This window comes from Pigmentiphaga sp. NML030171, from assembly GCF_002188635.1.
GTDB classification, from domain to species: Bacteria; Pseudomonadota; Gammaproteobacteria; order Burkholderiales; family Burkholderiaceae_B; genus Pigmentiphaga; species Pigmentiphaga daeguensis.
The window spans coordinates 1-56,736 of the sequence record NZ_NINX01000013.1; the positions used below are offsets into that span (position 1 = coordinate 1).

Genomic DNA, 56,736 nt, shown 5'->3' on the forward strand with positions numbered 1-56,736 from the left:
TATTCGTCCCGATGCTCCTGAACCAGCCGTACCGCACGTTCACGTACTTCAGGGGAAAACTTGTTGTTCTTGCTCATGGCTCCATTTTCTCAAGAATTGGAGCCTCCTCAAAAACCGGTTCGATTCAGTCCAGAAACGGGCAAACTCCCCCAACGACCTCGTCATGCCCCGGCCTTCGCATGGACGCCGCGTTCTTCCTTTCCGCCATCTCAAGTTGAACGGGTCGATGCACGGACCACGCCCTTGTTGCGTACATGGATCAGCCAGCATTGCGCGGCAAATCCTACGATGAAAAGCCCGAACCAGAGCAGCAGCACGGCCAGCACCGCGGGGGACTGAGGACCATCGGCCAGCGGGTGCGAAGGGGGCAGGCGGGTGAGCGTTTCGTTGGTGCCTGGAACCAGCGACAGGAAAAAGCTGAAAGACAGTCCGAAAGCGGACAGATACGGGGCGAGCCTGCCCAGGAAAGTCGGCCTGGATGCGAAGAGGCCCCCGAACGCCACAAGAAGCACCAGCAGGCCAAACGCATGTCCGCGATTCAAGCCGCCCGTGCTGGATATGCCGAAGGATGTGATCACCGATAGCGTCAGGCCGACCAGATAGATCTTGCCGGAACGCGTAGCCGCGTCGATCTTGCCATAGCGGGCAAAGCCATGGATGCCTGCAACGACGGGCACCAGACTGATGGCGGTATGGATCGCGCCCAGGGGCGAGATGGAGTGAACCATGGAGAACCTCTCTCAAGCTACGGATGAAAGACCGGCGCCGGGTCGGGCGCCAATGATATTTACCTACTAGTTGGTAGACTGGTATGGCAAAAAAAGAGCGCACCTGTCCGTTCCCGCCCGGTTCAGACGGTTGAAGTCAGCCTGTTGACCGCCAGAGGGGCAAGTGCCTGGAAGATTTGTGGGTCGCCGAAGCCCCGGGCGGCAAGCATGGCCCCATGTACCGCCGACATGAAAGCTTTTGCTTCGACGGCCGGACTGCCTTGCAGGCGGAACTGTCCCTTGGCCACTCCCTTCTTGAGCAGCGATGTGAGCCACGCAGCCAGATCCTGGAAGTGTCCTTGGACTTCAGCCGCAATCTCTTTGGGGATCGTCGGCAATTCGACGGCCAGCAGCGCGCAAATGCAGAACGAGGAAGTGCCGCCGCGGATGCACGCGGACCAATAATCCACGTAGGCGTTGAGCTCCGCCAATGGATCCGCGAGCTGCCGATCGAGCGCAACCATGCCTTCCCGTGCTTCCTCGCGATACCGTGCCACTACGACCCGGACCAACTCCGCCTTGCTGGGGAAATGGTGATGGATGCTGGCTTTGCTGATATGCACCCGATCGGAAATGTCGGCATAGCTGAAGCTGTTGTAGCCGCCGGCTTCAATCAACGATCGCGCATGCGCGGCAATCTCGGCCGCCTTGGGGGAAAGGTCTTCGTTCATGGCAAGTTCCGTCAAACCGCTGGGGGGCGGGCTGGACATCTCCAAACCTCCGTGTCGACGCCCAATGTGTCGTCAATCTACTAGTAGGTAGGTTATCCGTCAAGCTGCGAAAAGAATTTCACATCGGCTCAGCCGCGAATGCGCGGAGGCGTCAGCCTGGTGTCCACCTCGCGCCGTCCACCGCCGGCACGCGCTCGGCGGCCGACAGCCGGATTTCGGTGAGCAGGCGCTGCAGTGCATCGGAAGGCAGGCGGTCGGCACGCAGGGACAGGCCTACCGGCCCTGCCGACGAAGCCGTCGGCAGGGCAAGCCGCACCAGCGTGCCGCACGAGACGTCCGTTTCCACCACGCCGACGGGAGCGCACCAGATCGCGTCGCTGTTCAGCACGAAGCTGCGGCCGAACGAGACGTCGATGGTTTCGATCGCCAGATCTGGCATGCCGAGGCCGGAGGCCAGCAGGAACTGGTCCACCGCCTCCCTGAGCCGGGTGCCCGCGTCGGGCAGCACCATGCGGTAGGGCTTGAGCATCGCAAGACGCAGCGCAGGCGCGGCGAGGAGGGGATGCCCCGGACGCACGGCAAAGACGACGGGTTCGGGATACAGGTACTCGAAACTCAACCCTTGCATGTCCGACGGCTCGGCCAGCCGGCCGATGACCACATCCAGTTCCCCCTGCCGCAGCAGACCGATGAGGTAGGCGTTGCTGCCGGTGCGCACCCGCACCCGCGCGCTCGGCACTTCATGCAGAAAGCGCTGTACGGCTGGCGGAAGGACGGTGGCGGCGACGTTGGGCAGTACGCCGATGACCAGAATGGGCGCATCGGCGCTGCGGGCCTGCGCAATGCTGTCCAGTCCCTCGCGCAGTGTGCGTATGCCGCTGCCGGTATAGCGCACGAGTATGCGGCCCGCGGTGGTCAGTTCGATGCCCTTGCGCGTGCGTTCCAGCAGGCGCTGGCCGACGATGTCTTCCAGTTCGGCCAGTGCCTTGGAGACCGCCGGCTGCGTGATCTTCAGCGCCTTAGCGGCCGCCACCAGGCCTCCTTGTTCGGTCACCGCTAGCAGGGCGTTCAAGTGGCGTAGCTTGAGTCGGTGATACGACATGGCGTCCTCCCGTTGCGCCCCGAAGTATAACTTTTTGGAATTCAAAGCCAAGATATTTTCAGTATCCATAACAATAGGCGCTGCCTAGAATGGGGACGTACTTTCCAGGCGAACCGCTGCGCAGCTACCGCCGTTCACTTCCAACGTATGGATGCATAGCCATGAACGAAACGCTTTTTGCGCCTCCGGCGGCAAGCCAGACCGCGTTGTTCAGCGTCAAGCGCGCCGGTGTATTCCTGGGGGCGCGGATCACCGGCATCGATCTGTCGAAGCCGCTCGATACCGCCACGGTCGACGCCTTGAAGCTCGCTCATGCCGAACACGGCGTGCTGGTGTTTCCCGATCAGAAGATCTCGTCGGGGGATCTGCTCCGGTTCGGCCGCTATTTCGGCGAACTGAGCGTCCATCCGTTCTCGACCAACGCCGAGGACAGCCCCGAGCTGATCGTCTACGACAACAAGGAAGGCAATCCGCCCGCGCCGACCGATATCTGGCATACGGACGAAACCTTTCGCGCGTGCCCGCCCATGGGCACGGCCTTGTGCTCGAAAATCATTCCCGAGGTTGGCGGTGACACCGCCTTCGCGAGCATGAGCGCGGTGTACGAAGGACTGTCCGATCGCATGCAGCATTTCCTGTCGGGGCTGGAGGCTGTGCATGACTTCAAGCCGTTCCGCGGCTTGTTTCCCAATACTCGCGAAGGCGTGGAGCGCATGCGGCGTTTCGAGGATCTCTATCCGCCGGTGACGCACCCGGTGGTTGCGGCGCATCCCGTCACCGGCCGGAACGTCCTGTTCGTCAATCCCCAGTTCACGCTCTACATCAAGGGCATGGCCGAGGATGAGAGCCGCCACCTGCTCGAATTGCTGTATCGCAAGACGCTTGTCCATGAATATCAATACCGCCACCATTGGGAGCCGGATATGGTGGTCTTCTGGGACAACCGCGGCGTCCAGCATTCGGCGCTGCATGACTATTACCCGCAGCGGAGGCTGATGGAGCGCATCACCATCGCCGGTACGGCGCCGATTCCCGCGTCCGCTCCTGCTGATCCCGCCAGCCTGCGGCGCTATCTGATGCCGCCTGTAACCGCGTTCAAGGATAGCCGCCAGCAGCGGCAGCACGAACGCGATTGACGCCGCGCCGTTGGCGCAGGCAAGCCGTGCGCATGCCGGCCGTCGGCATGCCGGGATCGAAGGCAAGGAGGGATTATGTGGAGACATCTTTTGGCGGGCTGTTGCCTTGCCGCGCTGGCGCATGCCGCCACTGCGCAAGGCGGGTATCCCGACCGGCCGATCCGTTTCGTCGTGCCGTATCCGCCCGGTGGGTTCACCGATATTCTGGCTCGCCTCGTCGGCACGAAGCTCGGGCAGGACCTTGGCCAGCCTGTCATCGTGGACAACCGGGGAGGGGGCGGCAGCACCATAGGCACAGATATCGTCGCCAAGGCGGAACCTGATGGATACACCATCCTGATGGTGGCGCCGGATTTCGCCATCAACGAGAGCCTGCACGGCAAGCTTCCTTACCGGGCGCAGGCGGATTTCGCGCCCGTGACGCTGGCGGCGCAGAGTCCCATGGTTCTGGTGGCCCATGCCGGCTCGGGCATCCGGTCGGTACAGGACCTGATCTCGCTGGCCAAGAAGCGGCCCGGCAGCATCAATTACGCTTCAGGCGGCAACGGCACGGGCTCGCATCTGGCCATGGAGCAATTCAAGACCCAGGCCGGCATCGACATGATCCACATTCCCTACAAAGGCAACGGACCTGCCACTACCGCGCTGTTGGGCGGCGAGACTTCGGTCATGTTCCTCCAGGTCGCCGTGGCGGCTCCTCACGTGCGCGCAGGCAAGCTGCGCGCGCTGGCGCTGCCGGGTACACAACGTCTGGACGCCTTGCCCGGCGTGCCGACGCTGGCCGAATCGGTACTACCCGGCTTTGACGTGACGCCATGGTTCGGCATCGTTGCGCCTGCCGGCACGCCGGCCAGGATCATCGACAGGTTGAATGAGGCGATCGTCAAGGCATTGCGTCAGCCAGATGCGCAAGAGAGCCTTGCCAGCCAGGGTGCCAAGGTCGTGACGAGTACTCCGGAGGAATTCGGCGCTTTCCTGAACAGGGAAATTCCTCGATGGGCCCAGGTGGTCAAGAGCTCGGGGGCGCGTGTGGATTGAGGCGCGGCGGCGCGGCATCGCTGGTGCTTGGCATGCTCATGGTGTGCTTCCCTTGGCTGAAATTCGAAGCTGCTTTGAAGGAGTTTGAGATCATCTGCAAATAAGGGTTACCATCATCCGATGGCTATAACCCCCTGGGACACAAATCCGTTGTTTCCGAGCCCGGAGGTGGTCACGCGTGGACCTCACGGAGCTTCCCGGAAGCAATGCACATCATCCCTCGCCATCTCATCATTGCCGCCGCGCTGCCGCTGGCGGCCTGCCTTGCCGCCGTCATGCCGGCCGCGTCCGTCCAAGCCCAGCAGGCGCCCGATGCGGGCCGGACCTTGCAAGAGCTGCGGCCACGCCTGCCGCAGCCGGGCACTCCTCCCGCATTCAGACTCGATGCGCCCGTGGTCCAGCCCACCGCGCCTGGCGGACCGCAGGTTGCCGTCAGCTCCATCATCATCGATGGCAATTCCGTAATCCCGTCCGCGCAACTCCAGGCGCTGGTGGCCGATGCGCCGGGCCGCCGCTACGATCTGGCCGGCCTGAAGGCCCTGGCGGATCGCATCACCGATCATTACCGTCGTGCCGGCTATCCGTTCGCCCGCGCCCTCGTTCCGGCCCAGGAGCTGGAGGGCGGCGTCTTGCGCATCCAGGTGCTGGAAGGGCGTTATGGCCGGGTCGCGGCCTCGGGTGAACTGGCCGGCCAGGCCCAGCCGTGGCTGTCGGCCTTGCGGCCCGGCCAGGTCATCGGCGGCCGCGAACTCGAGCGCAGCATCTACCTGCTGTCCGACCTGCCCGGCGTCGCGGTCGATCCGGTCATGGGGCCGGGCTCGGCTGTGGGCGAAGGCGATCTCGACGTCGGCGTGGCCATGGCCCGGAAATGGGGCGGCCAGGCCAGTGTCGACAACTACGGCAACCGCTACACCGGCGCCGGGCGCGCCGGCCTGGGCCTGTGGGGCAACAGCCTGTTCACCTTCGGCGACCGCGCCACCCTGGACGCCTTGCTCACCACCGAAACCATGTGGCTGGGTGCGCTTGGCTACGAGGCCCCGCTGGGCACCAGCGGCTTGCGGGCAGAAGCGCGTTTCGCCCACACCCGCTACGAGCTGGGCAAGGAGTTCTCGTCGCTCAATGCCACCGGGAGAGCCGACATCGCCGCGGTGGGGCTGTCATATCCGCTGTGGCGGGCGGCCTGGGGCGGGGTGACCGCCGGACTGCTCTATTAGCACAAGACCCTCAGGGACGACATCGAGGCCGCCGACAGCCGTACCAAGGCCTCCAGCGACAGCTTGCCGTTCAGCCTGCGCTTCGACGCGCGCGACAGCCTGCTGGCCGGCCTGGGCGGGCTGACCTATGGGCAGTTGAGCTGGACGCCGGGCAAGCTGCACCTGGGGCCGACCCTGATGGCGGTGGACCAGGCAACGGCGCGCAGCAACGGCCATTTCCACAAGTTGAACCTGGACGTGGCGCGGCTGCAGCAATTGCCGGCGAACCTCAACCTGTACGCGCGTTTCATGGCGCAGTGGGCGAACAAGAACCTGCATTCGTCAGAAAGCTTCGGGCTGGGGGGGCAGGGCGGGGTGCGGGCGTATCCGCTCGGCGAAGGCTACGGCGATTCGGGCTGGCTGCTGCAGACCGAGCTGCGCTATCCGATCGGCAACGTCACGCCCTACGGTTTCTTCGACATAGGCCGGGTCAAGGTCAACCAGGATCCTTGGGCGCCGGGCGAGAACACCCGGACGTTGTCGGGCGCGGGCTTCGGCTTGCGGGCGACCGTGCAGAAGGCGTGGACGGTGGACGTGAGCCTGGCCTGGCGCACGCACGGGGGCAAGCCGCGATCCGATACGCGTGACGCGCGGCCGCTGGCATGGGCCAGCCTGGTTTATCGCTTTTGAGAGAGACCTATGAAACGCGCAAGCCTGAACCATACGTATCGCCTGGCATGGAGCGAGGCCAGGGGTGTCTGGGGGGCGGTACCGGAGATCCAGAAGTCGCACGGCAAGCGCGGCGGGCAGCGGTTGCGGCGGCTGGCCGAGGCAAGCCTGATGGCGGGATTGCTGGGAGGCTGCTTGCTGGCAGGGGCCGTGCCGTCGTGGGCGGCGGGCCCGCTGCCCACGGGCGGGCAGGTCACCTCGGGGGCCGGCGTCATCCACCAAAGCGGCCCGGACATGACCATCACCCAGTCCAGCGCCAGGCTGGGGATGGACTGGACGAGCTTCTCCATCGGCAGCGGCAATTCGGTCCGGTTCGTGCAGCCGGACGCGAGCTCGGTGGCCGTCAACCGGGTCACGGGCAGCGACGTCAGTTCGATCCAGGGGGCGCTCAAGGCCAATGGGCAGGTCTTCCTGTCCAACCCCAATGGCATCGTGTTCAGCCCCACCGCCCAGGTGGACGTGGGCGGGTTGATCGCCACCACGCACGCCATCGCCGAGCAGGACGGCAAATACGTCCTGCAAGGCCGCAGCGGCGCCGGCGTCGTCAACGAGGGCACGATCCGCGCCGCTGACGGCGGCACGGTGGCGCTGGTGGCGGCGCGCGTGGCCAACCGGGGCCGCATCGAGGCCGGCAAGGGCAACGTGCTGCTGGGCGCGGGAGACAAGGTCACGCTGGACCTGGGCGGGCCGGTCAAGATCAAGGTGGACGAAGGGGCGATCGACGCGCTGATCGAGCAGGGAGGCGCGATCCGCGCGGACGGCGGGCGGGTGTACATGACGGCGGCCTCGGCCGGCGCGCTGACGTCCACGGTCATCAACCACACGGGCGTGACCGAAGCGCGCACCCTGTCCACGGGGGGGGACGGCCGGATCGTGCTGCTGGGCGGCATGGAAAAGGATCGCATCGAGGTGGCCGGCACGCTCGACGCCAGCGCATCGGCCGGGGGCGATGGCGGCTTCATCGAAACCAGCGCGGCGCGGGTGGGTATCGCCGACGATGCCCGCATCACGACCAAGGCGGCCAGCGGCCGGAACGGCACCTGGCTGATCGATCCGGTGGATTTCACCATCGCCGCCAGCGGCGGCGACATGACGGGAGTCGCGCTGGGCACCCAACTGGGCAACGGCAATGTCACGATCGAATCCAGTACCGGAGCCGCTGCCGGCACCGGCAACCTCAACGTCAACGACACGGTCGCGTGGAGCGCCAATACCCTGACGCTGACCGCTGCCAATAGCATCAACATCAACGCGACGATGACCGCCGGCGGCACCGCCGGCCTGGCGCTGAATCCGGCTACCGCCAATGGTTCCGATACGGCCGTCGCCGCGGGCACGGTGAACGTCATGCCGGGCCTCGGCCGGGTGGATTTCACCGGCACCGGCAACAGCCTGAGCATCAAGGGCACGCCCTACACCATCGTCGCCAGCCTGTCCCAGTTGCAGGGCATCGGCGGCGGCCTGGACGGCCACTACGCGCTGGGCCGCGACATCGACGCCAGCGCCACGGCGGGCTGGAACCCGGACGGCAGCGGCGGTTTCTCCGGCTTCTCTCCTATTGGAACCAATGACGGCAGCCTCGGTTTCAGTGGCGTTTTCGATGGGCTGGGCCACACGATCGACGGACTGACCATCAATCGTCCCGCTACCGACAACGTGGGTTTGTTCGGCTACATCATCAGGGACAGCATCGTCCGCAACGTGGGCCTGAGGGGCGGCTCGACGTATGGTCGCAACAATACGGGCGCCCTGGTGGGGTACTCCAGTGGCGGCCTGGTATCCCATGCCTATTCCACCGGCAACGTACGCGGCGTGGACAACGTCGGCGGGCTGATCGGTTACCTCTTTTACAGCGCCGATCATCTGTATGCCACCGGCGACGTCGAAGGCAGCGGCAATGTCGGCGGATTGATCGGGGCTGGCGCGAATTCGGCCCTTCGGTACGCCTATGCGAGCGGCAACGTCCGGGGCGGCAATGCCGGCGGACTGGTTGGGGCCTTCGAATCGTTCTCGTCGTGGTACAGCTACGCGACCGGCGACGTCACCGGGGCGTCCGCCGCGGGCGGGTTGGTGGGCAGCTATCAGCACGGCACCATATGGTATTCGTACGCCACCGGCAAGGTGACAGGCGGGGTCACCGGCGGCCTGAGCGGAGACACCAACTACCTGACCGTCATCGGCGGTTATTGGGACATGGACACCACCGGCCAGGCGCAGGGTTGCGGCGGAGCCGGTTGCTCCGGCTCCTCGGTCGGTACCGGACCCGTCGGCCTGCGCACGGCGGATGCCTTCAGCCAGGCCAGCTACGGGACCTTCCGCTTCGGCAACGACTGGTACATGGCGGAGGGCTCGACCCGTCCCTTCCTGATGTTCGAATACGCCACCACCATCGGCAACGCCCACCAGTTGCAGTTGGTGGACCTGGATTTGTCGGCCCGTTACACGCTGGCCGGCGACATCGATATGTCCGTGGCCGACGGCTCGCGCGCATCGGGCATGTGGAGCAGCCAGGGGTTCAATCCGATCGGCGCCCATGGCGGCGAAGGCCCCGCCGCGGCCTTCACCGGCACTTTCGACGGGCGGGGCCACGTCATCAGCGGCCTGCGGATCGATCGGACGGCTGACTACGTCGGCCTGTTCGGCCATCTGGGCAGCGGCAGCGCCGTGCGCAACCTGGGCCTGGCCGATGCCATCGTGGCGGGCGGCCGCCATACCGGCGCCTTGGCAGGCGTCAATCAGGGCGCCATCGCCAACGTCTATGCGACCGGGGCGGTGGCGGGCGGCGACGATACGGGCGGGCTGGTCGGCCATAACTTGAACGGCACGATCGCCAACGCCTATACGGCAAGCACCGTGACGGGCGGCGACAACACCGGCGGCCTGGTGGGCCGCAACTCGAACGGAGCGATCGCCGAGACCTATGCGACAGGCCAGGTAACGGGCACCGGCGCCCGCGGCGGTTTGGTGGGCATGAACGACGGCACGATCGTCCGCAGCTTCTACGCCACCACCGATGCCGGCGGCAACCCGATCAACAACGGACCGGGAGGGGGCAATCCCGAGGGCGCGACAGGCAAGCGGCTGGACGAACTTCGGCAGCTCTCCACGTTCACCGAGGCCGGCTGGAATATTTCCGACCGGTGCGGCGAGGACACGGCCTGGCGCATTTACGAGGGCAGCACCACGCCTTTGCTGCGAGCCTTCCTGACGTCGATCACGGTTGCCGTGGCCGATGGCGGCAGCAAGGTCTACGATGGCAATACATCGGCCAGCTGGTCCTATACCCAGTCGATCGACTCGGCGGTCCTGGATGGCACGGCGGTCTATGCGCTGGACGGCAAGAACGCGGGCAACCGCACGTTGGGCGTGTCCGGCCTGTATTCCGGCCAGCAGGGCTATGACATAAGTTTCGTGGGGGGCGATTACACGATAACGCCCAAGGCGCTGGCCGTTGCGGGCGTGGCGGCCGACGACAAGACCTACGACGGCACCACCACGGCCACGTGGACGGGCGCAACCTTGTCGGGGGTGGTGGCGGGCGACGACGTGGCGCTGGACGGGCGTGGAGTGACGGCCTCGTTCGCCGATGCCGAGCCGGGCGCCGGCAAGCCGGTGACGCTGCAGGGCAGCTTCGGACTGGGCGGCGCGGATGCCTCGAATTACACGCTGATTCAGCCAACGCCACGGCTGTCGGCCGATATCCGGCCCGCCTCGCCGCGGCCGACCGAGCTGGATCCGAAAGCCGCCGCGGCGATCACCAGCGCGCAGAGGTCGTGGCCGGACGTGCAAGCCAACGTCGAGCAGGGTAGGGAGTTCGGAGAGGTGGTGACGATAAGAGGCAGCGGCATCCGGTTGCCGTAGGACGCGGGCAACCCTTGGCGGCCCTAGGTGCGGCCCGGGTTCTCGAGTATCGCCGCCAGCCGTCCGACCGCCGCCGCGGCCTCCCCGGCCGTGGCGAAATTGGCGAACCCCATCAACAAGCCCCCTTGCGGGGACTTGCGCATCCGCCAATCGTTCAGCGCCTGGACGGCAAGCCCCTCGTCCTGGGCGGCCATGGCCAGCTTCCTGTCGCTTTGCCGGGGGAGCAGACGAGCCAGTATATGGATGCCGCCCGCCTGCTGCTGGACGTGCAGGCGGCCTCCCGCCAGCTCCGCCAGCGCATCGGCCAGATAGCCGCGCCTGGCCGCGTACAGGGGGCGCATCTTGCGCAGGTGCCGGGCGAAGTGGCCCTGTTCCATGAAATCGGCCACCATGGCCTGGGGCAGGACCGAACCCGGGTCGGGCAGGTGGTCCACCATGTCCCTGAACTTGTCTGCCTGGGACGCGGGCACGACCAGATAGGCCAGCCGCAGTCCGGGGAACAGCACTTTGCTGAAGGTGCCGGTATAAAGCACCCGCCCGTTGCGGTCCAGGCTCTTGAGCGCCGGCAGGGGCCGGCCGTGGTAGCGGAATTCGCTGTCGTAGTCGTCCTCGATGATCCACGCGCGACGGCGATGGGCCCATTCGAGCAGTTCCAGCCGGCGGGGCAGCGAAAGCGCCACGCCGGTCGGGCTTTGGTGGGTGGGCGTCACTACCGCGAACCGCGCATCGGCGGCGCGTTGCAGGCCGATGCGCACGTCCAGTCCTTCTTCGTCGACGGGCACCGGCGCCAGCCGCATGCCCGCGCGTTCCAGGAATTGCCGGGCGAAGATATATCCGGGGTCCTCGTACCAGCCCAGGTCTCCCGCCTGCAGCAGGGTGCGACGCACCAGTTCCAGCGCGCCCCGGTAGCCCGCCGTCACGAATACCTGCTCGGGCGCACAGGCGATGCCGCGCGAAATGCCCAGATAAGTGGCAATGGCGCGGCGTAGCGGGTCGTAGCCTGCCGGGTCGGGATGGGTCATCGCCACGGTTTCCAGGGTGCGCACGGTGCGCCCGGCCAGGCGCGTCCAGGTCTTGCGGGGAAACGCATCCAGCGCAGGCACGCCGAGCTGGAACGGCAGCATGCGATGGTCCAGGGCGCGCGGACGGGGGGAGGGAGCGTGTGACGGCGCCGACGCCTTGGCCCGGCCCGGATCGACCAGGTTTCCCAGCCGCGGGGAGACGACCGTGCCGGCGGCGCCGCGCGCCACGAAATAGCCTTCGCCGACCAGCATCTGGTAGGCCACTTCGACCGTGCCGCGCGCCAGGCCCAGCTCGCTGGCGAGGCTGCGCACCGACGGTACCCGGTCCCCTGGTTGCAGCCTGCCGCTTGCTATCGCCTCCTGGTAGCGCCGGTACAACTGGAGGTAGATCGGCGCACCCTGTTCCCGGCTCGGCTTGAGGTGCAGCAGGTCCATGTTCGATGTCCCACTCATTTATTCAATTCTTGCACCTATTCCATAGGACATGATTCTCCTAAATTGGTGGCTGTACGACAAGGACATCCCCATGAGCACGTTTCGATTGAGCCTCCTGGAAAGCGACCAGGACTACCAGGCCGGTTTTCCCGTCATGCGCGAACTGCGTCCGCACCTGGCCGATGCCGCCGCCTTCGCCGCGCAGGCGCGGCGCCAGGGCGAGCAGGGATATCGCCTGCTAGCCGCGTGGCAGGGCGGCGAGGTCAAGGGGCTGGCGGGCTATCGCATGCAGGAGAACCTGATCTATGGCCGTTTCCTCTATGTCGACGACCTGGTGGTGACGGCGGATGCCCGGCGCCACGGCGTGGGAGGCCAATTGATCGAGGCCGTGCGCGACGAAGCGCGGCGACAGGCGTGCGCGCATTTCGTGCTCGACACGGGGCTGGGCAACGCGCTGGGGCAGCGGTTCTATTTCCGCCATGGGCTGCTGTCCAAGGGCATGCACTTCTGCCAGCCGCTATAGGTCGCGCCAGGGCGGACGCCGCGCCGTCCTTCTTCCTTTTTCCCTATTGGAGATCTTCCATGAGCACTCTTCGCCTGTCCTATTGGACGCTTTCTCCCGAAGCCTACCAGGGGCTGATTGCCACCAAGAAGGCGCTGGAGAAAAGCAGCCTCGGCAAACCGTTGATCGACCTGGTCTGGCTGCGCATGTCCCAGATCAACGGCTGCGCCTTCTGCCTGGAAATGCACGCGAAAGCACTGCGCGCCGGCGGCATGCCCGAGGCCAGGCTGGATGCCCTGGCCGGCTGGCGCGTGAGCGGCCATTTCACCGAGCGCGAACGCGCGGTGCTGGCCTGGACGGAGTCGCTCACGCACGTGGACCGGACACATGCCCCGGACGAAGACTACGAGCCGCTCAAGCAGCACTTCAGCGACGCCGAGATCGCCGACCTTTGCTTTGCCATCGCCCTGATGAGCGCATTCAACCGGTTGGCGATCGGCATGCGGCAATAGAGGGCGGCAGGGCGGACCATGAAAAAAATACTGCATGTCGATTGCAGCCCGAGATCCGCGTCGCACAGCCGCCGGCTCTCGGCCGCCATCGTCGCTCGCATGCGCGCCAAGCATCCCGATGCGATCGTGGTGCGCCGCGATCTGGGCATGGAGCCACTGCCGCACGCCGAGCCCGGCTACGCGACCGCGCTGTCGTCCCCCGGGGCCATGGCGGCGGGGCTGGCGAATGGCGCGATGCGCCTGTCGGAGCAACTGATCCAGGAAGTGGAGGCGGCCGACATCCTGGTCATCGGCACGCCGATGAACAACTTCACGGTGCCATCGGTGCTCAAGGCGTGGATCGACCAGATCCTGCGCATCGGCCGTACGTTTTCGTCCTCGCGCACGGGAAAGGCGGGCCTGTTGCGAGACCGGCCCGTATTCATCGGCATTGCCTCCGGGGGCGTGTTCACGGGCGAGGGCGCCAACCAGCCGGATTTCCTTACTCCCTACCTGCGGGCCGCGCTCGGTTGCATAGGCTTGACCTCTCTGCATTTCCTGCCGCTGCAGGCGACGGCATTCCTTGACGACGAACGGCTCGCGGCAGCCAGGGAGACGCTGCTGGCGGCGATCTGAAGGGGGGGGGCGCCGACGCCGTGTGACAACGAAGAAAAAAATAGTGTATAGTCTCGCTTCTTCGCTATGCGCGCCGGTTTTTGGGCGGTGCGAACGGCGGCGAAAATGCGGGAATAGCTCAGTTGGTAGAGCGCAACCTTGCCAAGGTTGAGGTCGCGAGTTCGAGACTCGTTTCCCGCTCCAATTCGAGATCCATGGAAAGCCCTTCCATGGAGTGTAAAAAAGGAGCCTTGCGGCTCCTTTTTTCGTTTCGGGACCCTCCCTGTCCATCCGGAGCAGGCCCTGGAAGCCTTATCGGCTGGCCGGCGACAGCGGGGCGAGGTAGTCGTCGCGGCCTTGGCGGAAGCGGCTGGTTTCCTGCTTCAACCAATGCGCCAGCGCATCCACGCGCGGCGGCGGCTGGGCGACGTGTACCAGGCGGTACGCGGCCGGCGAGCGTACCGCGCGCCCGAACAGCGGCACCAGGCGACCTTCCCGCAAGTGATCGATGACCAGGGCCAGGCGTCCGATGGCGATGCCCTGGCCGTTCAGGGCGGCTTCCACGGCCAACTGCGCCATGTTGAAGCGCCTGCCCTGGGTGATGGACACCCTGTCGGCGCCGACCGTGTCCAGCCAGTACCGCCATTCCGCATCGGCCGAGGCGCCTGGCCAGGCCACCGCGTCGTGCAGCAGCATGGAACCGTCCAGGTCGGAGGGGGTGCGCAGCGCCGGATGCGCTTCCACGAAATCCGGACTGGCGACGGGAAGCAGATATTCGTCCAGCAGATGGACGGATTCCAGGTCGCGATATTCGCCCAGGTCGTAGCGGATCGCGGCATCGATCTCCTCCCTGAGCACCGTCGCCATCTCCAGCACATGGAATTCGGCGGACACGCGCAGATCGATCTCGGGGTACTCGCGGTAGAACGCGCCGATGCGCGGCATGAGCCAGAGCAGCGCGAAGGACGAATAGCAGCTCAGCACCAGCGAGCCGTCGGTGCGCCGGTCCTGCAGCCGCGACAGGGCCAGTTCGAGCTGGTCCAGGGCGGTCGTGACGGTTTCGCGGAGTTTCTCGCCTTCGCTGGTAAGCACCAGTTGGCGCGGCAGGCGGCGGAAAAGCACGACGCCCAGCCGGTCTTCCAGCTCACGAACCTGCTGGCTGATCGCGCCCTGGGTAAGGGACAGTTCGGAAGCCGCCTGCGTGAAGCTGCCGGCGCGGGCGGCCGCCTCGAAGCAGCGCAGCCAGGCCATTACGGAGCTGTTGAGGTGTCTCCGCCGCACTCTTGGTTCCTTGCACGCACTCGGACTAATGGATGCCCCAGTATAGATCGTTTGACCACCCGGGTACCGGTTAGCAGAATGATTTGCTTTATCCGCCCCGGAGGTTCGCATGTCCATCCAGACCGATGCAGTCCGCTTCACGGAGGACCACGAATGGCTCCGGCCGGATGCGGACGGCGGCGTCGTCGTCGGTATCACGGATCACGCGCAATCGGCGCTCGGTGACCTGGTGTTCGTTCAGCTTCCCGCCGTCGGCTCGCACTACGATGCCGGCGACGAGCTTGCGGTGATCGAATCGGTCAAGGCGGCCGGCGACATCAAGGCGCCGCTGTCCGGCACCGTCGTCGCGGTCAACGAGGCAATCGTGCAGGATCCCGGCAAAGTCAACAGCGATCCGCTGGGCAGCGGCTGGTTCGTGAAGCTCGCGCCCGACGAAGCGCCGAGGCTGGACGGGCTGCTGACCGCGCAAGCCTATGCCCGGCTCATCGAGGGCTGAGGACGGACCGGCACGAACAGAGGAAGCTTCATGACCAAGCACGCAACCGACACCGCACGCCGTATCCCCTATGCCGGGCTGACCCAGGCGGACGATTTCATCGGCCGCCATATCGGACCTTCCGCGGCCGACCAGGCCGAGATGCTGGGCTCGCTCGGACTCGCATCGATGGGCGAGCTGATAGAGAAGGTGGTCCCCGCTTCGATCCTTGCGCGGTCGCCGCTGGCGCTCGGCCAGCCGCGTAGCGAACCCCGGGTGCTGGAAGACCTCAAGCGCATCGCGGCCGGGAACCGGGTGATGAAGTCCTGCATCGGCCAAGGCTACTACGACTGCCACACGCCGACGGTCATCCTGCGCAATCTGCTCGAGAATCCGTCGTGGTACACGGCCTATACGCCCTACCAGCCCGAGATCTCGCAGGGCAGGCTCGAAGTCCTGCTGAATTTCCAGACGATGGTGAGCGACCTCACGGGGATGGACATCGCCAACGCTTCGCTGCTGGACGAGGCGACGGCGGCGGCGGAGGCGATGACCTTCTGCCGGCGCCTGGCCAAGAACAAGGCCAACCGTTTCTTCGTATCCGGCGATTGCCATCCCCAGACGCTGGACGTCGTCCGCACGCGCGCCGAGCCGCTGGGTATCGAGGTGATCGTGGGCGACGAGCGCACGGACCTCGCGGCCGTGGACTGTTTCGGCGTCCTGCTTCAATACCCCGGAACCAGCGGCGAGGTCGGAGACCTGGCCAGCATCGCCGATCAGGCGCATGCGAAGGGCGCGCTGCTTGCGGTGGCCGCGGATCTGCTTGCCTTGACGCTGCTGCGCCCGCCCGGGGAGTGCGGGGCCGACGTCGTGGTCGGATCGGCGCAGCGGTTCGGCGTGCCGCTGGGCTTCGGCGGCCCGCACGCGGCGTACTTCGCCACGCGCGAGGCGTACAAGCGCGAGATGCCCGGCCGCCTCATCGGCGTGTCGGTGGACGCGCAGGGACGCAAGGCGTACAGGCTCGCCTTGCAGACGCGCGAGCAGCACATCCGGCGCGAGAAGGCGTCGAGCAACATCTGCACGGCGCAGGCCTTGCTGGCCATGATGGCCGCGATGTACGCCTCGTATCATGGGCCGAGCGGCCTGGCGACGATCGCGCGGCGCGTCCACCGACTTGCGGCCACGCTGGCCCGGGGCTTGCGCGAGCTGGACCTGGAGGTGCCGACGCACGTGTTCTTCGACACGATCACGGTAAGGACGGGCCGCCGCACGGACGAGATCCACCAGGCCGCGCGGGCGCGCGGGATCAACCTGCGCGAGATCGACGACGCCCACGTGGGCATTTCGCTGGATGAGACCAGCGGCGTGCCGGAAGTGGAAGCCCTGTGGGCGGCGTTCGCTCCCGCCGGACTGCGGGCGCCGGGGTTCGAGGCGATCGAGGCCGGCACCGACGACCGGTTCCCGGAAGCGTTGCAACGCACGTCGGCCTTCCTGACCCATCCCGTCTTCAACACCTATCACAGCGAGACGGATCTGCTGCGCTACCTGCGCAGCCTCGCCGACAAGGACCTCGCCCTGGACCGTACGATGATCCCGCTGGGATCATGCACGATGAAGCTGAACGCCACCACCGAAATGATTCCGGTGACGTGGAAAGAGTTCGGCGGCCTGCATCCCTTCGCTCCCATCGAGCAGGCCCGGGGCTATCTGCAACTGGTGACCGAACTGGAGCAGATGTTGTGCGCGTGCACCGGGTACGACGCCTTCAGCCTGCAGCCGAACTCCGGTGCGCAAGGCGAGTACGCCGGCCTGCTGGCGATACGCGGCTGGCACGCGAGCCGTGGGGAAGGGCACCGCAACGTGTGCCTGATCCCCTCGTCGGCGCACGGAACGAATCCGGCATCGGCGCAGATGGTCGGCATGAAGGTGGTGGTCGTCGCGTGCGACGAGAACGGCAACGTCGACCTCGAAGACCTGCGGAAAAAAGCGTCGCAGCATGTGGCCGACCTCGCGGCCATCATGATCACGTACCCGTCGACACATGGCGTGTTCGAAGAGGAGGTGGCCGAGGTCTGCGCCATCGTCCACGAGCATGGCGGCCAGGTCTATATCGACGGCGCCAACCTGAATGCCCAGGTCGGCCTGGCGCTGCCGGGGGCCTATGGCGGCGACGTGTCCCATCTCAACCTGCACAAGACCTTCTGCATTCCGCACGGCGGCGGCGGGCCCGGCGTCGGGCCGATAGGCGTCAAGGCCCACCTGGCGCCCTTCCTGCCGGGACACCGCCGGTTCGAGCGGCGCACGGAAGGCGCCGTCAGCGCTGCTCCGTGGGGCAGCGCGAGCGTCCTGCCGATCACCTGGGCCTATATTGCGCTGATGGGCGCGGACGGCTTGAAGCGCGCCACCGAGGTCGCCATCCTCAGCGCCAACTACATCGCCCGGCGGCTGGCGCCGCATTATCCGATCCTGTATACGGGCGTGCACGGCATGGTCGCCCACGAGTGCATCATCGATCTGCGTCCGATCAAGGACAGGACCGGCGTCTCGGCGGAAGACGTCGCCAAGCGGCTCATCGACTTCGGGTTCCATGCGCCGACCATGTCGTTCCCGGTGCCGGGCACCTTGATGATCGAGCCGACCGAAAGCGAACCCAAGGCCGAACTGGATCGTTTCTGCGATGCCATGATATGCATCCGCGAGGAAATCGACGCGGTGGAGCGCGGGGCCTTCGGCCGCGATGACAATCCGCTGAAGAACGCGCCGCACACGGCCCTGGACGTCGTTGCGAGCGAGTGGACCAGGCCCTACTCGCGCGAGCAGGCCGCGTACCCCGTGCCGTCGCTGCGGCAGTCCAAGTACTGGCCGCCGGTGGGCAGGGTGGACAACGTCTACGGAGACCGCAACCTGGTCTGCTCGTGCCCCCCGATGTCCGACTACGAAGGCGGCCAGGCAGGCGCCCCGGCCAGGCAATCGCTTGCCGACCGCGGTTAGCGTGCCCGGGAGAGTTCCATGTCGGTGAGCGCCCTCGACATCTTCAAGATCGGAATCGGGCCGTCGAGTTCCCATACGGTGGGGCCGATGAAGGCGGGCCTGAAGTTCGCGGACGGCCTGCGAAACTTGGGCCTGCTCGAGCGGGTGTGCCGTATCCGGGCCGAGCTGTACGGGTCGCTGGGGGCCACGGGCAGGGGACACGCCTCGGACGTGGCGGTCCTGCTCGGCATCGAAGGCGAGGAGCCCGAGCGGGTCGATACGGAAAGCATCCCGGACCGGCTGGCCGCCATCCGCGAGCACAGGCGCGTGAACGTGCTGGGCGTGCACCAGATCCGGTTCGACGAGAAGACCGATCTCGTCCTGCATCGGCGGGAAAGCCTGCCGTTTCATCCGAACGGCATGCGGTTCACGGCGTTCGACGAGGCGGGCGAGGTGTTGCGGTCGCGCGTGTACTACTCGGTGGGGGGCGGTTTCGTGCTCGACGAGTCGGTGGCCGAGGGTTCGCCGATCGTGGCGGACGACCGGCCGCTGGCATACCCGTTCGATACCGCCGACGCGCTGCTGGCGCACTGCCGGCAGACCGGACTGCCGATCAGCGCGCTGATGATGAAGAACGAGGAAGCCTGGCGGCCCGAGGAGGAAACACGCGCGGCCCTGCTGCGGATCTGGAGCACGATGGAGGAGTGCGTGCGGCGCGGTTGTCGCAAGGAAGGGGTGATGCCCGGCGGCTTGCGCGTCAAGCGTCGCGCCGCCGAGATGTACCGGAAACTGACGAGCCAGCCGGAAGCCGGCCTGCGCGATCCTCTGTCCGTGATCGACTGGGTCAATCTTTATGCCTTGGCCGTGAACGAAGAGAACGCCAGCGGCGGACGAGTCGTGACGGCGCCAACGAACGGCGCGGCCGGTATCGTGCCCGCGGTGCTGCACTACTACATGCGCTTCGTTCCGGGCGCCACGTCCGACGGCGTCGTCCGCTTCCTGCTCACTGCCGCGGCCATCGGCATGCTGTACAAGCAGAACGCCTCGATATCGGGCGCGGAGGTGGGCTGCCAGGGCGAGGTGGGCGTCGCATGCTCGATGGCCGCCGGCGGGCTGGCGGAAGTGCTGGGAGCCACGCCGCGGCAGGTCGAGAATGCGGCGGAAATCGGCATGGAGCACAACCTTGGCCTGACCTGCGATCCGGTCGGGGGACTGGTCCAGGTGCCTTGCATCGAGCGCAACGCGATGGGGGCGGTCAAGGCCATCAATGCCGCGCGCATCGCGCTCCAGGGCGATGGCAGCCACTGCGTGTCGCTGGACAGGGTCATCAAGACCATGCGCGAGACCGGCGCCGACATGAAGGTCAAGTACAAGGAGACGGCCCGCGGCGGGCTGGCCGTCAACGTGATCGAGTGCTGATTGGGAACCGATGAATGACTGAATCCGCTCTTGCGCCCCTGGCGCAGACGCCCCTGCATGACCTGCACCTCGAGCTCGGGGCACGCATGGTCCCCTTCGCGGGGTACGCGATGCCGCTCCAGTACCGCGACGGGATCCTGAAGGAACATCTTCATACGCGGGCCAGGGCAGGTTTGTTCGACGTATCGCACATGGGTCAGATCCGCCTGTCCGGGCCGCAGGCGGCCGCGGCGCTCGAGACCCTCGTGCCCGTCGACATCGTCGATCTGCCCGCAGGCCAGCAGCGCTACGCCATGTTCACCAACGAGCGCGGCGGAGTGATGGACGACCTGATGGTGGCCAACGCCGGCGATTCGCTGGTCCTCGTCGTCAACGCGGCCTGCAAGGAGCAGGACATCGAATACCTGCGCCACCGCATCGGCGAGCGCTGCGGCGTCGAGGTGCTGTCCGATCGCGCCTTGCTGGCGATCCAGGGACCGGCGGCCGCGCAGGTGATGGCCCGCCTGGCGCCCGAGCTCGCCTCGCTGCTCTTCATGTCGGTCGCCACCGTGGAATTGCTGGGCGTCGAGTGCCTGGTCAGCCGCTCCGGCTACACCGGCGAGGATGGCTACGAAATTTCGGTTCCCGCCGATGCCGCCGAGCCATTGGCCCGGGAACTGCTCGGGCACGAGGAAGTCAGGCCGGTGGGCCTGGGAGCGCGGGATTCGCTGCGACTCGAGGCCGGCCTGTGCCTTTATGGCCATGATCTCGACGCCGCGACCACCCCCGTCGAGAGCAGCCTGCTCTGGGCGATCTCGAAGGCGCGCCGGGCCGCGGGCGCCCGGGCGGGCGGCTACCCGGGGGACGAGACGATCCAGGCGCAGATCGAACAGGGCGTGGACCGCAAGCGCGTCGGGCTGCTGCCGCGCGAGCGCACGCCGGTGCGTGAAGGCGCCGTACTGCTTGACGAACATGGCCATCCGGCCGGATCGGTGACCAGCGGCGGCTTCGGCCCGACGCTCAACGCACCCTGCGCGATGGGCTATGTGAACACCGGTCTTGCACAGCCGGGAACCGTCCTGCAAGCGATGGTGCGCGGCAAGGCCGTGCCGGTCGAAGTGGTCCGCATGCCGTTCGTCCCGCAGCGGTATTACCGCGGTGGCTGAGCCCGCCGTCGCGGGCGGGCACGTTTACGGAAAATATACGGCGCTCCCCGGTTTTTGAACGAGGAATTTATACGCTTTTCGGAATACTGGTGGCCGATCATGTCTATCACCCTTTTCAAGTGGAAAACATGCGGCTCATCCTTGTTCTTTCCCGCGGCAGCCTTGCCGTCCTGGGTTCCGCGGCCTTGCTGGCCGTCTTGCCGGGCGATGCCCGTGCGCAGTGGACGGGCAGCGCGGCCCTGACCTCCGACTATGTGTGGCGGGGGTCGTCGCAAACGCGGGAGCGCCCCGCCGTGCAGGCCGGCGTCCGATACGCCCACGAATCGGGGCTGTATGCCTCGGCGTGGGGGTCCACGGTGAAATTCAAGCCCGACAACGGCGCCTACGCCGAGTTCGACCTCGCCGCCGGCTGGGCAGGAAGGCTCGCGCCGGACTGGGCGCTCGATGCCTATTTCCTCCGTTACCAGTATCCGTCGACGCAGGGGCATCCGAACTGGAACGAAGTCAATTTCGCCGTGACGTGGCGCGATCGCTACTGGCTGGCGCTGGGGCATTCGAACAATGCCATGGCCAGCCGCACGGCCGGCACGTATGCGCTGCTGGGGGCGCGTCATCCCCTGGGCCATGCGTGGCGTGTCGAAGCCGCGCTGGCCCGCTATTTCCTGGATGACGCGTATGCCGACAGCTACACCCACGCCTCGGTGGGCGCGGTGTGGGCGTTCAAGCCTCCCTTCGAGTTGCGGCTGACCCTGCATGGAACCGACGCGGCGGCCCGGCGGCTGTTTCCGGGCATGGCCGGCACGCGCGGCGAGATCGCGCTGCAGGCCGCGTTCTAGGATCTGCGTGGGGCTTCTTCCAAGGGGAAGGGCCTAGGCCAGGTCTCCACGTTTCTCGATGATGCGGGAGACCAGCCCATAGGCCACGGCTTCTTCCGCCGGCATCCAGTGGTCGCGTTCGATGTCCGCCAGCACCCGCTCCAGGGCCTGCCCGCTTTCGCGCGCGATGACGCGGGCGATGCGTTCGCGCGCCTTGACGATCTCGCGCGCGTGGATGGCGACGTCGCTGGCCGTGCCGCCCATGCCGCCGCTGGGCTGGTGGATCAGGAAGCGGGTCTGGGGCAGGCAGAAACGCCGCGCGCGGGGCGCGCCGAGGTAGAGATGGGTGGCGGCGCTGCCCACCCAGCCGGTGCCTATCATGTTGACCGGCGCGTCGATGAAGCGCACCACGTCGTGTATCGCGTCGCCCGACTCCAGGTGGCCGCCGGGAGACGAGACGATCATGTTGATGGGCGCGTCGGATTCCGAGTCCAGCGCCAGCAGGCGCCGCACCGTCTCGGACGCCGTGGTGTCGGTGATGGTGCCGAACACCAGCACCGTCCGTGTCCGGAACGCCTTTTCTTCCAGGAAGGCGCTGTTCTGTCCGGGCGCGGTTCCGGAAGCGTGATCGGGATCGTTGGCAAACATCGGAGGCTCCTTTTCGTGTTAGGTTCTGCTGGTAAACGAACGAGCCGCCCATAACGTGACATCCCTGATCTCCTCCCATCCCCTGGCAGACGACGAGGCGCTGCGCAAGCGATTGATCGCACTGGCCCGACGCTGGCTGGCGCACGGCGGCGAAGCGGAAGACCTGGTGCAGGACGCCTATCTGCGCACCGCCGGCGGCGCCTTGCCGCCGACCCAGGCAGGCCGGGAGGCGTGGCTGGTGACGGTGCTGCATCATCTGTGCATCGATTTCCTGCGCCGCCAGGGGCGGTACCAGGCCGTCCTCGCGCAGGCGGCCGAAGCGGCGCCGGGGGAGCCGGATGGAGACTGGCCGCAGCGGCTGGCCGATCAGGCCCAGCGCGTGGAGTCGGCCTTGCTTCACCTCTGCCGGACGCTGGCCCCCGGCGATGCGGCGGCTGTCCTGTTGTACGAGATATTCGGGTTCAGCCATGCCGAGCTCGGTTCGCTGGCCGGGCGCAGCGAGGAGGCTTCCCGCCAGCACCTGCATCGCCTGCTCAGGCGGGTGCGGTCCAGGCTGCCCATCGATCACGGCCCGGATGAGGACGGGCAGGAAGACACGGCGTACCTGTTCGCGCTGTGCCGCCATGCCCTGGCCCGGCGCGACCCCGGTGGGCTCATTGCGGTGCTGCGCGCCTGCAGGCCGCAGATGATGGCGGCGCTAGCGAACATCGGCGACGGCGAATGGAAGGACGTGGCGGGTTCCGGCGCAGCAAGGCAGGTTCATATGCGCAACCTGCTGGCCTGGGCGATCCCGGACGAAGCATTCGTGCACTGCGGTTGATCGGCGGGCGCTAGCGCATTTCCCGGATCGCGTCGACACGGTCCGGATAGAACGCCAGATACCCGGCGATCTGCGCCATGGCGGGGTGCGGCGACTCGTAGCTCCACACGGCATCCGTGGCGCGCTCGCCACCGGCAGGGATGCTGTAGTACGTGCAGTCCCCCTTGTAGGGGCAGTAGGTGGTGTGCGCGGTGCGCTCGAGCAGCGTCATGTCGGCGTCCTGGCGCGGCACGTAGTGCACCGGTGGATAGGCGGCCTCGTGCAGCGTCAGCGCGCGGCGCGTATCGGCCACCGTGCGGCCGCCGGCCGTGACGACGATGCGCGCCGGGTTCGGCGTGATCGTGATCGGATGGTCCGGGCCGGGAATCTTGACGGGCTTGTCGGCCATGGCTTGCTCCAGATGGATGGTCGATTATCGACGATGGCCGCCGGGCTCCAGCCGGGCCAGCAGTTCGGCCCGGTTGCCGGCGCCCAGGCGGTTGTAGAGCTGGCGGCGGTGATAGACCACGGTGTTGGCGCTGATGCCCAGGCGCCTGGCGATCTGCGACTCGGGCACGCCGCGCGCCAGCCAGTATGCCAGCTCGTGCTGGCGCGGCGGCAGCCGCAGCGCCCCCAAGGCCGACCATAGCCGCAGGCCGCGCGGCACGCGCTGCGTGATATGGATGCCGATGGCTTCCCCGTCGCCCGAGGCCGCCGCCAGGTGCGTGGCCCGCAGCGAAAACCAGCCGTGGGCATTGTGCAGTTCGTGTCGCGGCGGGGCGCAGTCCGCGCCTGCCCGTGGCGCCAGCCGCTGCACCAGCGATTGCAGGGCAGGAGGCAGCGCGGCGCCTCGCCGCCAGCGCCAGCCGAACGCAAGCGGCATGAGGGCTTCGGCGTCGGGGGAAATCCACAAGGGCCGGCCTTGCGGGGTGGCGACCAGCAGGCCCTGGCGATGGATTTCGCTGTCCTGGGCGTCGAGCTCGCCCGGCTGCAAGGCATGCGCCAGATGGGGTTCCAGCCGGGCCAGCGTTGCGATTTCTTCCGGCCGGAAGGGGGGCGCGCCGGGCGGACGGAAAAGGAAAAGCATGCCTATGCCCTGGCCTTGCGGCGCGCGCAGCGCCAGGCACAGCCAGTCGGCCACCCGCGCGGGGCGCATCACGACGTTGTAATAGTCGCTGCGCCGCAGGTCCACATGGGACGCCCGGAGCATCTGGCCCATGGTGCGCGGGCCGTGGCCGTGGAGCACGATGTCGCGGGCCGCGCGCAGGCTGTTGTGGAACATCTCGTTCTCGCTGCGCAGGATGCGCGGATCGAAATGTTCAGGCACCGAGGCCTGCACGTCGGCATCCTCCATATGTGCTTCCAGCTCGCCATTGCCGTCCGGGTAGAAATAGCCGCCCGACTCGAATCCGATGAGCGGGTGCATGGCCTCCAGCAAGGGCTGGATCAACTGCGGGCCGCCCACGTCCAGGCAGGCCAGCTGGTGCAGGCGAGCGAGGGCTTGGCCGGTCGGGCGAGGCGATGACATGGCGGGTGGCGACAATGGGGATTCCTGATCGTACCCGAGCCGCGGCATCCCGGCATCCCCGTGCGTCGGTCACGACACCCTACCCGGGCGGGGTGGGGTAGAGGGGGACGGGTTTGGTTAGTCTGCCGGGGTTTTTCCCAAGGTATGTATCGCCATGTCGCCAAGCACCCGTTTCCTTTCCCTGGCGGCCGCCTCGGCCGTCATCGTCCTGAGCGCCTTGCTCGCCGCGGACCCCGCGCAGGCCGCCGACGGCACGGACCCGGCGCGTTTCCGCCTGACTCCCGCCTTGCTCGACCGCATGGACGCGGTGGCCGCCGAACTGAAGAACGTGAAAGCCGCCGACGACGATGACGACGACGCCGAGTCGGTCGAGGACATCGCGCGCAAGCTCGAGGCCCAGCCGCGCGTGCGCGCCGCCCTGGCCCGCCAGCGGCTGACCGGCAAGGAATACGCCACCGCGATGCTGGCGGCGCTGCACGCCGGCATGTACCTGGCCACCGAACGGGCCGCCGGCCCGCAGGGTCAAGCCTCCTTCACACCCGAGCAACGGGCGAATATCGAGGTGATGCGCGCCCGCCGGAAGAACTAGCGCAAGCCCGCAAGGGCGGGGCGGGCAAGCGCCTCGCACACAAGCGCAGCTTCGTGTAGAATAGCGGGCTCTTTCCAGCACAAGCCCCTTGCATGCGAAATCATGCAAGGACCATGGGGCGGAAAAGGAAAGATGAATGCGAACCTTGTTCGCCATGGCGCGTTAGCAAAGCGGTTATGCACCGGATTGCAAATCCGTTGAGGGCGGTTCGACTCCGCCACGCGCCTCCAGGTTCACCGACAATCGCCGTTCCCGCAAGGGGCGGCGATTTTCTTTTGTGCGTTCCCGTGTTCACGGGGCGACCGATCGAGAGAAGCAGCTCCCGGGGATTCCTGTTTTTAAATGAAAACATTTATCATTATGATTCGCAAATTCTGTGACCCACCATTTCTACCCGAGAGCGATTTTGCACACTCCTTCTCATCAGGATCGCCACGCCGATCACGCCCGCCTCGCATGCCCGCGTCGTTCCGCCCTCGTCCTGGCGCTGTCCCTGGCTTTCGCGGCCCAGGCCGCTGCCGCCGATACCCCCGCCAGGGATCAGGACAAGACGCCGGAAACCGCCCAGCAGCTTCCCACCATCTCCGTCACCGCGACGGGCGAATCGGCCACGCTCCATGACCTGGAAGCGCCGGTCAATGCCGGTGCGCTGGGCAACCTGACGCAGCTCGAGACGCCGTTCTCGACCACCGTGGTCACGCGCAGCGACCTGGACGACCGGCCCATCGTCAAACTTGGGGACCTGTTCGCGACGGATGCATCGGTATCGGACAACAGCGGCGCCCATGGCGCCTGGGCCAGCTACCTGACCGTGCGCGGACTGCAGCTGGACTGGCAGAATGCTTTCCGCATCGACGGCAAGCCCTTCCTGAGCTACGCCACCACGCCGCCCTACGAGCACTTCGAGCAGGTCGAGCTGCTCAAGGGGGCGTCGGGGTTCATGTACGGTTTCGGCTCGCCGGGCGGTGTCGTCAACTATGTGACGAAGCGGCCGACCGCCCAGCCGGTACGCAGCGTGAGCCTGGGTTTCTCGTCCGGCAACGTCTGGCGCCAGCACGTGGACCTGGGGGGCAGGGCGGGCGAGAACGACCGTTTCGGCTATCGGTTGAACGCGACACATGAAGAGGGGGATCTCTACAACGACGGATCCCTGAAGCGCAACGCCGTGTCGCTGGCGCTGGACCTGAAGCTGACCGACCGGCTGACATGGGATTTCCAATCCCTTTACCAGAACAAGAAGGTCGTCGGGCAGGAGCCGACCATCAATACGTCCAAGCTGGCGGGGACGGTGCTGCCACGGCCCGTGCGCGACGACGACCGCACGCTGGTCGGGGACGGCACGTTCGTGAACAACGAGTTCCAGTTCCATTCGACCGGGCTGACGTACCGGCTGGCGCCCGACTGGAAGCTCAGCACGACCTATAGCCACAGTTCAACCCGGACCCGCCGCAGCGAGTCGGTGCTGTTCCTGACGGACAGCGGCGGCAACTACCAGGACTACCGGTCGGACTACGCGGAGCGTTATGCCTACGACCAGTGGCAAGCCATGGTGCAGGGTGGTTTCGCGACGGGCGCGCTGGAACACCAGGTGGTGCTGGGCGCGTCCTGGCAGCAGCAGAAGAACGACTACAGCCTGAACAGCGTGTATCAGCAGATGGGCACGGGGTCGCTGGGGTCGCGGAACGTCATTGCCTACCATCCGCAGGGCGGGCTCGACTTGTACCGGGCCGGCGAGATCACGCAGAAGGCGCTGTTCGCCAGTGATACCGTCAAGCTGTCGGATCGCTGGTCGGTGCTGGCGGGCGTGCGCTACACCAGGTTCAGGCAGGAAGGCTACACGCCGGACGGCGCCACGTCGGCGCTGTATGACAAGAGCAGCGTGACGCCCACGGTGGCGGTGATGTTCAGGCCCGATGCGCAGACCATGACCTATGCCAGCTATGTCGAGTCGCTGGAGCAGGGCGCGATGGTGGGCAATGCCTACGTCAACCGCGGCCAGACGCTGGGGCCGCTTACCAGCAAGCAGTACGAGGTGGGCATCAAGACCGAGCGCAGCGGCTGGGCCGCCACCGCCGCCTTGTTCCGCATCGAGCGCGGCGCCGAATATGCGAACGCCGGCAACGTGCTGGTGCAGGATGGCCTGTCGGTCTACCAGGGCCTGGAACTGGGGGCCTCGAAGCGGGCGGAGGCGTGGACCGTGGGCGGCAACCTGATGCTGCTGGATTCGGAATATCGCAAGGGCTCGGACTACAACGGCAAGCGCGTCGCCGGCGCGCCGCGCTTCGTCGCGGCGGGGCAGGTGGTCTACAGCGTGCCGCAGGTGCAGGGGCTCAAGCTGCGGGCCGATCTGAAGTACACCGGCAGCACGATGCTGCGTCCGGCCAACGACGTGAAGGTCTCGGGCTATACCATCGTCAATGTCGGCGCCAGCTACGAAACCCGCCTGGGCGGCTATGACACGATCTTCCGCGCCGCCATCACCAACCTGGCCGACAAGCGCTATTGGGAATTCCAGTACGCGGACTATGTGAAGCCGGGTTATCCGCGTGCGCTGGCCCTGGGGATGACGCTGAAATTCTGAACCGGCCGCTTATGCGTTTTTTGTCGAACGAACGCAGTGGTTAATAAGGAAATAGAATATACATAGGAAAAATGCGTCGTTCCCGGCGCCGGGCGTTTGCCCCATACTGCGATGTTACAGTGGCGGCCAAGGTGCTTCCGCCCCATGCCGGGCGGGGGCCAGCCGCCTCGTCTTTTTCTATGAATCCGAATTCTTCCTCTCCTTCCGCTCCGCCGCTGATCCGGCTCGAAGCGGTCAGCAAGACGTTCAAGCTGCCCGACGGGCGGGTGTTCGAGGCCGTGAAGTCCGTGTCGCTGGACATGGCCGAAGGGCGCATCTTCGGCCTGATCGGCAAGAGCGGCGCCGGCAAGTCGACGCTGCTGCGCATGATCAACCTGCTGGAGCGCCCGGACACCGGCCGCGTGCTGGTGGACGGCCGCGACCTGACGCGGCTCTCCAAGCGCGAGCTGCGCGAGACCCGGCAGGGCATAGGCATGATCTTCCAGCAGTTCAACCTGCTGCAGAACGCCAGCGTCTACGAGAACGTGGCTTTTCCGCTGAAGCTGCATGGCAACCGCAGCCGGGCCGAGATCGAGGCCCGCGTCCAGGAGTGCCTGGCCGTGGTGGGCCTGACCGACAAGCTGCACAACCATCCCGCGCAGTTGTCCGGCGGGCAGAAGCAGCGCGTGGCGATCGCGCGCGCCTTGGCGCCGCATCCCAAGGTGCTGCTGTGCGACGAGCCGACGTCGGCGCTGGATACCGAGACCACGCGTTCGGTGCTGGACACGCTGCGCGAGATCAACCAGCGGCTGGGCGTGACCATCATCATCGTCACGCACGAACTGCACGTGGTCCATGCCTTGTGCGACCACGTCGCGGTGCTCGAGAACGGGCAACTGGTCGAACGCTTCGACGTGGGCGACCAGGCCACGCCGCGCCTGAGCGCGCTGGGCCGCGAACTGGCCCAGGAGCAGGTGCGTGAAGACATCCTCAAGGAACACGCCGCCCGCATCGCCCAGGCGGCGGAACCGACTACCCGGGCCGCATGACCATGTCCGACAATATCCTCGCCATTCTTCCCGAACTCTGGGTCGCCATCGGCCAGACCTTCATGATGCTGGGCATCGGCCTGGCCGCCGCGATCCTGATCGGGGGCCCGCTGGGCGTGCTGCTGTTCCTGCTGGGACCCGGGCAGTCGCTGGAAAACCGGCCCGCCTACCTGGTGCTGAGCTGGATCGTCAACACCGTGCGGTCCTTTCCTTTCATCATCCTGCTGGTCGCGCTGGTGCCGGTTACGCGCGTGGTGGTGGGCACGTCCATCGGCCCGCTGGCCGCGTCGGTACCGTTGTCGGTGGCCGCCATCCCGTATTTCGCGCGGCTGGTGGAGCAGAGTATCCGCGAAGTGCCGCGCGGCGTGATCGAGGCCGCGCACGCCATGGGCGCTTCCGAACTGCAGATCGTCTGGCGCGTGCTGGTACGCGAAGCCCGCTCCGGCCTGATCCTGGCGCTGACCGTGCTGGCGGTCAGCTTCCTGTCGTATTCGGCCATCGCCGGCGTGGTGGGCGGAGGCGGCATCGGCGACCTGGCCATCCGCTACGGCTACTACCGCTTCCAGACCGACGTCATGCTGCTGACCGTCGCGCTGCTGATCGTATTGGTGCAGATCATCCAGTTCGGCGGCAACGCGCTGGCCCACCGGCTGGACAAACGCTGATCCTTTCTTTCCGTCGAAGGCACGGCTGGCCGTGCCGCATTCATTTCCGGGAATTCCATCATGACCCTACGTCGCACTTTCATCCTCGGCACCGCCGCCGCCGTCCTGGCGCTGGGCGCCGCCGCCCATGCCGCCGATCCCGCCAAGAAGGACCTCGTGTTCGGCGCGACCGCCGGCTACAACTATGACGTGCTCAAGCTGGGCATCGTGCCCCAGCTCGAGAAGCAGGGCTACAAGGTCAAGCTGGTCGAGTTCAACGACTACGTGCAGCCCAACCTGGCCCTGGCGCAAGGTTCGCTGGACGCCAACCTGTTCCAGCACATCGCCTACCTGAACCGCTTCAAGGCGGACCAGAAGCTGGACCTGGTCGACCTGGTGCAAAGCACGACCGCGCCCATGGGCATCTATTCGAAGTCGCGCAAGAGCCTGGCCGACGTGAAGGAGGGCGACCGTTTCACGCTGCCCAACGATCCGAGCAACCTGGCACGCGCCCTGTTGCTGCTGCAGCAGAACCGGGTGATCACGGTGAAGGCCGACGTGGACCCGCTGCGCGTCACGGAAAAGGACTTGGCCACCAATCCCAAGAAGGTCAAGCTGCAGCCGGTCGAGGCCGCGCAACTGCCGCGTACCGTGGGCGACGTGGAGTTCGCCGTGGTGCCGGGCAATTTCGCGATTGCCTCGGGCCTGAAGCTGACCAGCGCGGTGGCGCTGGAGACGCCGCCCGTGCAATTCCAGCAGGTCGTGGCGATCCGCAGCGCCGACCAGGGCAAGCCCTGGGCCAAGGACCTGGCCGCCGCGTTCAAGTCGCCGTTCTTCAAGAACGTGCTGGACAAGGACTTCCCGGGCTACGTGCGTCCGGCCGGCCTGTGACGGGCGCGGCCGTTTTTCACGTCTTTGGAGTACGACCTTCCGGATATGGTGATTCGCGGCGGGGACGAATAGACTCTCGTCGCGGATTTTCGCAATCATGAGAGGTTCTGCAACCATGGAATACCACGGCGTGGAGTATCGGCCCCTGACGGTATTTCTCAAGCGCTTGCGCGATCTGGCCCTGCTGGCCGGTTTCTCGTGCGTCTTCATGTGGCTGGTCGCGAAGCTGGGCACCCTGTGTCCCACGGTGCTGGAGCATTTCGCCATCACGTCCATTTTCTGACCCGGCGCCCCGCGCGGGGTGGCCGGCTGTCATGATCCGGTCATCGGGCGGACATAGTATTTACACGATCCTACGGCGCCGTGGCCGGGCTCTTGCGAGCCGGCGAACGGCGGCGTTTCCTGTTCGTGTTCGCCCGTGTCCGACTTCGCTTCCCATTCCGCATCTTCTTCCTCCGGCGCCGCCATCGACATCGAGGGCCTGGTGCAGCGCCTGTCCGGCAATACCATCCTGGACGGCATCGACATCCGGCTCGAACCGGGCAGGGTGCTGGCCTTGCTGGGGCCGTCCGGCTGCGGCAAGACCACGCTGCTCAAGCTGCTGGCCGGCCTGAGCCGTCCGGTGGCGGGGCGCATCGCCATCGGCGGCGCCACGGTCGTGGACGACCGGACTTTCGTTCCGCCCGAGCGGCGCGGCCTGGGCATGGTGTTCCAGGACTATGCGCTGTGGCCGCACATGACCGTGGGGGCCAACGTGGCCTTCCCGCTGGAGGTGCGCGGGGTGCCCAGGAGCGAACGGGCGGGGCGGGTGGCGGGCGCGCTCGACATGGTGGGGCTGGCGGGCTACGAAGCCCGCTCCCCGGGCAGCCTGTCGGGCGGCCAGCAGCAGCGCGTCGCACTGGCGCGGGCGGTGGTGGCGCGGCCCCGGGTGCTGCTGTTCGACGAGCCACTGTCGAATCTCGACCGGGACCTGCGCGAGACCCTGTGCGGCGAGATCGGGCTGCTGCTGCGTGAGCTGGGCACCACGGCGGTCTACGTGACCCATGACCACGAGGAGGCCTTCGCGCTGGCCGATACGGTGGCGGTCATGCGGGCCGGCAAGGTGTGCCAGATCGCGGCCCCCGAACTGCTGGTGAACGAGCCCGCCAGTCCCGACGTGGTGGAGTTCCTGAAGCTGGGGGCCCTGCGCAGCGGCGTGCGCACCGAACGCGGCTGGCAACTGGCCGGCGGCCTCGAGCTGGTCTGCCCCGAACCCCTGGCCGGCGGGCCGGCGGGACCGGGCCATCTCTTCATTCCCCATGCCGCGCTGAAGGCGGGCGAACGCCATGCCCTGCGGGGCTACGTGGTCGCCCAGCGGTTCCGCGGCGGGCACTACGCGACCACGGTGCGCGTGGGCAGCGACCACCATGCCTTCGAGCTGGCGTGGCTGACCGATCAACGCATGCCTGTCCTGCATCCGGTAGGGCTGGATCTCGACTGGAGCCGGCTGCGCTGGTTCCCGCAGGCGGCGTGACCCTTCCCCCGGCGATATGCCGTTTCTCGACTCAGGAATCTCGATGATGAAAATCAAGCCTCTGATCGGCGCGCTGGCGTTCGGCGCGTTGCTGGCCGCCGGCCAGGCCCAGGCCCTGACGGTCTATACCGCCGGCCCGGCCGGACTGATCAAGCAACTGGCCGACGACTTCAAGAAGCAGACCGGCGTGTCGGTCGACGTGTTCCAGGCCGATACCGGCAAGGTGATGGCGCGGCTGGAAGCGGAAGCCTCGAACCCGAAGGCCGACGTGGTGATCTCGGCCTCGTGGGACAGCGCGCTGGACCTGCACAAGCGCGGCTGGCTGCTGGCCTACGCCAGCCCCAATGCCGCCAAGGTGCCGGCCGAGTACAAGGGGCCGAGCTACGTGGCGCAGGGCCTGTCGGCGCTGGCCATCGCCTGGAACACCAAGAGCGGCACGCCCCGCCCGGCGGACTGGGCGGACCTGGCCAAGCCCGAGTTCAAGGGGCTGGTCAACATGCCCGATCCGGCCCAGTCGGGGACCGCGCTGGAACTGCTGTCCGGCCTGCAGTCGGCGCGCGGCGCCGATGCGTGGCGCCTGTTCGCCGACCTGAAGCGCAATGACATGGCCATCGCCGGCGCCAACGCGCAGGCGATGAACCCCGTCCTGCAGGGTGCCAAGGCGGCGGTCTTCGGCGCGGTCGACTACGTCGCGCTGGAGAACCAGGCCAAGGGCGAGAGCATCGAGGTCATCTTCCCCGCCAGCGGCACGGTGATCGCCGGCCGGCCGATGATGATCCTGAAGTCCAGCCGCCAGCAGCAGGACGCCAAGCGCTTCATCGACTTCGTGCTGTCCGACGCGGGCCAGGCGCGAGTGGCCGCGACCTACCTGATCCCGGCCCGCCAGGACGTGCAGGCCAAGCGTCCGGTGATCAAGGACATCAAGGCGCTGCCGATGGAAAACGAAGCCCAGCGTGCCGGCCGCCAGGCCCTGCTGGAGCGCTTCACGACGTTGTTCGGCCGCAAGTGACCGACCCGGCCGGCGCCCGTCGCGGCGCCGGCCATGCATGACTTCACATATCTAGCAAGAGGCGGGCTCCATGCGCGCGAACACGTTGTTGGTGGGTGCCGCGGTGTCCGCCCTGGGCGTCCTGGTGGCCATGCCGCTGGGTTTCGTCCTGCTGCAGGCCATCTTTCCCGAACTGGCCCAGGGCTCGCTGGCGCGGCCGCTGGCCCACCTGGCGGGTGTCCTGGCCGATCCCAAGCTGGTCGAGCTGACGATCAACACGCTGAAGCTGGGCGCCTGCGTGGTGCTGGCCGCGGCGGCCATCGGGATTCCGCTGGGCACGCTGCGCGGCCTGTTCGACCTGCCCGGCGCCAGGCTCTGGGACGTCCTGATGCTGGTGCCCTTCATGATCCCGCCCTACATCAGCGCGCTGGGCTGGATCATGCTGCTGCAGCCGCGCGGGTACCTGCAGCAGCTGCTGGGCGTCCATGCCGGGCCGGCGCTGTTCTCGTTCGGCGGCGTGGTGTTCGTGATGACGTTGAACGTGGTGCCGGTGGTCTATTTCGCCGTGTCCCGCACCATGGCCGCGTCGGGTTCCCGCCTGGCGCTGGTGGGGCGGGTGTGCGGCGCGGGGGCCTGGCGCTGCTTCTGGCGCATCACGCTGCCGCTGGCCCTGCCGGGCATCGCCGCGAGCCTGCTGCTGGTGTTCGCGATGGCGATCGAGGAGTACGGCACGCCGGCGGCGCTGGCGGCCAACGCCGGCTTCTTCGTGCTGGTGACGGGCATCGAGCGGCGGTTTTCCGAATGGCCGATCGACCTGCCCGGCGCCTCGGTGCTGTCGCTGATCCTGGTGGCGCTGGCCATGCTGGCCTTCGTCTGGCAGCGGCGGATGTTGACGGGCAAGGGATACGAGACCACCACGGGCAAACCCGCGCGGGGCGAGAACCTGCCGTTGGGAGCCTGGCGCTGGCCCGCCGCCGCACTGTTCGCCGTGATCGTGGCGGTGGCCACCTTCGCGCCGTTGTTCGCCATCGCCGCGACGGCATTCAGCCGCACGCTGTCGGGCGGCCTGGCCGTCGGCAACCTGTCGCTGACGCATTTCCAGGCCATCGCCGCGGGCGGCAGCGAAGCCTCGGGCGCGCTGGCGACGAGCCTCATGCTGGGCACCGGCGCGGCCATCGTGACCGGACTGACGGGCGTGCTGGTGGCCTACTGCGTGGTCAAGACCCGCACGCGCGGCCGCGCGGTGCTCGACGCCCTGGCCGTGCTGCCCAACACCATGCCGGGCGTGGTGGTCGGGGTAGGCCTGATCCTGGCCTGGAACCAGGCCTTCTGGCCCGCCACGCCCTACAACACCTGGGGCATCCTGCTGCTGGCCTATTGCTGCCTGCTGCTGCCTTATCCGGTGCGCTATTCCCACGCCGCGCTCATGCAGATCGGCGACAACCTGGAGGCCGCGGCCCGGGTGCATGGTGCCGGTACGGTCACGGCGCTGGCGCGCATCCTGCTGCCGCTGCTGGCGCCCAGCCTGGCCGCCGCCATGCTGCTGGTGTTCGCGGTGGCCTCGCGCGAGCTGGTGGCCTCGCTGCTGCTCGCGCCCACGGGGGTGCAGACGGTATCGCTGTTCATCTGGAGGCAGTTCGAGCAGGGTTCGGTGGGGCAAGGCATGGCGATGAGCCTGGTCACGGTGGCTTTGACCACGACGGTGATGCTGCTGGCCACCCTGTGGCTGGAGCGGCGGCAGGCGCGTAGTGTGTAAGCAGACCCCCATTCCTGTGTATTTATAAAAATCTCTTGTATACAAGAACGGGATGGGGCAAGATGGCGCCATGTCATCCCGCCCCCCATCTCCCGGCAACGAGAAGAAGCGCTCCGAGACGCTGCGCGAGACCATCGAAGAGCTGATCGCCGTCGGCGAACTGTCGCCGGGCGATCCGCTGGACGAGACCGTGCTGGCCAACCGCTTCGGCGTTTCGCGCACGCCCATACGCGAGGCCCTGATCCAGCTGGCTTCCGCCGGCCTGGTGGAAATGCGGCCGCGCAAGGGCGCACTGGTGGCGCAGATCGGGCCCCAGCGCCTGATCGAGATGTTCGACGTGATGGGCGAGATCGAGGCCATGTGCGCGCGGTTGGCCGCGCGGCGCATGACGGCCGATGACCACCGCCGCCTGCTCGAGGCCCACCGGGCCTGCCAGGCCTCGCGCGATGCCGGCGACGCCAATGCCTACTACTACCTGAACGAAATTTTCCATCGCACCATCTACGGCCTGGGCTGCAACGGCTTCCTGAACGAGGAAGCCATCAAGCTGCATCGCCGGCTGGGGCCGTATCGCAGGCTGCAATTGCGCGTGCGCGACCGCATCGCCACGTCCTACGACGAGCACGAGGGCATCGTCGAGGCCCTGCTGGCCGGCGATGCCGGCCTGGCCGCCGAGCGCGCGCGCGACCACGTGGTGGTGCAGGGGCAGCGTTTCGCCGACCTGATGGCCTCGCTGTCCAGGCAATCGGGTTGAGTCTTTCAGAAGGGACATGAACGACATGTTGAACAGCGATCGTCACGATGCCGCCGATGCGCGGCCCGCCGCGCCGGCCCCCGATCCGCAGCCGACCCAGTCGCTGCTGGCCCGCTGGAGCAAATGGCTGGGAGGACGGCCCCAGGCCGTTGCCGAGCCGGGCCGCGAGGCCGACGGCGTCGCCCTGTCCACGCGCGAGGCCAATCGCCAGCGGGCGATGCTGCTGCCGTGCTTCCAGGCGCGCCTGACCGATGTCGCGGCCAATCGCGCCGCGTCGGCCTGGCAGGAGACCTATCGCGCCGCCGACGCCCAGCGCCGCGGCGCCATGCTGGGGCTGCTGGGCGAGGTGGGGGCGTCGGCGGCGGGGCCGTCCGAGGCGGGCGGCAAGGAGACGCCTTCGGACTTGTCGCGCGCGCTCTCGCATGCCCGCGTCCGCTTCTTCAAGCGCCTGAACGCCTTGCCCGACGGCCTGCCTTTCCTGCTGGAACTGCGCACCGACATGCTGGCCTGGCGCTCGAAGATCCCGGCCTTGCAGGGGCTGGACGCGGATCTGGAGGGCCTGCTGTCGAACTGGTTCGACGTGGGCCTGCTGGAGATGCGGCGCATCACCTGGGATTCGCCGGCTTCGCTGCTCGAGAAGCTCATCATCTACGAGGCGGTGCACGAGATCGCCTCGTGGACCGACCTGCGCAACCGCCTGGATTCCGATCGCCGCTGCTACGCGTTCTTCCATCCGCGCATGCCGAACGAGCCGCTGATCTTCGTCGAGGTCGCATTCTGCGCCGACATGGCCGGCAACGTGCAGAGCCTGCTGGACGAAGGCGCGCCCATGGAGAACCTGGACAAGGCGCGCTGGGCCATCTTCTATTCGATCTCCAACACGCAACAGGGCTTGCGCGGCGTCAGCTTCGGCAACTTCCTGCTCAAGCGCGTGATCGAGGAATTGAACGGCGAACTGCCCAAGATCAAGCGTTTCGCCACGCTCTCGCCCATACCGGGGTTTTGCGACTGGGTCAGGAAGCGCGGCGCCGAGGATCTCGCCGCCGTCGTCCGCAAGGAGAAGGCCGGCCTGGAAGGGGCCACGGGCGCCCAGGTGCTGGCCGCCATCCAGCAGGCGGTGGACGACGAGGCCGCGCCGCCGGCCGTGCAGGCCGTGGCCATGAGGCTGGCGGCCCGCTACCTGGTCGAACGCAAGGGCTCGCTGCCGCTCGATTCGGTGGCGCGGTTCCACCTGGGCAATGGCGCGCGCATCGAACGGCTGAACTGGAAGGCGGACACGTCGCGCAAGGGCCGCGCCCAGTCCTGCGGCATGATGGTCAACTACGTGTACGAACTGGATGCGCTGGACGACAACCTGGCCCGGCTGGGCGAGGGGAAGCCCGAGACCAGCAGGGGAGTGGCCCGGCTGCTTTGATCCGCGTACGCGCGCTCCGAAGGAATCCATCAGAACTGGCAAGAGCCAGCGTGTAGTACCTTCATACCAAAAGAAAGGAGACGGGAGATGAAACGCAGCATTGCCTTGATCGCCTGCATCGTGGGCGCGGCCGCGGGTGGCCATGCGGTGGGAGCGGAGGCCTGGCCGTCCAAGGCCGTCACCATCATCGTGCCGTTCCCGGCGGGGGGCGGCACCGACGCCTTCGTCCGGCCGCTGGCGCAGCAACTGGGCGCCCAGCTTGGACACAGCGTCGTGGTGGACAACCGCGGGGGAGCGGGCGGCACGGTGGGAGCGGCCATCGCGGCGCGCGCGCAGCCGGACGGCTACACCTTTTTCGTGGGCGGGGCGCACCACGCCATCGCGCCGTCGTTCTACAAGGGCCTGACCTATGACATCGAGAAGGATTTCATCCCCGTCACGCTGATCGCGCAGCCGCCGCAGATCGTCGTCGCGGCGCCCACCGAACCGTTCAGCGACTTGAAGGGGCTGATCGCCGCGGCACGCAGCCAGCCGGGCAAGCTGAACTTCGGTTCCGCGGGCAACGGCACCTCCCATCACCTGGCCGGCGAGCTGTTCAAGCTCCAGGCGGGTGTGGACATCGCGCACGTGCCGTACACCGGCGCCGGCCCCATGCTGCTCGCGCTGATGGGCAGCCAGGTCGACCTGGCCTTCGATGGGCTGGGGTCGTCGGCCCAGCACATCCGCGCCGGCAAGATCAAGCCGCTGGCCGTGGCGGCGTCGCAGCGCTCGTCCGCCTTCCCCGACGTGCCCACCGCGGCCGAGGCCGGCCTGCCGGGCTACGAGGTGTCGACCTGGTACGCGATGTGGGCGCCCAAGGGCACGCCGCAGCCCATCGTCGAGCGCATGTACGCCGAGGTCCAGAAGGCGCTGGGCACGCCCGAGATCAAGAAGGTGTGGCTGAGCAACGGTTCCGAGGTGCCGCGCTACACCAGCGCCGAGTTCGGCAAGTATCTGCACGAGGAAGTGCAGCGCTGGGCCAAGGTCTCCAAGGACGCGGGCATCAAGGCCGATTGATGGACGAGGCCCCAGCCATGGAAGCCGCGCCGGCGCCGGGCCGGATCGACGTGTCGGCCAGGGATGGCGTCCTGACGCTGACCCTGGCGCACGCGGGCAAGCTCAATGCGCTGACCGCCGGGATGTGGCGCGCGCTGGCCACGGCGATGCGGGATGCCGCCGGCCAGCCCGGCGTGCGCGCCGTTGTGATCCGGGGCGCCGGCGGCCACTTCGCGGCCGGCGCCGACATCGGCGAGTTTCCGGTGGAGCGGGGCAGCCTGGATTCGGTGCGGCGCTATCACGAGCGGATCATCGCGCCGGCGCTGCACGCGATCGACGAATGTCCGCTGCCCACGGTGGCGCTGTTGCAAGGAGCCTGCGTGGGCGGCGGGCTCGAGATCGCCTGCTGCTGCGACCTGCGCATCGCCGGCGGCAGCACTCGCGTGGGCGCGCCCATCGCCCGGCTGGGATTTCCCATGGCGCCGGCCGAGCTTGCCGGCCTGCTGGCCGTGGCCGGCCGGGCGGTGGCGCTGGAACTGCTGCTGGAGGGCCGCATCCTGGATGCCGCCGAAGCCCACGCCAAGGGGCTCCTGACCCGCGTGGTCGAGGATGCCGAGCTCGAGGCCGAACTCGCGCGCACCCTGGCACGCCTTGGCGCCGGCGCGCCGCTGGCGGCCACCCTGAACAAGCGCATGGTACGGCGACTGCAGCGGCCCGAGCCGCTGGACGAGGCCGAACTGGCGGCATTCTTTTCCTATAGCGATACCCGCGATCACCGCGAAGGCGTGGCGGCGTTCCTCGAAGGGCGCTCCCCCGTGTTCGGCGGCGACGCTTCACCTTTCCAGACCGAAGAAGATAGATGAAAGACGAGAATCTCTATTCCCTGCTGGCCTCGGGCTTCCCCGCCGATCGCGACACGGTGTGCATCGAGGCGCCCGGCGCCGGCGACTACACCTGGCGCGAGGTCGAGACGCAGACGGCGCGCATGGCGAATCTGCTGCGTTCGCTGGACCTGCCCGAAGGCGCCCGCGTGGCCGTCCATGTCGAGAAGTCGCCCGAGGCCTTGCTGCTGTACCTGGCCACCCTGCGCGCGGGCTATGTCTACCTGCCGCTGAACACCGCCTACCAGGAAGCCGAGATCGACTATTTCCTGGGCGATGCCGAGCCGTCGGTCGTGGTCTGCGCCAGCAAGAACCGGGAATGGGTGGACCGCTGCGCGCAGCGTGCCGGGACGCGCCACGTGTACACGCTGGACGACGATCGTACCGGCACGCTGCTGGACGCCGCTGCGCAGGCTGCGCCCGAGCATGCGGTGGCCGTGCGCGCCGCCGACGACCTCGCGGCCATCCTGTACACCTCGGGCACGACGGGGCGCAGCAAGGGGGCCATGCTGACCCACGGCAACCTGGCCTCGAACGCCCGCGTGCTGCATGAATACTGGGGCTGGCGCGCCGACGACGTGCTGCTCCACATGCTGCCCATCTTCCACGTGCACGGGCTGTTCGTGGCCGCGCACGGCGCGCTGCTGGCCGGCGCGAAGATGATCTGGCTGCCCAAGCTGGACGTGCCCGCCGCGCTGCGCCTGCTGCCGCGCTGCACCGTCATGATGGGCGTGCCGACCTATTATGTGCGGCTGCTGGCCGAACCGGCGTTCGGGCGCGACACCTGCCGCAACATGCGGCTCTTCGTGTCGGGATCGGCGCCGCTGCTGATGGAAACCTTCAACGCCTTCCGCGAACGCACGGGCCACACCATTCTCGAGCGCTATGGCATGAGCGAGACCGTCATGCTGGTTTCCAATCCCTACGACCCGGCCCAGGGCGAGCGCCTGGGCGGTACCGTCGGCAAGCCGCTGCCGGGCGTATCGGCGCGGGTGGTGGACGATGCCGGCGTGCCGTGCCCCCCGGGCGAGATCGGCAACATCCAGGTCAAGGGACCCAACGTGTTCAAGGGCTATTGGCGCATGCCCGAGAAGACCAGGGAGGAATTCACCCAGGACGGCTGGTTCAAGACCGGCGACGTCGGGCGCTGGGGCGGCGAATCGGGCGGCGCCAGGGTGCCGGACGACTATCTGTCCATCGTCGGACGCAGCAAGGACCTCATCATCTCGGGCGGATTCAACGTCTACCCCAAGGAAATCGAGAGCTTCCTGGACGACATGCCGGGGGTGGAGGAAAGCGCCGTCATCGGCGTGCCGCACCCCGATTTCGGCGAGGCCGTGGTGGCCGTGGTCGTGCCCAAGCCGGGCGCCAGCCTGGACGAGGCGGCCATGATCGTCGAGCTCAAGGCCAGGATCGCCAACTTCAAGGTGCCCAAGCGCGTCCACGTGGTGCCCGAGCTGCCCCGCAACACCATGGGCAAGGTCCAGAAGAACGTGCTGCGCCAGGCTTATTCCTGATTCGGCGGGCGGCGGGGCAGGAGGGCGGGGCGCATCGGCTACAATACCGCCCGTGCGCCCGTGACGAAACTGGTAGACGTAGCGGACTTCCGTAAGAGTGGAGTGCCCTGGACGAAAGTCCGGGAGTAGAACCCGTCAAATTCGGCGAACCCCTGGCACGGGAACGCCGAGCCAAGCAGGCGGCCGATGTAGGCCGCCGGGCGTGTGTAGAGACTCGACGGCGGGGACCTAAGGCTGGGCGCGGCGATTCCGCCGCGCGACGCGATGGTCAAGGCAGAGTCCAGACCCCAAACGGCGTTGCCCCGTGCAATCCGGCTGCGCGAGCAGTAGCGGGTAAGAAAATCCGCCGCCGCAAGGCGTGCCGGTTCGATTCCGGCCGGGCGCACCACTTCTCCTTCCTCCGAATCGCGGGTACGCCGCTTGCTGGGCCATGTCGTCCTCATCCACGGGAGACGACGATGAACCAAGCCAGCACGCGGAGAAACGGCCGGGGGCGACTGTTCGACCGCTTCGCGACGGCGGTCACCCGCAGCACGGGATCGCCGCCGGCGTTCAGCGTGGCATGCGCGGCCATCCTGCTCTGGGCCGTGCTCGGGCCGATATTCCATTTTTCCGAAACCTGGCAACTGGTGGTCAATACCGGGACCACCATCGTGACCTTCCTGATGGTGTTCGTGATCCAGCGCAGCCAGAACAAGGACAGCGAGGCGCTGCACCTGAAGCTGGACGAGTTGCTCGGGGCGCTGGAAGGCGCCAACAGCAAGCTGGTCGCCATCGAGACCATGGATGAAGAGCATCTGCGCCGGCTGAGCGAACGCTACCACGCGATGGCGGAGAGGGCGGCGCGCGGCCGGACGGGGCCCGCTTCCGGCCCGGAGAATGCAAATCACCGTTAAGACGCGTACCGCCGGCCACCCAATGGATGTATAGTCCCGGTTAATTTTTGTAACCTATATCGTTCGGTCCATGCGCTGGCTAACGTTATGGGCCACCTTGGTGGTCGCGTGTTTCGGCCTGGTGTGCGCGGCCGCGCTATACGACACCCGCCAGGATGCCAAGCGAGCGGCCAGGGAAGCCACGGTGAACCTGGGCCGGGTGGTCGCCGACGGCATCGGCCGCGACATCGAGCTGGTCGACCTTTCTCTGCAATCCATGCTGAATGGCCTGCGGCTTGCCGAAGCCGAGGGCCTGGACCCCTATCGCCGCCATCAACTGTTGTTCGGCAGCCTGCCGCAGATGCGCGGGGTGGGAACCATGGTGGTGCTGGATACCGAGGGCCGGATGCTGACCGACTCCAAGTCGGTGCAGCCGCGCGGGGTCGAGTTTTCGCAGCGCGACTATTTCCGCGTGCACAAGGAGGCTTCCGACGTCGGCCTTTTCGTGAGCCGGCCATTCTTCTCCCGGCTGACCAATATGTGGTCCATCGCCATCAGCCGCCGGGTCACCCGGTCCGACGGCAGTTTCGGCGGCGTGGTAGTCAGCACGCTGCGCATCTCCCACCTGGAAAACCAGTTCCGCCAGCTGGACCTGCGCCAGAACGGTTCCATCATGCTACTGCGCGCCGACGGTTCGGTCATGGCGCGTTTTCCGGCGGTGCAGGGCCTGCTGGGCAAGCAATTGACCGACCTCGAACTGTTCAAGCGCTACCCGGCGTCCGATAGCGGCTCGTACGAGGCCGTGTCGGCCACGGACGGAGTGACCCGGCTTTATTCCTTCACGGCGGTCGAGCCCCCGCTGCCGCTGATCGTGCTCGTGGGCATGGCCGACAGCGACATCTACGCGGCCTGGCGCAACAAGGCCGGGATCATCGCCATCCTTACGCTGCTGCTGTGCATGGGCACCATGGTGCTGGTCTGGATGCTGCGCCGGGAATTCGCGCTGCGCCTGGCGGCCGAGCGCAGCGCGCTGCGCAGCGAGGCGCGCTACCGGGTGCTGGCCGAGAACTCCGCCGACATCATCGCGCTGTGCCGGGCCGACGGCACCGTCACCTATATCTCGCCGGCGATAAAGGACGTGCTGGGGTGGGTGCCGGGAGACATCGAGGGGCGCAACATCGACGATTTCGTGCGGTCGGACTATGTGCCGCTCTTTTCCGGCGACGAGCAGTCCTGGCCGCGCATGCTGACCTTCCCGGCGCGGCATCGGGATTCCTCGTGGAGCTGGCTGGAGGCCAGCGTCAAGCGGCTGCCGCCCGAGATGGGCGACGAACGCTGCATCCTGAACATCCGCGACGTGTCGCGCCGCAAGAAGGCGGAAGAGGCGCTGGAGGCCGAGAACGCCCAACTGCTGGCCATGGCGGCCACCGACGGCCTGACCAACCTGTCGAATCGCCGTCGCTTCGACGAGGCGCTGGAGCGCGAATGGCGGCGGGCCGCGCGCGAGGAAAGCTCGCTGGCGCTATTGCTGATCGACGCCGACCATTTCAAGGCCCTGAACGACCATTACGGCCACCAGCATGGCGACCAGTATCTGCGCACCATCGCCCAGGTGATCCAGGCCAACATCCGGCGTCCGGCCGACATGGCGGCGCGCTACGGCGGCGAGGAATTCGCGGTGCTGCTGCCCAAGACGGACATCGACGGCGCCTACCTGATCGCCGAGAACATCCGCAAGGCCACGCTGGACGCGCGGATTCCCCACCTGAAGAGCGAGCAGGGCGTGATGACGGTCAGCATAGGCGTCGATGCCATGGTGCCGGGCCACGGCACGACGGCGGCGCTGCTGGTGCGCCAGGCCGACGCCGCGCTCTACGCCGCCAAGCGGCAGGGGCGCAACCGCACTTGCGTGTACGAGCCGCAGCAGGGGTCGATGTCGCGTTCGGTATGAACGCCGACACCCGGGCGGCTGCAAGCCCCTGGCTTGGGGTACGATAGGGTTATCTACAGGTACAGACCGCGCCAGGCGTCCCCCGGGGCGACAGGCGCATCATCCATGGCATTCAAGGTTTTCGATCTGCAATGCGAGCACGGCCACGTATTCGAAGGCTGGTTCAGCTCGCACTCCGATTTCGACACGCAACGCGCAAGCGGCCTGATCAGCTGCCCGCTGTGCGACAGCAAATCCATCGACAAGAAACTGTCGGCGCCCATGTTGAACGTATCCGGCAGCAAGGCGCCCGCCGTTCCCGCTGCCCGCGAGTCCGGCAGCGCGCCCATGTCTCCCGACATGCAGGCCGCCATGCTGCAGCAACTGCGCGAACTCCTGCGCAGGACCGAAAACGTCGGTGAACGCTTCGCCACCGAAGCCCGCCGCATCCACCACGGCGACGCCCCCGAGCGTCCCATCCGCGGCGTGGCCACCCAGGAAGAACGTCAATCCCTGGCCGAAGAAGGCATAGCCGTAGCCCCCATCCCCGCCCTGCTGGACGACGACCGCCTGCAATAAGGACGTTTGTTCGTCCCGCAAAGCGGGGCGAACCTGCGCCTGCCCTGCGTCAAAAAAAGCGCAAGCCAACCAATAGACGAAACCATGGGGGAAAGGGGGCCAAAGGCCCCCAAGAAAGACGAGGCGAAGTGGATCCGGCTTCGCCGGTCCACTTCGACGCCCCACGGGGCCCGGCGCCGGGCCGCCCCAAGGCGGGCCCCGGCCCCCTCGGGGGGGGCTGCCGCGTAGCGGCTGGGGGCTTACCTGCTGGGCGCGCGTAAGCGCGTAGGGGGGGGTTATTTCACCCTGCTACGGTATTCGCCCGTGCGGGTGTCGATTTCGATCTTGTCGCCGATTTCGCAGAACAGCGGCACCGGCAGTTCGTAGCCGGTGTTGATCTTGGCGGGCTTCATGACCTTGCCCGAGGTGTCGCCACGCACGGCGGGTTCGGTGTAGATGATCTCGCGCACGACGATGGTGGGCATTTCCACCGAGATCGCGCGGCCTTCGTAGAAGACCACCTCGACGGGCATGCCTTCTTCGAGGTAGTGCAGGGCGTCGCCCATGCTCTCGGCTTCGACTTCGTACTGGTTGTACTCGGCGTCCATGAAGACGTACATGGGATCGGCGAAGTACGAGTAGGTGCACTCGCGGCGCTCGAGCACCAGGACTTCGAACTTCTCGTCGGCCTTGTAGACGGATTCCGTGCCCGAACCGGTCAGCAGGTTCTTGAACTTCATCTTGACGACGGCGGCGTTGCGGCCGGACTTGTTGTATTCGGCCTTCTGGACGACCAGGGGATCCTTGCCGACCATGACGACGTTGCCGACGCGCAGTTCCTGAGCGATTTTCATGCTGGAGCAACCTTAGGGGAGGGAACGCTGGACAGCCGGCGCGTAAGCAACCGCGATGCCCAAAAGACGGCCATACGGCCTGTGCAGCCAATCAGTATAGCCTGGGACGGGGCACTCCGGCTAGTGCCGGCATCAGGCGTGGTTTTCCTGTCGTGCCTGGCAGAAACCGGTCAATTGGGTGGCCAGGTCGGGCTGTGCGGCCAGGCTGCCGCTCCAGGCGCGGGCGGCTTCCCGCCAAGGTCCGAATACCGCCGGCGACAAGGCCTCGGCCAGCAGCCCCGGAAAACGGGCGGCGCCGGCGTCGCCGTTCCAGGCGGTCTGCAGCGCGGAAGCGGGCGCGGGGGCGGGATAGCGCCGCAGCCAGGCCTCCAGCTTGTCGACATGGGCGGCCTCGGCCTGGGGGTAGATGTGCCAGACCATGGGGCGGGCGGCCCACTGGGCGCGGACGAAGGAGTCCTCGCCCCGGACGAAATTCAGGTCGGCGCTCCACAGCAGGCGGTCGTAGTCGGCCTGGGGCAGGAAGGGCGCCCGGGCGATGCGCAGGCGGCCCCGCGTACCGGCGGCCAGGTAGGGCGCGACGCCGGGCGGGATGGCCAGCAGCGTGGGCGTGTCGCCGCCCGCCAGCACGTCGGCCAGCGCGGACGCGGGGGCGTCGGGATAGCAGAACAGGGTGACGAGGCGTTCGCCGGCCAGCGGCTCGGGCAGGCCGGCGCCGCGCAGGAAGGCGGCCCGGGCAGCGGGGTCGCCCTGCAGGGCATCGCGTTCGGCCAGCAGGCCGCGCTCGCGCAGCAGCCCGCCCGTCGCGGCCGTGAACCCGGGAAAGAAGAAGTACTTGCGCAGGCCGCCAGGCTGGGGCGAGGGCAGGGCATGGCAGGTCTCGACCCAGGGCTCGGCGCTCAGGTATTCCAGGTTGACCCAGACGGGCGGGCGGACCTGGTCCCGCATGCGCTGGACGAATTCGACGGGAGGGTCGCACGCGAATGCTTCGATGACCACGTCGCCCGGGGCCAGCGGCGGCGCCGGGCGTGTCCAATGGACGATGTCCACGCCATCCGCCCGCTGCGAGGCCGCCTTGGGATCCACCTGCGGCGCGAGGCGCGTCATCACGGACAGGTCGTCCACCCACAGGCGCACCCGCCAGCCGTGTTCCCGGGCCAACTGGCGGGCCAGGCGCCAGCACACACCGATGTCGCCGTAGTTGTCGATCACCCGGCAGAATATGTCGGTGCGCATCAGCGGTTTCCCTCTTCCCAAAGGACGCCATTATCGCCCGCGGCCCGGCCATCCCCGGGCAATGTGCGCCGGGCCAGGTCCAGCCAGGCGCGGGCGGCGAACGACAGATAGCGGCCGCGGCGCCAGGCGAAGGCCATGTGCCACCACAGTTGCGGATCGTCGAGCGGGACCACGGCCAGCCGGGAGCGGTCCAGTTGGCGGCTGAACAGCTCGGGCAGCAGGGCGAGCCCCACGCCGGCGGCCACCATGGAGGCCATGAAGTCCCATTGGCTGCTGCGGCCGGCGATCTTCGGCGTAAAGCCGGCCTGGACGCAGGCGGCGTGGACCACCTCGTTCAGCACGAAGCCTTCGCCGTAGAAGATGAAGGATTCGGCGGCCAGTTCGTCCAGCCGGACCCGTTCCCGCCCTGCCCAGCCGGACGAGGCGGGCGCAATCAGGCGCAGCGGGAAATTGCAGATGGGCAGGGTCTCGTATTCGTTCTCGTCCGCCGGCAGCAGCATGGCACCGATCTCGAGGGTGCCCGATTTCAGTTCGTCCTCGACCGAGCGTGAGCCCCGCTCGAACAGCCGCAGCTCTATACCCGGGTAGTCCTGGTGGAAGCGGGCGAGCAACGGGGCCAGCAGGTGGTGAGCCAGCGGCGGCGTGCCGACGACCAGCTCGCCCCGGGCGGCCTGGCGCACGTCGGACAGTTCGGCCTGCAACTGGGCGTGCAGGGCCAGCAGTTGCCGGCCGCGTTCCAGCACGATGCGGCCGGTGTCGGTCGGTTCGATGCGCCGGCCGAACTTGCGCAGCACCGGCGTGCCCAGTTCGTCCTCCAACTGCCGGATCATCTTGCTGACCGTGGGCTGGGTGACGAACAGCGCCCGCGCCGCCGCGGTGTAGCTCTGGCGCTGGACGACTTCGACGAAGTACCGCAGGGCGCGCAAATCCATTTCATTCCAATATGGAATTCCAAATATGGATTTTATTCATTTTATAAATGTATGGAAGTTGCCTAAAATTACGGGTATACCCTTGGTTCGCCATCATGCAGCATCGTCCCGTTCCTTCCTTCGCCGCCCGCATCCTGCAAGTCCTGGCCCTGGTCGCCGTCTGGTGGGCCGCCGATACCGCCGTGCGCTGGACCGGCCTGCCCATACCCGGCGGGGTGGTGGGGCTGTTCGCCGTGCTCGCGCTGCTGCTGAGCGGCCGCCTGCCGCTTCATCGCATTGACCAGGGCGCGCAATGGCTGCTGGCGGACATGCTGGTGTTCTTCATTCCCGCGGTGGTCGCGATGGTGCGCTACCAGGACCTGCTCAGGAGCGAGGGATTGAAGCTGGCGGCCGTCATCGTGCTCGGCAACGCCTGCGTGATGCTGACCACCGCCATGACCGTGGAATGGATCGCCCGGCGACGCCGCGCCCGCGTGCCGGCGAAGGCGGCATCATGATCATCGCCCTGTGCGTGGTGGCCACGGTCGCCCTGTATTACCTGAACAAGCTGCTCTATGCCCGCCATCCGCGGCTGTGGACGCATCCCATCCTGCTGACCCCGCTGGCGCTGCTGGCACTGCTGCTGGCCACCGGCATCTCGCTGGACGAATACACGGCCGACACGCGCGTGCTGCTGTGGTTCCTGGGCCCGGCCACGGTCGCGTTCGCGGTGCCGATCTACCAGTACCGGCGCATGATACGGGAGTTGTGGCCGGCGCTGGCCGTAGGCACGGTGGCGGGCGTGACGGCGGCGGTGGCCAGCTCGTGGTGGCTGGCGCGGGCCTTCCACCTGGCGCCCGAGGTCGCGCGCAGCCTGCTGGTGCGCTCGGTGTCCACGCCATTCGCCATGGCCACGGCCGACCGCTTCGGCGGCAACGCCGACCTGGCCGCGATGTTCGTGGTCTTCACCGGACTGGCCGGCATGCTGACCGGGGAACTGATCCTGGCCTTGATGCCGCGCCGCTCCGGGCTGGCCAGCGGTGCGTCCTACGGCGCGGCGGCCCACGCGCTGGGCACGGCCAAGGCGCGGGAATTGGGGGAGGAGGCGGGCGTGATGGCGAGCCTGCTGATGATATTCAGCGGCCTGTCGATGGTGCTGCTGGCGCCGGTGCTGGGGGCTTGGCTGGCCTGAGGGCGGCGGCGCGCCGGCAAGGCGCCGCCGCCCGGGTGTCAGCGCCGCTGGTACTGGGTGGCGCCGAACAGGTTTTCCTTCGCGGTGGCGTCCTGCGGCTTGCGCTGGTCGGCCAGGACCTGGATGCCGCGCTGCACGGCCGGACGCGCGTGGATCTCGTCGAACCAGCGCTTGACGTTGGGGAAGTCCGCCAGGTCCACGCCCTGGTTGGCATGCGAGCGCGTCCAGGGCCAGGTGGCCATGTCGGCGATGGTGTAGGCGCGGCCCGCCAGGAAGGCCTGGCGGGACAACTGCTTGTCCATGACGCCGTAAAGCCGCCGGGCTTCGTTGGTGTAGCGGTTGGTGGCGTATTCGATGCGTTCGGGCGCGTACAGGCGGAAATGGTGGGCCTGGCCGAACATCGGGCCGACGCCGCCCATCTGGAACATCAGCCATTGCAGCGTGTTGTAGCGCTCGCGGTCGGTCTTGCCCAGGAACTTGCCGGTCTTGCCGGCCAGGTAGACCAGGATGGCGCCCGACTCGAACAGCGAGATCGGCTTGCCGTCGGGCCCCTCGGGATCGACGATGGCGGGAATCTTGTTGTTGGGGCTGATGGCCAGGAACTCTTCCTTGAACTGGTCGCCAGCCCCGATGTTGATGCCCGTCACCTCGTACGGAAGCTTGCACTCCTCGAGCATGATGTGCACTTTGTGGCCATTGGGCGTCGGCCAGGAGTAGACCTGGATGGGCTGCTGGGCCGGCTTGGCGATCTTGTCGGTCATGCGGGACTCCGGAAAGAGGTCGAGTTCGATGCGATTATGCGACAAAGACCATCGCTCGTGGCCGATAGGCCTCCCTTGCGGCAGGGATACGGACGGCGATCTTTGACCTTGGAGCACAGCAGATGCAACGAATGCGGGCTGGGCAGGGGGCCGACAAAGGAAGATAATCCGTGTTTACCCTTGGCCGGATCCGCCTTCCGGCCGCTGGCCGCCAGCGCGCAACGTCCGCTGCGGCGGGACCAGCGACCGGTTCGTCCGGAGGCGCCGCGTGGCCTCGCGCCCGGTGCCAGGCGCAGTTTTCCTTTGTCTTTCGGCCCATCCCATGACTCGTCCGCGTTTCCTGCCCGACAATTTCACACTCAGCCTGATCGTCGTCGTCACCCTTGCCAGCTTCCTGCCATGTTCCGGGCAGACGGCCGTGGTATTCGACTGGGTCACCAATATCGCCATCGGCCTGCTGTTCTTCCTGCACGGCGCCAAGCTGTCGCGCGAGGCCATCGTCGCGGGCGCCACCCACTGGCGGCTGCATCTGCTGATCTTCGCCTTCACCTTCGTCATGTTCCCCATCCTGGGGATGGCGTTCAAGCCGCTCCTGGCGCCGCTGGTCACCCCCGACCTTTACCTGGGCATCCTGTTCCTGTGCGCGCTGCCGGCCACGGTGCAGTCGGCCATCGCGCTCACGTCCATCGCGCGCGGCAACATCCCGGCGGCCATCTGCAGCGCCTCCGCCTCCAGCCTGCTGGGCATCTTTCTGACGCCCGTGCTGGTCAAGCTGATGATGAGCACGGCCGGCGAGGCGGCGTTCTCGTTCGACGCGGTAGGCAAGATCCTGGTGCAATTGCTGCTGCCCTTCGTGGTGGGGCAGGTGATGCGCCGCTGGATAGGCGGGTGGGTCACGCGCCATCGCGCCGTGCTCAAGTACGTCGACCAGGGCTCGATCCTGCTGGTGGTCTACTCGGCCTTCAGCGAGGCCGTGGTGGGCGGCCTCTGGCACCAGACCTCCACCGCGACGCTGGCCGGCGTGCTGGTGGCGTGCGCGGTGATCCTGGCCGCGGCGCTGCTGGCCACGACCTACATCAGCCGGGCGCTGGGCTTCTCGAAAGAGGACGAGATCACCATCGTCTTCTGCGGTTCCAAGAAAAGCCTGGCGACGGGCATTCCCATGGCCAAGGTGCTGCTGTCCAGCAGCGCGGCGGGCGCCATCGTGCTGCCGCTGATGATCTTCCATCAGATGCAGCTGATGGTGTGCGCGGTGCTGGCGCGCCGCTACGCCAACCGTCCCGAGGAAGCGCCCGAGGCCAGCCCGCGCGCGGCCTGAGCGCCGGCGGCGTCCCGCTCAGTGGAAATGGGCGGGGCCGGCGTCGGCGTCGTCGGGCGGCTCGGCGTGCACCATTTCACCCAGGGGATTGGGAAAGTAGGGTGCGCCGCAGTCGTCGCAGAATTCCATGGGCAGCAGCCCCTGCAGCTTGCGCAGGTCGGTCACGCCCAGTTCTCGCAACTGGTCGGCGATCACGTCCATGGCCGGCATGTCGGGATTGTCGTCCTCGCGTCCGAACAGGGGCCAGGCCGAGCCATAGATGACGACGTTGCTCTGGCGCTGGGTGAAGCCGATCCGGTATTCCTCGACCTCGGTCTCGCCGCAGGCGGCGATGACCGCGCGCAACTGGTCGGGCGCGACGCCCAGCGTGGCCTCCAGCCAGGCGACCGAGGCGCGCAGCGACAGCGGCCGCACCCGGCGGTCGGCCTCGCGGTTGTTGACGTAATAGGCGTCGGGCAGCAGGCATTCGAAACCGCACCCGGGCAGCAGGTCGGCGAACAGCGGCGCGGCCTGCGCCTCCCATTGCGCCAGGCAGCTTTCACGCGTGTGCTCGGGCTTGCCGGGGTTCTCCTGCCAGCGGAATACCGGCGCGCCGCGCGGCACGGCTACGGCCGCGACCACGTAGCGCGTGTCGGCCAGCAGGTTCGCGACTTCGGTGTCGGTGGCGGGCATGCGCGGCAGCGTCAGCCCCAGCGCCTGGGCGCCCAGGCGGCTCAGCCACAGCCGGGTGGCGCTGAACGAACGCGGCATCTGGTCCACGCTGTAGAGCTCCGGGGCCAGCGCCAGGCGCGCGTCGGCCGCCAGGATGTGGCCATGCAGCTGGGCTTTCAGCGCGTCCAGCAGGCCGATGCGTATCGGCCCGTAGGGGATGCTGAAACGGGTCCAGGCCACCACCGGCGCGACCACCAGCAGCACGTCGTGGTCCACCCCTTCCTTCTGCAGCGTCAGCGATTCCGACAGGGTCTCGGCATGCTCGACCAGGATCTCGTAGGCGCCGGCGTTGCGCTGGTACAGGACCTCGAGCGCGGCCTCGATGGTCGCGTCCTGGCCGCCATGCATGAGCTTTTCCAACAGCGCGCCCAGTTCTCCTTCCCAGTAGCGGTCCTCGACCCGGCTGCCCGAGCCGTTGAGCGACAGGGACAGCGAAACGAGTTTTTCGGCATCGCGATTGAGGCGGGACGAGGAGGTGCTGCGGGAACGGGGCATGGAGGGGTCGCGGCTGACGGAATGATTGTTCGAGTCCGCTAGTTTATCTCCCTGGCGCCGGGTGGGTACGCTGACGCGGTCCCGCGGCCAGCAATTGGCTGGGTACCTCGCGCGCCACCAGGCGGGGCAGGGTGGCCACGATGTCCATCAGGGGTGCCAGCGAGACGCCGGTGTCCACGCCCATGCAATCGAACATGTGGACGAGTTCCTCGGTACTGACGTTGCCGCTGGCGCCGGGCGCGTAGGGGCAGCCGCCCAGGCCGCCCACGGCGGCGTCGAAGCGCCGCATGCCCGCCTGCCAGGCCGCCAGCGCGTTGGCCAGGGCCATGCCGCGGGTGTTGTGCAGGTGCAGGGTCAACGGGGCCGAGGCGGGCAGGGCGGCGGCCAGCGATGCGGACAGGTCGGCCACCTGCGTGGGGTAGGCCATGCCGGTGGTGTCGCACAGCGTGATGCCGGCGGCGCCGGCCCCGGCGAAAAGCCGTGCCAGCCGCTCGACCTCGGATGGCGCGATGTCGCCTTCGAACGGACAGCCGAAGGTGGTGGACAGCGAGACGTTGCAGGGCACGCCGGCCTGGCCCGCGCGCTCGAGCATGGCCAGGAGCTGGGCCGTGGATTGCTCGCGCGTCATGCGCAGGTTGGCCTGGTTGTGGGTCTCGCTGACCGACATCACCAGGTTCAGCTCGTCGGCGCCGCTGTCCAGCGCGCGCTCCATGCCGCGCAGGTTGGGCACTAGGCAGGTGTAGACCACCCCGGGCCGGCGGCGGATGCGCTGCATGACCGCCTCGGCGTCGGCCAGCGCCGGAATGGCACGGGCCGAGGTGAAGCTGGTGACTTCGATGCGGGCGAAGCCACAGTCCGACAGCGCATCGACCAGCGCCACCTTGTCGTCGGTGGCGACGAAGGCCGGTTCGATCTGCAGCCCGTCGCGCGGCCCGACCTCGTTGATCTCGATCATGCGATCACTCCCTTGCCGCGCAGCGTCCGCAGCGTCTCGTCGTCCAGGCCCACGCCGCGCAGCACCGCGTCGGTGTGTTCGCCCAGGGTCGGCGCGCGGTGGCGGATGGCGCCCGGATTCGTGGACAGCTTGGGCACGATGCCGGGCATCTCGACCTTCAGGCCGTTGGCCGAGGTGACCTCGTGGATCATCTCGCGGGCGCGGTAGTGAGGGTCCTGGGCGATGTCGCGAGCGTTATAGATGCGCCCGGCGGGCACGTCGGCCTCGCGCAGGGCCGCCAGCACGGCGCCGCTGTCCAGCGTGCGGGTCCAGGCGCCGATGGCCTCGTCCAGTTCCTCCGCGCGCTGCGCGCGGCCGTCGTTGCGGGCGAGGCCGGGATCGTCGGCCAGGTCGTCGCGTCCCATGCGCCGCATCAGGCGCACGAAGATACCGTCGCCGTTGCCGGCGATCAGCACGTATTCGCCGTCGGCGCACGGATAGGCGTTCGAGGGCGCGATGCCGGGCAGGGCGCCGCCGGCCGGCTGGCGCACGGCACCGAACACCGAATACTCGGGCAGCAGGCTTTCGCTCAGGTTGAACACGCTTTCGTACAACGCGGTGTCGATCATCTGTCCTTGGCCGCCGCGCGCGTCGCGGTCGTACAGCGCCAGCAGCACGCCCATCGCGCCGTGCAGGCCTGCGATGGTGTCGCCCAGCGACAGGCCCGCGCGTACCGGCGGGCGGCCAGGCTCGCCGGTCAGGTAGCGCAGGCCCGCCATGGCTTCGCCTATCGCGGCGAAACCCGGTTCGTCGCGCTTGGTGCCGGTCTGCCCGTAGCCCGAGACGCGCAGCATGATCAGGCGGGGATTCAAGGCGTGCAGGGCTTCCCAGGACAGGCCCCATTTTTCCATGGCGCCGGGGCGGAAGTTCTCGATCAGCACGTCGGCTTGCGCGGCCAGCTTGCGCACCAGTTCCTGCCCGTCGGGCTGGCGCAGGTCCACGCATACCGATTGCTTGTTGCGCGACTGGGCTTCCCACCAGACCGAGGTGCCCTCGTGGAGCATGCGCCACTTGCGCAGCGGATCGCCCTGGCCGGGCGGTTCGATCTTGATGATTTCGGCGCCGAAATCGGCCAGGGTCTTGGCGGCGAACGGGCCGGCGATCAGCTGGCCCAGTTCCAGGATGCGGATGCCTTCGAGGATTTGCCGTGGCATGGGAGTCTCGCGGGGAAATATCTTGGCGACAGTGTGACCCGAAACCCGCAACGGAGGAAATGGGCGATCGGGCAAGCGGGGTTTGCCGGAACGCGAAAGCCGGCCGGTGGCGTCAGGCCGGCGTGGCGGCGGCCCGCAGGTGCGACACCAGCAGCCGTGCCGGCGCCGCCAGCGCATCGGGCGCGCGCACGCCCAGCAGCAGGCTGCGCCTGGCCCAGTCGTCTTCCAGCGCGACCAGCTTCAGGTGCATGGATTTCGCGTGCGGAGCCGCCGCGAGGCGCGGCAGTATCCCCACGCCCATGCCGGTCGAGACCATCCTGCAGATGGCATCGAAGCTGCGCACCTGGATGCGCAGCCGGATGGGGCGGTCCAGCCGGCTGCTTTCCTCCCTTATCCGGCTGGCGAGCGAGGTCGCATCCGGCAGGCTGACGTAGTCGCAGTCCAGCGTGTCGCGAAAGGCCACGGCGCGCCGGGACGCCAGGGCGTGCGCGCGCGGCGCGATCAGCACCAGCTCGTCCTCGCGGTAGCGGTAGGTCGTCAGGCCCTGGGCGGGCGTGCGGTCGGCGAACACGCCGATGTCGGCGCGGTTCTCGTTCACCGCGGCCACGATGTCCGCGCTGTTCTGCTCCTCCAGCTCGATGCGGATGCCGGGATGGCCGGCCATGAATGCCGACAGGTCTTCCGGCAGGAACTGCGTGATTGACGAGGTGTTGGCGGCGATGCGGACCTGGCCCACGGCGCCGCTGGCGTAGTCGGACATACGGCCGGCCAGTTGCTCCACGTCCTGCAGGATGCGCAGCGCATGCCGCAGGCAGGCCCGTCCGGCCTCGGTCAGTTCGACGCCCGAGGCCCGCCGGTACAGCAAGGGCGTGCGGACCGCGTCTTCCAGGTCGGCGATGCGCCGGCTGGCCGCGCCCACGGCCAGCCGGGCCTGGCGGGCGCCGGCCGAGATGCTGCCGTGGCGGGCGACGGCCACGAATAGCGACAGCGTCACCAGGTCGAAGCGCGAAAGGTTGATCAAGCGTGGGCTCCGCGGATGTGGCAAGGCCTGCGCCAGATGCCGGGGGCACCGCAAGCGCAGGCCTTGGAGGCGGCCGCCGGGGCCGGCCGGCTTCAGGCCGCCAGCAACTGGCGCAGCACGAAGGGCAGGATGCCGCCGTGGTTGTAGTAGTCCACCTCGATGGGCGTGTCGATGCGCAGCAGCAGCGGAACCTGCTTGCTGGTGCCGTTCTCGTAGTGGATGGTCAGCGTCACGTCCTGCTGGGGCTTGATGCCGTTCTCCAGCCCGGTGATGTCATAGGTCTCGCGGCCCGTGATGTCCAGGGACTGGATGCTGTCGCCAGCCTTGAACTGCAGGGGCAGCACGCCCATGCCCACCAGGTTGCTGCGGTGGATGCGCTCGAAGCTGCGCGCGATGACGGCCTTCACGCCCAGGAGTTGCGTGCCCTTGGCGGCCCAGTCGCGCGACGAACCCGTGCCGTATTCCTCGCCGCCGAAGATCACCGTGGGCGTGCCCTCGGCGATGTACTTCATGGCGGCGTCGTAGATCGACAGCTGTTCGCCGCTGGGCTGGTGCAGCGTGATGCCGCCTTCCACGCGCGTGCCGTCGGCATTGGGCGGGATCATCAGGTTTTTGATGCGCACGTTGGCGAAGGTGCCGCGCATCATGACCTCGTGATTGCCCCGGCGCGAGCCGTAGCTGTTGAAGTCGGCCTTCATCACGCCGTTGGCCTGTAGGTACTTGCCCGCGGGCGAGCTTTCCTTGATCGAGCCGGCCGGCGAGATGTGGTCGGTGGTGATGGAGTCGCCGAACAGGCCCAGCGCCCGGGCTCCCTTGACCACGGCGTTGGCCGCGCCGGGTTCCATCGTGAAATCCTCGAAGAACGGGGGTTCGGCGATGTAGGTCGACTTGGGCCAGTCGTAGATCTGTCCGGATACGCCCTGGATGTCCTGCCACAGCTTGCCGGGATTGGTCTTGACCTGGGCGTAGTTGTTCTTGAACGCCTTGGGGTCCAGGGCGTACTTCATCAGCTTCTCGACCTCGGCCTGGGTCGGCCAGATGTCGCCCAGGTAGACGTCGCCCTTGGTGCCGCGGCCCACGGGCTCGGTCATCAGGTCCCGCTTCATGGTGCCGGCGATGGCATAGGCCACGACCAGGGGCGGCGAGGCCAGGAAGTTGGCCTTGATGTTCGGGTGGATGCGGGCCTCGAAGTTGCGGTTGCCCGACAGGACGGCCGCGCACACCAGGTCGTTCTTGGTGATGAGGTCGTTCAGTTCGGGGGCGAGGTCGCCGGCGTTGCCGATGCAGGTGGTGCAGCCGTAGGCCGCCACGTCGAAGCCCAGCTGTTCCAGGTAGGGCAGCAGGTCGGTCTTCTGGAGGTATTCGGTGACGACGCGCGATCCCGGGGCGAGCGAGGTCTTGATGTGCGGCTTGACCTTGAGCCCGGCCTTCACCGCCTTCTTGGCCAGCAGGCCCGCCGCCAGCAGCACGCTGGGGTTGGACGTGTTGGTGCAGGAAGTGATGGCGGCGATCAGGATGTCGCCGTTCTGGATGGGGATGCCGTTGTCGGTCGTGAAGACCTGGTCGAGTTTTTCCGCGGGCTGCGAGAAGCCGTTCTCGGCCACCGGCTTGCTGAACAGGTCGCTGAAGGTGGTCTTGACGTCGCCGATCTCGATGCGGTCCTGCGGACGCTTGGGGCCGGCCAGCGAGGGCGCGACCGTGGACAGGTCCAGCGTGAGCAGCTTGGTGTAGTCGATGTCCTTGGCGTTGGGGACGCCGAACATCTTCTGGGCGCGGTAATAGGCCTCGAAGGCTTCGATTTCTTCCTTGGTGCGGCCGGTGCCCTTGAAGAAGTCGATGGTGCGCTCGTCCACCGGGAAGAAGCCCATGGTGGCGCCGTATTCGGGCGCCATGTTGCCGATGGTGGCGCGCTCGGACACGGTCAGGCTGGCGGTGCCGGGGCCACAGAACTCGACGAACTTGCCCACGACCTTCTCGCGGCGCAGCATCTCGGTGATGGTCAGGACCAGGTCGGTGGCGGTGACGCCTTCGCGCAGCTTGCCCTTGAGTTCGACGCCGACGACGTCGGGGGTCAGGATGTAGACGGGCTGGCCCAGCATGGCGGCCTCGGCCTCGATGCCGCCCACGCCCCAGCCGACCACGCCGATGCCGTTGATCATGGTGGTGTGGCTGTCGGTGCCCACCAGCGAGTCAGGGTAGTAGACCTTGTCGCGCTTGTGCACGCCGCGCGCCAGGTATTCCAGGTTCACCTGATGGACGATGCCGAAGCCCGGGGGCACCACGCCGAAGGTGTCGAAGGCCTGCATGCCCCATTTCATGAACTGGTAGCGCTCGTGGTTGCGCTTGAATTCCAGTTTCATGTTGATGTCCAGGGCGTTCTTGGTGCCGTAGGCGTCGATCATGACGGAGTGGTCGACGACGAGGTCCACCGGAACCAGGGGTTCGATGGCCTTGGGATTCTTGTCGAGCTTGGCGGCGACGTTGCGCATGGCGGCC

Annotated in this window: 50 protein-coding genes, 2 tRNA genes and 1 pseudogene (1 of these 53 only partly in view); 36 read left to right on the plus strand and 17 right to left on the minus strand. The window is 67.4% G+C overall.

From position 1 onward, the window contains the following. Positions 1 to 218 (plus strand): hypothetical protein (locus CDO46_RS28480; protein ID WP_217896290.1); only part of this gene is annotated, 218 nt, incomplete at its 5' end. Here CDO46_RS28480 and CDO46_RS02145 read toward each other — a convergent pair. The 3 genes from CDO46_RS02145 to pcaQ all read right to left on the minus strand — a co-directional run bounded on the left by CDO46_RS02145 (position 210) and on the right by pcaQ (position 2,540). Continuing rightward, a complete protein-coding gene (locus tag CDO46_RS02145; RefSeq protein ID WP_087836930.1) occupies positions 210 to 728 on the minus strand; it encodes a hypothetical protein in 519 nt (172 codons plus the stop codon). The genes CDO46_RS28480 and CDO46_RS02145 overlap by 9 nt on opposite strands. Positions 729 to 850: 122 nt before the next feature. Then, a complete protein-coding gene (locus CDO46_RS02150) occupies positions 851 to 1,438 on the minus strand; it encodes a TetR/AcrR family transcriptional regulator (RefSeq protein WP_087836931.1) in 588 nt (195 codons plus the stop codon). Between the two features lie 151 nt (positions 1,439 to 1,589). Further along, positions 1,590 to 2,540 (minus strand): pca operon transcription factor PcaQ, encoded by a 951-nt coding sequence (pcaQ, locus tag CDO46_RS02155; RefSeq protein ID WP_176400643.1) that lies wholly within the window; start codon positions 2,538 to 2,540, stop codon positions 1,590 to 1,592. Between the two features lie 161 nt (positions 2,541 to 2,701). Between pcaQ and CDO46_RS02160 the strand changes: the two genes are divergently transcribed. The 4 genes and pseudogenes from CDO46_RS02160 to CDO46_RS02175 all read left to right on the plus strand — a co-directional run bounded on the left by CDO46_RS02160 (position 2,702) and on the right by CDO46_RS02175 (position 10,497). Next, positions 2,702 to 3,676, plus strand: a complete 975-nt coding sequence (locus CDO46_RS02160; RefSeq protein ID WP_087836933.1) for a TauD/TfdA family dioxygenase — start codon at positions 2,702 to 2,704, stop codon at positions 3,674 to 3,676. A 75-nt stretch (positions 3,677 to 3,751) separates the two neighbouring features. Further along, positions 3,752 to 4,714 carry a tripartite tricarboxylate transporter substrate binding protein gene (locus CDO46_RS02165; RefSeq protein ID WP_087836934.1) on the plus strand — a complete coding sequence of 321 codons (963 nt, stop codon included), beginning with the start codon at positions 3,752 to 3,754 and terminating at the stop codon, positions 4,712 to 4,714. A 275-nt stretch (positions 4,715 to 4,989) separates the two neighbouring features. Further along, a pseudogene (locus tag CDO46_RS02170) lies at positions 4,990 to 6,597 on the plus strand (ShlB/FhaC/HecB family hemolysin secretion/activation protein). A gap of 9 nt (positions 6,598 to 6,606) precedes the next feature. Beyond that, a complete protein-coding gene (locus CDO46_RS02175) occupies positions 6,607 to 10,497 on the plus strand; it encodes a filamentous hemagglutinin N-terminal domain-containing protein (RefSeq protein ID WP_087836935.1) in 3,891 nt (1,296 codons plus the stop codon). A gap of 23 nt (positions 10,498 to 10,520) precedes the next feature. Here CDO46_RS02175 and CDO46_RS02180 read toward each other — a convergent pair whose 3' ends face one another. After that, on the minus strand, positions 10,521 to 11,954 hold the full coding sequence (locus CDO46_RS02180) for a PLP-dependent aminotransferase family protein (RefSeq protein WP_087836936.1): 1,434 nt from the start codon (positions 11,952 to 11,954) through the stop codon (positions 10,521 to 10,523). A gap of 91 nt (positions 11,955 to 12,045) precedes the next feature. On the opposite strand from CDO46_RS02180, the gene CDO46_RS02185 reads away from it, so the two are divergent. From CDO46_RS02185 to CDO46_RS02200, 4 genes are all read left to right on the plus strand, one after another. Then, entirely contained in the window at positions 12,046 to 12,477 is a 432-nt protein-coding gene (locus CDO46_RS02185; protein WP_087836937.1) for a GNAT family N-acetyltransferase, read from the plus strand. A 59-nt stretch (positions 12,478 to 12,536) separates the two neighbouring features. Beyond that, positions 12,537 to 12,968, plus strand: coding sequence for a carboxymuconolactone decarboxylase family protein (locus CDO46_RS02190; RefSeq protein ID WP_087836938.1), 432 nt, complete (start codon positions 12,537 to 12,539; stop codon positions 12,966 to 12,968). Positions 12,969 to 12,986: 18 nt separating this feature from the next. After that, complete coding sequence (locus tag CDO46_RS02195) at positions 12,987 to 13,583, plus strand: FMN-dependent NADH-azoreductase (protein WP_087836939.1); 597 nt, start codon at positions 12,987 to 12,989, stop codon at positions 13,581 to 13,583. A gap of 107 nt (positions 13,584 to 13,690) precedes the next feature. Further along, positions 13,691 to 13,766: transfer RNA gene (locus CDO46_RS02200), tRNA-Gly, on the plus strand. Positions 13,767 to 13,874: 108 nt separating this feature from the next. Here the strand turns inward: CDO46_RS02200 and CDO46_RS02205 are convergent. Then, positions 13,875 to 14,813: a LysR substrate-binding domain-containing protein gene (locus tag CDO46_RS02205; RefSeq protein ID WP_165962977.1), complete on the minus strand. Its 939-nt coding sequence runs from the start codon at positions 14,811 to 14,813 to the stop codon at positions 13,875 to 13,877. Between the two features lie 139 nt (positions 14,814 to 14,952). Here CDO46_RS02205 and gcvH point away from each other — a divergent pair, with 139 nt between their 5' ends. From gcvH to CDO46_RS02230, 5 genes are all read left to right on the plus strand, one after another. Then, positions 14,953 to 15,339 carry a glycine cleavage system protein GcvH gene (gene gcvH / locus CDO46_RS02210; RefSeq protein WP_087836941.1) on the plus strand — a complete coding sequence of 129 codons (387 nt, stop codon included), beginning with the start codon at positions 14,953 to 14,955 and terminating at the stop codon, positions 15,337 to 15,339. Positions 15,340 to 15,369: 30 nt separating this feature from the next. Then, positions 15,370 to 18,309 carry an aminomethyl-transferring glycine dehydrogenase gene (gene gcvP / locus CDO46_RS02215; RefSeq protein WP_087836942.1) on the plus strand — a complete coding sequence of 980 codons (2,940 nt, stop codon included), beginning with the start codon at positions 15,370 to 15,372 and terminating at the stop codon, positions 18,307 to 18,309. Between the two features lie 18 nt (positions 18,310 to 18,327). Next, a complete protein-coding gene (locus tag CDO46_RS02220; protein ID WP_087836943.1) occupies positions 18,328 to 19,707 on the plus strand; it encodes an L-serine ammonia-lyase in 1,380 nt (459 codons plus the stop codon). Positions 19,708 to 19,721: 14 nt separating this feature from the next. After that, a complete protein-coding gene (gcvT, locus tag CDO46_RS02225) occupies positions 19,722 to 20,852 on the plus strand; it encodes a glycine cleavage system aminomethyltransferase GcvT (RefSeq protein ID WP_087836944.1) in 1,131 nt (376 codons plus the stop codon). Between the two features lie 128 nt (positions 20,853 to 20,980). Continuing rightward, positions 20,981 to 21,688, plus strand: a complete 708-nt coding sequence (locus CDO46_RS02230) for a TorF family putative porin (protein WP_087836945.1) — start codon at positions 20,981 to 20,983, stop codon at positions 21,686 to 21,688. 33 nt (positions 21,689 to 21,721) lie between these two features. On the opposite strand, the gene CDO46_RS02235 is transcribed toward CDO46_RS02230, so the two are convergent. Then, positions 21,722 to 22,315 carry an ATP-dependent Clp protease proteolytic subunit gene (locus tag CDO46_RS02235; protein WP_087836946.1) on the minus strand — a complete coding sequence of 198 codons (594 nt, stop codon included), beginning with the start codon at positions 22,313 to 22,315 and terminating at the stop codon, positions 21,722 to 21,724. Positions 22,316 to 22,370: 55 nt separating this feature from the next. Between CDO46_RS02235 and CDO46_RS02240 the strand changes: the two genes are divergently transcribed. Then, a complete protein-coding gene (locus tag CDO46_RS02240; protein ID WP_087836947.1) occupies positions 22,371 to 23,135 on the plus strand; it encodes an RNA polymerase sigma factor in 765 nt (254 codons plus the stop codon). Between the two features lie 10 nt (positions 23,136 to 23,145). Here CDO46_RS02240 and CDO46_RS02245 read toward each other — a convergent pair whose 3' ends face one another. Further along, positions 23,146 to 23,523, minus strand: a complete 378-nt coding sequence (locus tag CDO46_RS02245; RefSeq protein WP_087836948.1) for a DUF427 domain-containing protein — start codon at positions 23,521 to 23,523, stop codon at positions 23,146 to 23,148. Positions 23,524 to 23,547: 24 nt separating this feature from the next. After that, complete coding sequence (locus CDO46_RS02250) at positions 23,548 to 24,642, minus strand: helix-turn-helix transcriptional regulator (RefSeq protein ID WP_087836949.1); 1,095 nt, start codon at positions 24,640 to 24,642, stop codon at positions 23,548 to 23,550. A gap of 154 nt (positions 24,643 to 24,796) precedes the next feature. Here CDO46_RS02250 and CDO46_RS02255 point away from each other — a divergent pair, with 154 nt between their 5' ends. The 18 genes from CDO46_RS02255 (at position 24,797) to CDO46_RS02340 (ending at position 43,617) form a co-directional block, all read left to right on the plus strand. Beyond that, on the plus strand, positions 24,797 to 25,231 hold the full coding sequence (locus CDO46_RS02255) for a hypothetical protein (RefSeq protein WP_087836950.1): 435 nt from the start codon (positions 24,797 to 24,799) through the stop codon (positions 25,229 to 25,231). A gap of 156 nt (positions 25,232 to 25,387) precedes the next feature. Continuing rightward, positions 25,388 to 25,461: transfer RNA gene (locus CDO46_RS02260), tRNA-Cys, on the plus strand. 176 nt (positions 25,462 to 25,637) lie between these two features. Next, complete coding sequence (locus tag CDO46_RS02265; protein ID WP_254914543.1) at positions 25,638 to 27,812, plus strand: TonB-dependent siderophore receptor; 2,175 nt, start codon at positions 25,638 to 25,640, stop codon at positions 27,810 to 27,812. Between the two features lie 179 nt (positions 27,813 to 27,991). Further along, a complete protein-coding gene (locus tag CDO46_RS02270) occupies positions 27,992 to 28,840 on the plus strand; it encodes a methionine ABC transporter ATP-binding protein (RefSeq protein ID WP_087836951.1) in 849 nt (282 codons plus the stop codon). A gap of 2 nt (positions 28,841 to 28,842) precedes the next feature. Beyond that, positions 28,843 to 29,505, plus strand: a complete 663-nt coding sequence (locus CDO46_RS02275; protein ID WP_087836984.1) for a methionine ABC transporter permease — start codon at positions 28,843 to 28,845, stop codon at positions 29,503 to 29,505. Between the two features lie 60 nt (positions 29,506 to 29,565). Beyond that, positions 29,566 to 30,375 carry a MetQ/NlpA family ABC transporter substrate-binding protein gene (locus CDO46_RS02280; RefSeq protein ID WP_087836952.1) on the plus strand — a complete coding sequence of 270 codons (810 nt, stop codon included), beginning with the start codon at positions 29,566 to 29,568 and terminating at the stop codon, positions 30,373 to 30,375. Between the two features lie 97 nt (positions 30,376 to 30,472). Continuing rightward, complete coding sequence (locus CDO46_RS27870) at positions 30,473 to 30,658, plus strand: hypothetical protein (RefSeq protein WP_132978763.1); 186 nt, start codon at positions 30,473 to 30,475, stop codon at positions 30,656 to 30,658. Between the two features lie 135 nt (positions 30,659 to 30,793). Beyond that, on the plus strand, positions 30,794 to 31,888 hold the full coding sequence (locus tag CDO46_RS02285; RefSeq protein ID WP_087836953.1) for an ABC transporter ATP-binding protein: 1,095 nt from the start codon (positions 30,794 to 30,796) through the stop codon (positions 31,886 to 31,888). 46 nt (positions 31,889 to 31,934) lie between these two features. Beyond that, on the plus strand, positions 31,935 to 32,897 hold the full coding sequence (locus tag CDO46_RS02290; protein WP_243724329.1) for an ABC transporter substrate-binding protein: 963 nt from the start codon (positions 31,935 to 31,937) through the stop codon (positions 32,895 to 32,897). 70 nt (positions 32,898 to 32,967) lie between these two features. Continuing rightward, on the plus strand, positions 32,968 to 34,632 hold the full coding sequence (locus tag CDO46_RS02295; RefSeq protein WP_087836955.1) for an iron ABC transporter permease: 1,665 nt from the start codon (positions 32,968 to 32,970) through the stop codon (positions 34,630 to 34,632). A gap of 70 nt (positions 34,633 to 34,702) precedes the next feature. Further along, positions 34,703 to 35,386, plus strand: a complete 684-nt coding sequence (locus CDO46_RS02300; protein ID WP_087836985.1) for a GntR family transcriptional regulator — start codon at positions 34,703 to 34,705, stop codon at positions 35,384 to 35,386. 25 nt (positions 35,387 to 35,411) lie between these two features. Beyond that, positions 35,412 to 36,800, plus strand: a complete 1,389-nt coding sequence (locus tag CDO46_RS02305) for a malonyl-CoA decarboxylase family protein (RefSeq protein WP_087836986.1) — start codon at positions 35,412 to 35,414, stop codon at positions 36,798 to 36,800. Positions 36,801 to 36,887: 87 nt separating this feature from the next. Continuing rightward, positions 36,888 to 37,856, plus strand: coding sequence for a tripartite tricarboxylate transporter substrate binding protein (locus tag CDO46_RS02310; RefSeq protein ID WP_087836956.1), 969 nt, complete (start codon positions 36,888 to 36,890; stop codon positions 37,854 to 37,856). A gap of 17 nt (positions 37,857 to 37,873) precedes the next feature. Next, a complete protein-coding gene (locus CDO46_RS02315) occupies positions 37,874 to 38,698 on the plus strand; it encodes an enoyl-CoA hydratase/isomerase family protein (RefSeq protein WP_087836957.1) in 825 nt (274 codons plus the stop codon). Next, positions 38,695 to 40,233 (plus strand): malonyl-CoA synthase, encoded by a 1,539-nt coding sequence (locus CDO46_RS02320; protein ID WP_087836958.1) that lies wholly within the window; start codon positions 38,695 to 38,697, stop codon positions 40,231 to 40,233. Before CDO46_RS02315 ends, CDO46_RS02320 begins: the two co-directional genes overlap by 4 nt. Before the next feature lie 458 nt (positions 40,234 to 40,691). After that, positions 40,692 to 41,129, plus strand: coding sequence for a low affinity iron permease family protein (locus CDO46_RS02330; RefSeq protein WP_087836960.1), 438 nt, complete (start codon positions 40,692 to 40,694; stop codon positions 41,127 to 41,129). 70 nt (positions 41,130 to 41,199) lie between these two features. Beyond that, positions 41,200 to 43,059, plus strand: a complete 1,860-nt coding sequence (locus tag CDO46_RS02335; protein ID WP_087836961.1) for a diguanylate cyclase — start codon at positions 41,200 to 41,202, stop codon at positions 43,057 to 43,059. Positions 43,060 to 43,164: 105 nt separating this feature from the next. Next, entirely contained in the window at positions 43,165 to 43,617 is a 453-nt protein-coding gene (locus CDO46_RS02340; protein WP_087836962.1) for a DUF1178 family protein, read from the plus strand. Positions 43,618 to 43,892: 275 nt separating this feature from the next. Here CDO46_RS02340 and efp read toward each other — a convergent pair whose 3' ends face one another. The 3 genes from efp to CDO46_RS02355 form a co-directional block, all read right to left on the minus strand. Beyond that, positions 43,893 to 44,450 (minus strand): elongation factor P, encoded by a 558-nt coding sequence (efp, locus tag CDO46_RS02345; RefSeq protein ID WP_087836963.1) that lies wholly within the window; start codon positions 44,448 to 44,450, stop codon positions 43,893 to 43,895. A gap of 132 nt (positions 44,451 to 44,582) precedes the next feature. Then, a complete protein-coding gene (gene earP / locus CDO46_RS02350; protein ID WP_087836964.1) occupies positions 44,583 to 45,683 on the minus strand; it encodes an elongation factor P maturation arginine rhamnosyltransferase EarP in 1,101 nt (366 codons plus the stop codon). Then, the gene (locus tag CDO46_RS02355; RefSeq protein WP_087836965.1) at positions 45,683 to 46,615 is read right to left on the minus strand and encodes a LysR family transcriptional regulator; all 933 of its coding nucleotides are present in this window, start codon (positions 46,613 to 46,615) and stop codon (positions 45,683 to 45,685) included. The genes earP and CDO46_RS02355 overlap by 1 nt, the downstream gene beginning before the upstream one ends. Positions 46,616 to 46,710: 95 nt before the next feature. Here CDO46_RS02355 and CDO46_RS02360 point away from each other — a divergent pair, with 95 nt between their 5' ends. Both CDO46_RS02360 and CDO46_RS02365 read left to right on the plus strand, forming a co-directional pair. After that, a complete protein-coding gene (locus tag CDO46_RS02360) occupies positions 46,711 to 47,112 on the plus strand; it encodes a CidA/LrgA family protein (protein ID WP_087836966.1) in 402 nt (133 codons plus the stop codon). Next, positions 47,109 to 47,786, plus strand: coding sequence for an LrgB family protein (locus CDO46_RS02365; protein WP_254914544.1), 678 nt, complete (start codon positions 47,109 to 47,111; stop codon positions 47,784 to 47,786). Before CDO46_RS02360 ends, CDO46_RS02365 begins: the two co-directional genes overlap by 4 nt. Positions 47,787 to 47,824: 38 nt before the next feature. On the opposite strand, the gene CDO46_RS02370 is transcribed toward CDO46_RS02365, so the two are convergent. Further along, positions 47,825 to 48,547: a glutathione binding-like protein gene (locus CDO46_RS02370; protein ID WP_087836968.1), complete on the minus strand. Its 723-nt coding sequence runs from the start codon at positions 48,545 to 48,547 to the stop codon at positions 47,825 to 47,827. 322 nt (positions 48,548 to 48,869) lie between these two features. Between CDO46_RS02370 and CDO46_RS02375 the strand changes: the two genes are divergently transcribed. Further along, the gene (locus tag CDO46_RS02375) at positions 48,870 to 49,865 is read left to right on the plus strand and encodes a bile acid:sodium symporter family protein (protein ID WP_087836969.1); all 996 of its coding nucleotides are present in this window, start codon (positions 48,870 to 48,872) and stop codon (positions 49,863 to 49,865) included. A gap of 18 nt (positions 49,866 to 49,883) precedes the next feature. Here the strand turns inward: CDO46_RS02375 and CDO46_RS02380 are convergent, their stop codons facing one another. From CDO46_RS02380 to acnA, 5 genes are all read right to left on the minus strand, one after another. Beyond that, positions 49,884 to 51,071 (minus strand): DUF2863 family protein, encoded by a 1,188-nt coding sequence (locus CDO46_RS02380; protein WP_087836970.1) that lies wholly within the window; start codon positions 51,069 to 51,071, stop codon positions 49,884 to 49,886. Positions 51,072 to 51,114: 43 nt separating this feature from the next. Further along, complete coding sequence (locus CDO46_RS02385) at positions 51,115 to 52,026, minus strand: hydroxymethylglutaryl-CoA lyase (protein ID WP_087836971.1); 912 nt, start codon at positions 52,024 to 52,026, stop codon at positions 51,115 to 51,117. Beyond that, positions 52,023 to 53,219 carry a CaiB/BaiF CoA-transferase family protein gene (locus tag CDO46_RS02390; RefSeq protein WP_087836972.1) on the minus strand — a complete coding sequence of 399 codons (1,197 nt, stop codon included), beginning with the start codon at positions 53,217 to 53,219 and terminating at the stop codon, positions 52,023 to 52,025. The genes CDO46_RS02385 and CDO46_RS02390 overlap by 4 nt, the downstream gene beginning before the upstream one ends. 112 nt (positions 53,220 to 53,331) lie before the next feature. After that, positions 53,332 to 54,237: a LysR substrate-binding domain-containing protein gene (locus CDO46_RS02395; RefSeq protein ID WP_087836987.1), complete on the minus strand. Its 906-nt coding sequence runs from the start codon at positions 54,235 to 54,237 to the stop codon at positions 53,332 to 53,334. Positions 54,238 to 54,332: 95 nt separating this feature from the next. Beyond that, positions 54,333 to 56,736 carry the 3' portion of an aconitate hydratase AcnA gene (gene acnA / locus CDO46_RS02400; RefSeq protein ID WP_087836973.1) on the minus strand. Its footprint extends 299 nt past the window's final position, so only the last 2,404 of its 2,703 coding nucleotides appear in the window; the start codon falls outside the window, past its right edge; the stop codon is at positions 54,333 to 54,335.

Coding starts and splice junctions, on each gene's coding strand:
- CDO46_RS02145 (WP_087836930.1), bottom strand. CDS start 728: ATGGTTCACTCCATCTCGCCCCTGGGCGCGATCCATACCGCCATCAGT.
- CDO46_RS02150 (WP_087836931.1), bottom strand. CDS start 1,438: ATGAACGAAGACCTTTCCCCCAAGGCGGCCGAGATTGCCGCGCATGCG.
- pcaQ (WP_176400643.1), bottom strand. CDS start 2,540: ATGTCGTATCACCGACTCAAGCTACGCCACTTGAACGCCCTGCTAGCG.
- CDO46_RS02160 (WP_087836933.1), top strand. CDS start 2,702: ATGAACGAAACGCTTTTTGCGCCTCCGGCGGCAAGCCAGACCGCGTTG.
- CDO46_RS02165 (WP_087836934.1), top strand. CDS start 3,752: ATGTGGAGACATCTTTTGGCGGGCTGTTGCCTTGCCGCGCTGGCGCAT.
- CDO46_RS02175 (WP_087836935.1), top strand. CDS start 6,607: ATGAAACGCGCAAGCCTGAACCATACGTATCGCCTGGCATGGAGCGAG.
- CDO46_RS02180 (WP_087836936.1), bottom strand. CDS start 11,954: ATGGACCTGCTGCACCTCAAGCCGAGCCGGGAACAGGGTGCGCCGATC.
- CDO46_RS02185 (WP_087836937.1), top strand. CDS start 12,046: ATGAGCACGTTTCGATTGAGCCTCCTGGAAAGCGACCAGGACTACCAG.
- CDO46_RS02190 (WP_087836938.1), top strand. CDS start 12,537: ATGAGCACTCTTCGCCTGTCCTATTGGACGCTTTCTCCCGAAGCCTAC.
- CDO46_RS02195 (WP_087836939.1), top strand. CDS start 12,987: ATGAAAAAAATACTGCATGTCGATTGCAGCCCGAGATCCGCGTCGCAC.
- CDO46_RS02205 (WP_165962977.1), bottom strand. CDS start 14,813: ATGGCCTGGCTGCGCTGCTTCGAGGCGGCCGCCCGCGCCGGCAGCTTC.
- gcvH (WP_087836941.1), top strand. CDS start 14,953: ATGTCCATCCAGACCGATGCAGTCCGCTTCACGGAGGACCACGAATGG.
- gcvP (WP_087836942.1), top strand. CDS start 15,370: ATGACCAAGCACGCAACCGACACCGCACGCCGTATCCCCTATGCCGGG.
- CDO46_RS02220 (WP_087836943.1), top strand. CDS start 18,328: ATGTCGGTGAGCGCCCTCGACATCTTCAAGATCGGAATCGGGCCGTCG.
- gcvT (WP_087836944.1), top strand. CDS start 19,722: ATGACTGAATCCGCTCTTGCGCCCCTGGCGCAGACGCCCCTGCATGAC.
- CDO46_RS02230 (WP_087836945.1), top strand. CDS start 20,981: ATGCGGCTCATCCTTGTTCTTTCCCGCGGCAGCCTTGCCGTCCTGGGT.
- CDO46_RS02235 (WP_087836946.1), bottom strand. CDS start 22,315: ATGTTTGCCAACGATCCCGATCACGCTTCCGGAACCGCGCCCGGACAG.
- CDO46_RS02245 (WP_087836948.1), bottom strand. CDS start 23,523: ATGGCCGACAAGCCCGTCAAGATTCCCGGCCCGGACCATCCGATCACG.
- CDO46_RS02250 (WP_087836949.1), bottom strand. CDS start 24,642: ATGTCATCGCCTCGCCCGACCGGCCAAGCCCTCGCTCGCCTGCACCAG.
- CDO46_RS02255 (WP_087836950.1), top strand. CDS start 24,797: ATGTCGCCAAGCACCCGTTTCCTTTCCCTGGCGGCCGCCTCGGCCGTC.
- CDO46_RS02270 (WP_087836951.1), top strand. CDS start 27,992: ATGAATCCGAATTCTTCCTCTCCTTCCGCTCCGCCGCTGATCCGGCTC.
- CDO46_RS02275 (WP_087836984.1), top strand. CDS start 28,843: ATGTCCGACAATATCCTCGCCATTCTTCCCGAACTCTGGGTCGCCATC.
- CDO46_RS02280 (WP_087836952.1), top strand. CDS start 29,566: ATGACCCTACGTCGCACTTTCATCCTCGGCACCGCCGCCGCCGTCCTG.
- CDO46_RS27870 (WP_132978763.1), top strand. CDS start 30,473: ATGAGAGGTTCTGCAACCATGGAATACCACGGCGTGGAGTATCGGCCC.
- CDO46_RS02290 (WP_243724329.1), top strand. CDS start 31,935: ATGAAAATCAAGCCTCTGATCGGCGCGCTGGCGTTCGGCGCGTTGCTG.
- CDO46_RS02295 (WP_087836955.1), top strand. CDS start 32,968: ATGCGCGCGAACACGTTGTTGGTGGGTGCCGCGGTGTCCGCCCTGGGC.
- CDO46_RS02300 (WP_087836985.1), top strand. CDS start 34,703: ATGTCATCCCGCCCCCCATCTCCCGGCAACGAGAAGAAGCGCTCCGAG.
- CDO46_RS02305 (WP_087836986.1), top strand. CDS start 35,412: ATGTTGAACAGCGATCGTCACGATGCCGCCGATGCGCGGCCCGCCGCG.
- CDO46_RS02310 (WP_087836956.1), top strand. CDS start 36,888: ATGAAACGCAGCATTGCCTTGATCGCCTGCATCGTGGGCGCGGCCGCG.
- CDO46_RS02315 (WP_087836957.1), top strand. CDS start 37,874: ATGGAAGCCGCGCCGGCGCCGGGCCGGATCGACGTGTCGGCCAGGGAT.
- CDO46_RS02320 (WP_087836958.1), top strand. CDS start 38,695: ATGAAAGACGAGAATCTCTATTCCCTGCTGGCCTCGGGCTTCCCCGCC.
- CDO46_RS02330 (WP_087836960.1), top strand. CDS start 40,692: ATGAACCAAGCCAGCACGCGGAGAAACGGCCGGGGGCGACTGTTCGAC.
- CDO46_RS02335 (WP_087836961.1), top strand. CDS start 41,200: ATGCGCTGGCTAACGTTATGGGCCACCTTGGTGGTCGCGTGTTTCGGC.
- CDO46_RS02340 (WP_087836962.1), top strand. CDS start 43,165: ATGGCATTCAAGGTTTTCGATCTGCAATGCGAGCACGGCCACGTATTC.
- efp (WP_087836963.1), bottom strand. CDS start 44,450: ATGAAAATCGCTCAGGAACTGCGCGTCGGCAACGTCGTCATGGTCGGC.
- earP (WP_087836964.1), bottom strand. CDS start 45,683: ATGCGCACCGACATATTCTGCCGGGTGATCGACAACTACGGCGACATC.
- CDO46_RS02355 (WP_087836965.1), bottom strand. CDS start 46,615: ATGGATTTGCGCGCCCTGCGGTACTTCGTCGAAGTCGTCCAGCGCCAG.
- CDO46_RS02360 (WP_087836966.1), top strand. CDS start 46,711: ATGCAGCATCGTCCCGTTCCTTCCTTCGCCGCCCGCATCCTGCAAGTC.
- CDO46_RS02365 (WP_254914544.1), top strand. CDS start 47,109: ATGATCATCGCCCTGTGCGTGGTGGCCACGGTCGCCCTGTATTACCTG.
- CDO46_RS02370 (WP_087836968.1), bottom strand. CDS start 48,547: ATGACCGACAAGATCGCCAAGCCGGCCCAGCAGCCCATCCAGGTCTAC.
- CDO46_RS02375 (WP_087836969.1), top strand. CDS start 48,870: ATGACTCGTCCGCGTTTCCTGCCCGACAATTTCACACTCAGCCTGATC.
- CDO46_RS02380 (WP_087836970.1), bottom strand. CDS start 51,071: ATGCCCCGTTCCCGCAGCACCTCCTCGTCCCGCCTCAATCGCGATGCC.
- CDO46_RS02385 (WP_087836971.1), bottom strand. CDS start 52,026: ATGATCGAGATCAACGAGGTCGGGCCGCGCGACGGGCTGCAGATCGAA.
- CDO46_RS02390 (WP_087836972.1), bottom strand. CDS start 53,219: ATGCCACGGCAAATCCTCGAAGGCATCCGCATCCTGGAACTGGGCCAG.